Origin of the sequence: Planococcus maitriensis (genome assembly GCF_003289925.1) — a bacterium.
GTDB classification, from domain to species: domain Bacteria; phylum Bacillota; class Bacilli; order Bacillales_A; family Planococcaceae; genus Planococcus; species Planococcus maitriensis.
In genome coordinates, this window is record NZ_QLZQ01000006.1 from 56,967 (window position 1) to 114,637 (window position 57,671).

The window sequence follows — 57,671 nt, forward strand, 5'->3', positions numbered from 1 at the left end:
CTCTTCTCGGCGCTTGGTAGCCATTATCATACAGCGACAATGCCAATTGCTTCGCATCGTGAATCAAATGGTCGCTATTGACGCTGATGCCGTCGACGAAATTCAGGAAATTGTTCTCGCGTGCTTCATCTGCGGATGTCGATACTTTGGCAGTCGCAATCGATTCGAAAACGCCGGCTGCCAAATTGACATAGTCTGCAGTGACATTATTCGGCAAGCCCTTCAATTGCTTCATATATAACTCTTTGTTTCCGCCGCCGCCCGGAATGAGGCCGACGCCTGCTTCCACTAAGCCCATATAGGTTTCCATGGATGCCTGGACGCGTGCTGCAGGCAGGATGACTTCCGCCCCGCCACCGAGCGTCATGCCGAATGGTGCCGCCACGACCGGCTTGGGACTGTATTTCAATTTCAGCATGGCGTTCTGGAACGTCCGGATTGTCAAATCCAGTTCGAAGATATTGTCGTCTTGCGCTTCCATCAAAATCATGCCAAGGTTAGCGCCGACACAGAAGTTCTTTCCTTGGTTTCCGATGACGAGCCCTTTGTAGTTTTTCTCGACTTCATCGACCGAGAAATTGATCATTTGCATGATATCGAGCCCGATTGCGTTCGAACGCGAGTGGAATTCAAGAAGCGCGATGCCGTCCCCTAAGTCGATCAGGCTTGCGCCGGAATTCGATTTGATGACGCCATGCTTTTTCTTGTAGCGTTTCAAGTCGATTACTTTTTCGTTGACCGGGACGAGCTGGTAATCCGAACCGTCGAAATAGTACAGATCGCCGTTTTCTTCTTTATAGAAGGAATCAAAGCCTTTTTCGAGCAAGCTTTCGGCAAATGCCGGAATGGCGATGCCTTGTTCTTTCATTTTCTCCACCGACTGTTTCACGCCGATGGCATCCCATACTTCAAATGGTCCTTGTTCCCAGCCAAAGCCCCATTTCATGGCATTGTCGATTGCGACGATATCGTCTGCAATCTCACCATGCAGTTGTGCGGAATAGGCGAGTGTCGGAGCGAGGATGCTCCACAGCAATTCACCTGTGCGGTCATCCGCATAAACGAGCGTCTTCATTTTCGAAGGCAGGCCTTTTTGCTGCTTGGCCATCTCCTGTGAAGGCGTTTTCAACTTTTGCGTCGGGCGGTATTCCATTGTTTCGGGGTCTAATTCGAGGATTTCTTTGTCTTTCTTCTGGAAAAAGCCTTGTTTCGCTTTGGCACCGATCCAGCCATTTTCGACCATCTTCTTCATAAAATCTGGCGTATCGAAAATTTGCTGCTCTTCGCCTTGTGTCTGGTCGTAGACATTTTTCGAGACATGCATGAATGTATCGAGTCCGACAACGTCCAGCGTACGGAATGTTGCGGATTTCGGGCGGCCGATAAGCGGCCCGGTAACGGAATCCACTTCACCGACTGAATAGCCGCGATTTTGCATTTCGCGCACTGTGACGAGCAAGCCATATGTGCCGATGCGGTTGGCGATAAAGTTCGGTGTGTCTTTTGCCAGGACGACGCCTTTTCCGAGGCGGTCTTCGCCAAATTGCTGCATGAACTCGACGACTTCCGGAGCTGTCGCGTCTGCCGGGATGACTTCAAGCAATTTCAAGTAGCGCGGCGGGTTGAAGAAATGGGTGCCGAGGAAATGCTTCTGGAAATCCTCCGAGCGCCCTTCAGCCATCGCATTGATGCTGATGCCCGATGTATTGGAAGAAATGATGGTGCCAGGCTTTCTCACGGCATCCACTTTTTCATAGAGTGATTTCTTGATATCCAAGTTTTCGACGATGACTTCGATAATCCAATCCACTTCGGATAATTTTTCAAGGTCATCTTCCAGGTTGCCTGGCGTGATCAAGCCCAAGTTTTTCTTTTGGGTCAACGGGGCAGGTTTCTGCTTCAATAGTTTTTGAGTGGCAGTTGCTGCGATCCGGTTGCGGACTGCATGGTCTTCGAGTGTCAGCCCTTTTGCTTGTTCTTCTTCCGTCGCTTCTTTCGGGACAATGTCGAGCAGCATGACAGGGATACCGATATTGGCTAGATGAGCTGCAATTCCAGAACCCATAACGCCTGATCCGAGCACCGCCGCTTTTTTAATTTTATATGACACGAGCAAACCCTCCTGTTTTTGAATGAACCCTCATTCATTTTCTGGGTAAAAAAAAGAAATGCTTTCCTTCTCGTTCTTAGTGTAAATTATATTGCCTATTTTCGCAATATTTAATCGGAAGATTTTTCTGCCGTATTTATCCAAGCACTTGGAGAGCAGGCAAAAAAAGGGTAAGATTAAAAAGACAATTAAAGGAGGCAATTTGATGAAATCCCTAAAAACAACTGAGCAATTCAACGATACAATCCAAAATAGCGAACCGGTCATCGTGAAATTCCAAGCTGGCTGGTGCCCGGACTGCACGCGCATGGATATGTTCATCGACCCAATCATCGAACAATATGATAACTACCAATGGTTTGATGTCAACCGCGACGAACTGCCGGAAATCGCAGAGCAATACGAAGTGATGGGCATCCCGAGCCTGCTGATTTTCAAAGATGGTGTAAAACAAGCCCATCTTCACAGTGCCAATGCCAAGACTCCCGCGTCTGTCATCCACTTCCTGGAAGAACAAGAGGCCTAATACACAAGCTTCCAAATACCATTCAGCCAATAAAGCAGAGGTGCTCATATGGATCCACATCAGGAAATCAAGGAACTGAAAGAACTCGTCGCACATTACCAGGACGTTATCCGCAATATGTCAGCGCCGATCATTCCGTCGATTGTGCCAAATACAATCCTGGCGCCGATTGCCGGCTATGTTTTCCGCGACCGCTTCGAAACGATCCGGACCAAAGTGCTTGAATACGCAGCAGAGCATCGCGATACGGAGCGAGTCATCTTTGACTTCACGGGGGTCACGATGCAGGATGTCCAGTCATTCGATTTCAATGAACTGGCACTTGAATTGACGCAATTGAATAGCGCACTGAAATTGATGGGGCTGCGCGGCATTTATGTCGGTTTCAATCCCCGCTTTGTACGTGAAATCGTCCACGCCGGAATCCAAGTCGACTTGGAAGTCTACACTACCTTCCGCAGTGCCTTGCAAGCTTTGCTTGATGAACGCGAAGCTAAGCTGCGCTGAATCGTTTAAAAGGAGGATGCATCATGAAAGTGCTGCTCTCTTTTCAAGCAATGAACCAATACGCAGAACAAGTGCCCCCCGCCTTCCGTGCGTCTGCTTGCGGGCCGGTTACAGCAGCTTCCATCCTCCATTATCATGAAGGCGTGGCGCCGGGGATTGGGCCGCTTTACAGAAAACTTGGGGCGACACCGATTGGCTTGAGTGCATTTTGCCTGATCCGGCGATTGAAAAAACTCGCGGGGCCGAGATATGACATCAAGCGGATCCGCGCAATCGAGCAAGTCAAACGGCAACTCGATGCCGGCTATCCACTCGCCCTGAAATTCGACCGCTATTTCTCCTTGCGCTGGCGCCAGGCAAGCACATTCGCCTATCACTGGGTCCCGCTCATCGGCTATGAGGAAACCGGGGACGATTTGCTGCTGTTCATTCACGACAACGGACAAAAAAACCGCCCGAGCAAGCTGCGGGCGGTGTCGTTCCGGGAGAATCGGGGCGTATTGAGTTTCGTCCAGATTTCACCGGTTTCCAAATCAGATAAATGATTTTTCCAAAAGCCTTGCGAGCAGGCGGAATTCCCGTTCGTCGCAAATCCTCACCAAATCAGAAGAATAATCGGGCACTGCAATTTCCTCGAGTGCCACATCGAGCTGGAGGTCATCTTTAATGACCGCCAGCTTTTTCGATAGCGCGAGCATATCCTGATGCTCTTCGATTTTCTTTTTCTGGGCCGGCTTCAGCTCCTCGATATGTTCAAGGACCCCTTCGACCGAACCGTAGCGCTGGATCAACTGGAGTGCCGTCTTAGGCCCGATGCCTTTGACGCCAGGATAGCCGTCGCTCGGGTCACCCATGAATGCTTTCACATCAGCGAACTGTCCCGGCATGATGCCATATTCTTCTCCGAACCGTGCATCGGTATAGAGATCATAGATATGAAAGCCTTTTTTCATGAAGGCGATCTTGACCGACGGGTTCAATAGCTGAAGCATGTCTTTATCGCCGGTGATGATCGTATAATCCGCCTCGTCCGGCCATTTTTTCGTAAACGATCCGATAAAATCATCCGCTTCGATGCCCTTTTCGCCGTAATTTTTCCATCCGAGAAGCTCGGACACTTCACGCGCCTGGTCGAATTGATGCACCATATCTTCAGGTGGCGCCGGCCGGTTTGCTTTATAGCCGTCGAACATCTCGGTACGGAAGGTATGCGCGCCCATGTCCCAGCACACGGCGATATGGGTCGGCTTCATCAATGATTTTGCGGTGAGCACGTGGCGCGCGAATCCTTGTACGCCGTTTGTGGCGAGCCCGCTTTCTGTGCGGAAAAACTGCCCGACGCCTGCTGTTGCAAAATACGAACGGAACAATACCGCCATCCCGTCCACTAGCATAATATGTGGTTTTTCCAAAAAGTACTCCTCCATTCAACACGATTTCCATTATCCATTATACGCGACTTTCCATAGAAAAAGGGTGCCGGACTTCCGGCACCCTTTTCGTTCTGTGTTTTCCGAAGCTACTTGCTTGCTTTCCGTGGGGCGGGAATCGAGCCTCCTCAACCGCTTCGCGGTCTGCGGGGTCTCTCAAACCCGCTGATCCCACAGGAGTCAAGCAAACGCTTCTCCAAACACTTTGAAAGTTCACTGAATTTTTTATGCAGGATAAGCTTTTGCTCACTTTTACATATAGAGAGCTATCCTCTAGTTCAGCATCTTTTCATAGTTTATCGTTTGCGCTTGATTGCTTTGTATTCAAGGTTCAAGGCTTTGTAGAACGACGCCATCATCAATAGCATAATGAACGAGAACGGGAAGGCGGCGATGATTAATGCCGTCTGCAAGGACCCGAGTCCGCCTGCAAAGAGCAGGATGACCGCGATGGTCGATTGCGCAATCCCCCACGTCAACTTCACGGCGTTCGCTGGATCCAAAGATCCGTTTGAGCTTTGCATGCCGAGAACAAACGTCGCCGAGTCGGCAGATGTGATGAAGAAGGTCGAAATGAGCAAGACTGCAACAATCGACAACAACATGCCAAGCGGCAATTCATTGAACACCGCAAACAAAGTTTCTTCTGTCAACAATCCAGTCAAATCGACGCCGCTGCTTTGCACATCGATTGCCGTTGTACCAAATGCCGCGAACCAGATGAAGCTGATGAACGTCGGAATGAGCAAGACGCCAAACAGGAATTCACGAATGGTCCGGCCTTTGGAAACGCGGGCGATGAAAATCCCAACAAACGGTGACCAAGAAATCCACCAAGCCCAATAGAAGATCGTCCAGCCATCAATCCATGACCGGTTTTCCCCATTGATTGGAGCTGCACGGAAACTCATATTGATCAAGTTCTGGAAATAGCTTCCGAGTGAATCGGTGAACATATTGAAAATCAACAAGGTCGGCCCAAGAACGATTACCAAAATGAGCAAGGTAATAGCAAGCACCATATTGGTATTCGACAAGTACTTGATCCCTTTGCTGATGCCTGACCAAGAGGAAACCATAAACAGCACAGTGACGACTGCGATGATGATGATTTGCGTAATCAGGCTATCCTCTGGAATGCCGTCAAACAAATACGCGAGCCCTCCATTGATCTGGATGGCACCGAAGCCAAGTGTCGTCGCGACGCCGACCGCTGTAGCGAATACAGCAATAACGTCAACAAGAACACCCCACGGGCCTTTCATGCGGTCGCCGAACAATGGGCGAAGCGTCGAGGAAATAAGCCCCGGCTCACCTTTACGGAATTGGAAGTATGCCAGCGATAATGCAACTACTGCGTAAATTGCCCATGCATGGATGCCCCAGTGGAAAAATGTAAAACGCATGGATTCCCGGAACGCTTCCTGAGATCCCGGCTCAGCTGTCGCCGGGTCGATCGCGAAATGCGATAGCGGCTCTGCCGCACCCCAGAATACGAGCCCGATACCCATGCCCGCTGAGAACAGCATTGCAATCCATGTTGCAAATGAATATTCCGGCTTGTCTGTGTCTTTCCCTAATTTAATCTGTCCCATTGGACTAACAAGGAAGTACAAGCAAAAGATAACCATTACTGAAACGATCAATAAATAATACCAACCGAACGAAGTAGTCAGGAATGATTCCATATTGCCGGTAACTTCCGCAAAATGTTCTGGAGCAAGCGCACCGTAGCCAACTGCCAAAGCAATTAGAACAATCGCGATCCAAAACACGTTTGTTACTTTATTCATATAGTCTCCTCCTTTTAATTTCTTCACAAGATATTACGCTACGGAACATTGGCGCGCTTGTCAACTGTCTGAATTATGTATCAACATAGCGCTTAGCTTCAATATCAAATACCCCTAGCCATGCGCCATGAAACAATGGAAAATAAGCCCAACTGCCCAAGACGACCGATAGGATTGCCTTGGGCAGTTGGATGCCCCATCTTTAAAACGGTTCGCTGAATCCGAGTGAAATGCAAATCAGCCAGAGAGGCAGCCGCCCCGTGCCTTATCGAGCCGCAGCAGCGAACAGGCCTGGCTTGTTTAGACAAACGGCGATTGCGGGTAAAGAAATGGGATGTCTATATTAAAGGATATTTACCATTATCTATAACAGAACTGGAGCTGAACAGAATATGGCACAGAAAAATACGGCAATCGTCACTGGGGCCAGCAGTGGTATTGGCCAAGCTACCGCAAAGGAACTGGCTGCAAAAGGCTACCATGTCATGCTCGCTGCACGGCGAGAGGAGCGCCTAGTGGAACTGAAGAAAGAAATCGAAGCTGAAGGCGGAAACGCAGATTACAAAGTGACCGACGTGACTTCAGTAGACGACATGAAATCACTGGCACAAGAAACACTTGAGAAAACCGGGAGAATTGACGTATTTGTCAATAATGCCGGGCTCATGCCGCTGTCATTCATGAATAAGCTGAAAATCGATGAATGGGACAAGATGGTTGATGTCAACATTAAAGGAGTCCTCTACGGGATCGCAGCTGTACTGCCGATCATGGAACAACAAGAATCCGGCCATATCCTGAATGTCTCTTCTGTTGCGGGGCATCAAGTTTCAAAAGGCAGCGCCGTGTACAGCGGCACGAAATACGCTGTCCGCGCCATTTCAGACGGATTGCGCCAGGAAATCGATCCGTCCCATGAAATCCGCGTAACTATCGTTTCTCCAGGCGCGGTCGAAACCGAACTGACCAACACCATCACCGATGAAGATGTGCTGGAGGCCTTCAAAGGTACATCCATGGAGATGCTCAAAGCGCATGATATCGCGAAAGCCATCGCCTATGCCGTTGAACAGCCGCCGCATGTCGACGTCAACGAAATCTTGATCCGCCCGAGACAACAGCCTTAATAAGAATGGAGCGATTCAAATGGAGACCGATTTTTCCAAGCTTTATATAAATGGCGAGTGGATTCCAGGATCCAGTGACAGCCATATGAAAAATACCAACCCCTTCACCGGCGAAGAGCTCATCACGACGCAAGCTGCCGATAAGGGCGATTTGGACGCTGCCTATAAAGCGGCAGAAACGGCACAGCTTGCCTGGTCACAGGAATTGCCCCAGGCCAAACAAGCAGTCATGGAGAAAGCAATAGAAATCATGAATGAAAATGAAGAACTGATCATCGAGTGGCTCATCAAGGAAGCCGGCAGCACAAAAATCAAAGCGACTGTCGAATTCGGCGCATCGATGAACATTTTGAAAGAAGCGGCAACATTCCCGTTCCGCATGGAAGGAAAAATCATGCCTTCCCAGCAACCGGGCAAAGAAAACCGCGTCTACCGCAACCCGCTTGGTGTCATCGGCATCATCAGCCCGTGGAACTTCCCGTTCCATTTGGCCATCCGCTCGATCGCGCCAGCACTAGCCACTGGCAATGCCGTCGTCATCAAACCGGCAACCGATACGCCAGTGACTGGCGGATTGCTGTTTGCCAGCATTTTTGAAGCGGCCGGACTGCCGAAAGGCTTGCTGAACGTCGTGGTCGGCAGAGGCTCTGAAATCGGCGATGACATTGTCACCCATCCGACGCCGCGTCTTATTTCATTTACCGGTTCGACGCCTGTCGGCAAGCATATCGGTGAACTTGCAGGCGGCGCATTGAAGAAGACCGCCTTGGAACTTGGCGGCAATAATAATTTCATCGTGCTTGAAGATGCCGATATCGACCAGGCCGTGGACTCTGCCCTATTCGGCAAATTCTATCACCAAGGCCAGATTTGCATGTCCGTCAACCGTATCTTTGTCCACAAGGATATTTACGATGAATTTGCTGAGCAGTTCATTGAACGTGCCGGCAATTTGAAATACGGCAACCCGGCAGAAGCAGATACGCAAGTCGGGCCGCTCATCAACCGCGACCAAGTCGACCGCATCCTAAAAGACATCGACGCCACGATCGAACAAGGCGCGAAAATCCGCCTCGGCGGCAATGCGGACGGCAATATGCTCGAGCCGACAGTACTGACCGGCGTCACCAACGATATGCCGCTCGCAAAAAACGAAATCTTCGGCCCTGTCGCAATCCTCATTCCGTTTGACAGCGATGAGGAAGTCGTGGAACAGGCCAATAAATACCCGTTTGGGCTTAGTGGGGCCGTGCACTCTTCGGACATCCAGCATGCAACGGACATCGCCCACCAGATCCACACCGGCATGATCCATGTCAACGACCAGCCGGTCAACGACGAAGCGCATATGCCATTCGGCGGCGAAAAAGACTCCGGCCTCGGACGTTTTAACGGCGAATGGGTGCTTGAGGAATTCACCACCATGAAATGGCTGTCCGTGCAGCATCAACGCAGACAGTATGGGGCATTTGTGGATAACACGAAGAAATAAAACGCGAAACCGGCAGCTTCTATATAGCTGCCGGTTTTTTTTAGGAAAGACTTTATCAATACACACTCAGCTTACTCAACCATTATATTGAAAGAGTATTAATATATACACATTTCATATTTTAAGCGCTAGTAATGGTTCTCATTTCAGCTTTTCACAAAACAAAAACGCCAAAATCCTACTAAAGGATTTTGGCGTTTCGTATACTCCATAAAATTCTATGGAGACGGCGGGAGTCGAACCCGCGTCCAGAGACTCCGTTACTTGAGCATCTACGCGTGTAGCTTATCTATTGGGTTTTCGCCGCTCAATCTGCCGACAAGCAGGCGTCATGAGGGCTAGTTCGAGAATCTCTTGCAGTCAGCTCAAACGGCACTGACTGCCGTATCCCACTAAAAGTGAGCTCTATGCAGCCACATGGGCGATGGTTACATAAAGCAGATCCGAGCTTACGCTGCGAATGCTAGGTTGTTGTTAGTTTTGCCAGTTGTTATAAGTTACGTTGATGACGGAGCCGATCCTCCGACGCGCAACCCAAGCTCGAACCATCCCTGTCGAATCCGTAACGTCCCCTCATTAAAAGAGAACACGGAAGTGGCTTAGCTTCGGTGTACTGTTATCAGTATAGGACAAAACAGGTCAGGGTTCAAGTTTAACGGCTTCTCTCTTTCAGCGCGCGGTCGATTGCCCGTTTCGCGTCTTTCTTCTTCAAGTCTTCGCGCTTGTCGTATTTCTTCTTCCCTTTACCGACGCCAAGCAGCACTTTCGCATAGCCGTCTTTCAAATACATCTTGAGCGGGACGATTGCCGCCCCCTCGACTTTCGATTTGCCGACAAGTTCGTTGATTTGCTTTTTATGCAATAATAACTTGCGTGAGCGCAGCGGGTCGTGGTTAAACTGGTTGCCTTGTTCATATGGCGAGATATGCATATTGGAAATCCAGGCTTCGCCGTTCCGTACACGGACAAATGCATCTTTGATCTGTACTTTACCCTGGCGCGCTGATTTAATCTCCGTGCCGAGCAGGACAATCCCCGCTTCGATCGTTTCTTCAATCGCGAAATCGAATCCCGCTTTTTTGTTCTGGGCAATGACTTTGCCTTCTCCTTTGGCCATTTCTGTTCACCTCAAACTGTTGGAAAAAGCGGCACGCGGCCGCTTTTTTTATTTCTTCTTGCGGCGCTGCTGTTTTTTCGCAGCTCCTTCGTAAAACTTTTTCTTTTCGTTTTTCGGCTTGCGTGTCGGGCCGCCTTCTCCGCGCTTCTTCCCATCTTTCGGCTTGTCGCCGCCTCTGCCGGTACGGATCACTTTCGGGCTATCCTTGCGCGAGCTGCGGCGCGTATTTTGCGCCATGCCGACGATTTCGAAATCGATGGACGACTCTTCCGGTTTGACCCCGATCACGCGCACTTCGACTTCATCACCGATGCGGAACTGGCGTTTCGTGCGTTCGCCGATCATCATCATCTGGCGGTCGTCAAACTGGTAGTAATCATCGGTCAAATTGGATACATGCACGAGGCCTTCGATCGTGTTCGGAAGCTCGATGAACATGCCGAAATTCGTGACAGACGACACGATGCCCGTGAATTCCTCACCGACTTTATCTGCCATATACTGCGTTTTCTTGAGTGCATCCGTATCGCGCTCAGCTTCGACTGCACGTCTTTCGCGGTCGGATGTGTGCTGTGCGATATCATCCATTTCCGCTTCCCAGTGGCGGATTGTCTTTTTCGATAAGTCTTTTTCGATCAAATACGTACGGATCAAGCGGTGTATGATCAAGTCAGGATAACGGCGGATCGGCGACGTGAAATGAGTATAGTACTCTGTCGACAAACCGAAGTGGCCGAGACTTTCCGATGAATATTTCGCTTGCTGCATCGAACGCAGCATCATCGTCGAGACGACCGGCTCTTCCGGTGTGCCGGCGATGGAATCGACGATTTCCTGCAAGGCTTTCGGATGGATTTCATTGCCTGAGCCTTTGACAACAATCCCGAAGTTCGTGATGAACTCGAAAAAGCGCTGCAGTTTTTCCGGTTTCGGGTCTTCGTGGATGCGGTATAATGCCGGCACATCCATATGGTGGAAATGCTCAGCGACCGTTTCATTCGCCGCGAGCATAAACTCTTCAATCAAGCGTTCCGCCACCGTCCGTTCACGGACGACGATATCGACTGGATAGCCTTCCTCGTCAACGATCACTTTGGATTCCTTGAAATCGAAATCGATCGCCCCGCGGGTCATGCGGCGCTGGCGCAAGATGGCAGCCAAATCTTTCATCAACTCGAACATTGGTACGAGTTCTTTGTATTGCTCTTTCAAGTCCTGGTTGTCCTGTTCCAGGATTTCGTAGACGTCCGTATAGGTCATGCGAGCTGACGTGTTAATGACGCTTTGGAAAATATCGTGCGACAATACTTCCCCTTTGTCATTGAAAATCATTTCACAAGACAATGTCAAACGGTCGACGTTCGGATTGAGCGAGCAAATCCCGTTAGACAAGCGGTGCGGAATCATCGGGATGACGCGGTCCGTAAGATAAATGCTTGTCGCTCGGTCGTATGCTTCGCGGTCGATTGCCGACCCTTCCGTCACGTAATGGCTGACATCCGCGATATGGACGCCCAACTTATAAGTGCCGTCTTCGAATTTTTTCACTTGTACGGCATCATCCAAGTCTTTTGCATCCGCGCCATCGATTGTGACGATCTGCTCGTCACGCAAATCGCGGCGGCCATTCAGGTCTTCAGGGTCGATTTGGTCCGGTACGGCATTCGCCTGATCGAGCACATCCTGCGGGAATTCGACTTCGATACCATATTTATGGATGATGGACAAAATATCGACACCTGGGTCATTTTTATGGCCGAGCACTTGTGTGACCATGCCCGTTGCGGACAGACGCCCTTCCGGCCAGCCGGTGATCTCGACAACGACTTTATGGCCGTCGACGGCACCGAGTGTATCGTCTTTGGCGATAAAGATATCCATATTCATTTTCTTGTCATCCGTTACGACAAAGCCGAAGCCTTTGTTTGCCTGGAACGTGCCGACGACTTTCGTCGTGCCGCGCTCCAGGATGCGGATGACTGTTCCTTCACGGCGGTCACCGGATGATCCTTCCGAAACACGGATCATGACCGTATCCCCATTCACCGCTCCGTTCACTTCATTCGGCGGGATGAAGACATCATCGAGACCTGCTTCTTCAGGCGCAAAAAAACCGAAGCCTTTGGCGTGGCCGATAAATTTGCCGCGCATCAAGTTCATGCGGTCCGGCACACCGTAGCGGTTCGAGCGCGAGCGTACCAATTCGCCTTTTTCCTCGAGCTTGACGAGCGTCTTCACCAATTCCTTGAATTCGTCGGCATCTTCAAAACCGAACTGTTCTTCTATTTCTGTAACCGTTAATGGCTTGTATGCTTCTTCACGCATAAAGGCCAATAAACGCTGATCCAATGACTGTTCATTCTTGCCCAATCCTAACTCCTCCTTTTGAGACCGTCTCACACGCTCCAATCGAGCGATTCGAGAAACTCGTATATATCTTCATGCAATTGCTTTTTCTCCTGATCCAGCGTAATGACATGGCCTGATTTCTCGTACCATTTGATGCGCTTGTCAGTCGACTCCGTTTCGTCGTGGATGATGTTCGCAGACTCCGGATTGATGACCTTGTCCAATGAACCTTGGACGACGAAAAGCGGTGCATAGACATGATCGACGTTATTCCGTACTTCACCGATCAGCTCACGCAATTCCGCGAGTGTTTCCATCGGCTTTTCCTCGAACTTCTTCATCTCTTCTTCGATAAGCTTATCATCTTTTCCTTCATATTTCTTGTATTCGCGGGCATACTCCAAAACGCCCTGGTACATCAGGTCTGTGGATTTCATATGCATCGGAGCGCACATCGTCACAATGCCCTTTATAGGCTTTGTATACCCCAGTTTCAAGCTGAATACGCCACCGAGCGACAAGCCGGCCACAGCGATTTCCTTGTATCCCTTGTCGACTAATGTCTGATACGCTTGTTCGACATCTTTCCACCAATCGGTCGGGCCTGTTTCGACAAGCTTTTCCGGTGCGACGCCGTGTCCAGCATAATGCGGCGCGATGCTCGTATAGCCTTTCGTTTCCAGAAATCGCCCAAGCATCCGGACATCTGCGGAATTGCCGGTAAAGCCGTGCAATAACAGTACCGCACGCGGCCCTTGCTCAAAGAAAAACGGTTTTGGTTGTGAAATTCGCATAAACTTTCCCTCCAACTGAATTTACTTGCTATTTATGTGGGCCTGTGCCCAATTTCCCCTAAAAGAAAACGCCTAACCACTTAATGGTCAGGCGATGTGCTCTACATTATACTTTCGTTACGGCGATAGCCAGAATAAAGAATAAGGCAGCAAGGACGATCGTCACCCGGTGTAGGACAAGATCCAACCCGCGGGCTTTTTGCTTGCCGAAAAGTTGCTCTGCTCCACCGGAGATGGCTCCTGAAAGGCCTGCACTTTTCCCTGATTGCAATAGAACGACAACAATCAAAGCGATCGAGACGATAAGAAGTAATGTCATTAACAATGTATGCATAAATACCACCTCCTGAAAAGAACCTCCACAACAAACTCTAGTTTACCAAAAATTGAAACCTCAAGCAATAGAGCCCCTAAAAAATACAAATGATTAAGACCATCTCATCTTTTTCTGTTCATTCTTTTTCGGAAACGGTTGATGAGGAACATTTGCTTTATCTAGTAGAGCGGAAAGTAAGATTCCATTTAAACTTAACTCCGCAAAATAGCTGCAACAAAAGCTTGCTCTACTCTCGCGAAGCTCGAGCATCGCAAATGTATAGGCTTAGCTTTACTTCGCCTATACATTTGCCGCGGGCGAGCGCTGAGCCGCTTCCCTCGCTTCGCTCAGTCCAGGGTCTCATCTGTCTCGCTTTCCCGTAGGCAAGAATTAGCCGACGTGAACGAGGCTAATTCTTTGCGATGCAGTGCGAAGCGCTGCAGGAGCAGTTAGGGGTTCTGCGCTATTTTGCTCCGTTCTGATTAACACCCGATATTTATTAGAAAGTCTATGAGCAAAGCCCAGTTTTTATAGAAAGTTTTCAAAGCTGAAGCGCAAGGGGCTGACGCCGGAGGGACTGCGCGGGACAGGCGAGACCTATATGGCGTAGCCATTAGGGCTCGACGCCCGCCCCTCGGCAAGCATGCCCCTGAAGCGTAAGATTTTTACAATGATTTATAAATCAGCTTCAGACAACTCACACTAAGCAAGCTCTTCTTCCTCACACATTCTAACAGAAAAGCTGCCGGAAAAAATCCCCGGCAGCTTTTCCTCACCTATTCGCTATTATTTCTTCAAGTTATAGAAAGTTTTAACGCCCAAGTATTTCGCTGTGTCGTGCAATTGGTCTTCGATGCGAAGCAATTGGTTGTATTTCGCTACGCGGTCCGTACGTGACGGTGCACCTGTCTTGATTTGCCCTGCATTTGTCGCCACTGCGATGTCTGCGATCGTCACATCTTCCGACTCGCCTGAACGGTGGGAGATGACCGCTGTGTAGCCTGCGCGCTTCGCCATTTCGATTGCATCGAACGTTTCTGTCAATGTACCGATTTGGTTTACTTTGATGAGGATCGAGTTGCCGATGCCTTGCTCGATGCCTTGTGCCAATTTCTTCGTGTTCGTGACGAACAAGTCATCACCGACCAGCTGGACTTTATCGCCGATACGTTCTGTCAATAGCTTAAAGCCATCCCAGTCGTTCTCATCCAGTCCGTCTTCAATGGAAACGATCGGGTATTTATTTGCCAACTCTTCATACCAGTCGACCATTTCAGCGGAAGTTTTGATGGTGTTGTCGCCAGCCAATGTGTAGACGCCTTTTTCTTTGTCGTAGATTTCAGAAGCAGCTACGTCCATTGCGAGCAAGACGTCTTGCCCTGGCTTGAAGCCGGCTTTCTCGATCGCAACCATAATCGTCTCAAGCGCTTCTTCGTTCGAGCCAAGGTTCGGTGCGAATCCGCCTTCGTCGCCGACAGATGTGTTATAGCCTTTGTCTTTCAGTACAGTTTTCAAGTTGTGGAAGATTTCCGCACCCATGCGAAGGGCATGTCGGAAAGATTCAGCGCCAACTGGCATAACCATGAATTCCTGGATGTCAACATTATTATCCGCATGCTCGCCGCCGTTCAGGATGTTCATCATCGGCACCGGCAATTGCTTAGCATTGAATCCGCCGAGGTATTGGTAAAGAGGCAAGTCCAGATAGTTCGCTGCTGCATGGGCAGCTGCCATGGAAACGCCAAGAATTGCGTTTGCGCCAAGACGGCCCTTGTTTTCAGTTCCGTCAAGCTCGATCAACGCCTGGTCGATGGATACTTGATCCAGTACTGAATAGTTTTCTTCCAACTCGTCAGCGATTTCATTGTTTACGTGATCCACCGCTTTTTGGACACCTTTTCCAAGGTAACGGCTCTTATCGCCATCACGAAGTTCAACCGCTTCGTGTTCTCCAGTGGATGCGCCAGATGGCACGATCGCGCGGCCGAATGCGCCGCTTTCTGTGAATACCTCAACTTCAACAGTCGGGTTCCCTCTGGAATCGAGTACTTCGCGTGCTTGAATGTGTGTAATAATTGGCAATGTCAACAGCTCCCTTTTCAAATGGTTTGTTCAATTTCGTTTATACGTTATTCGAAATGTAAAGATTTTCAATTAGATAAGTTGGAAAAGATAGCTTTGAAATCGTTCCAGGCGGACGCTTTCCGCGGGCATGGCTTCAGCCGCTTCCTTCGCTTGCGCTCAGTCCAGGGTCTTCAGCTCATGTCGCTCCGTCGCTCTGCTCCCGCAGGAGTCGCCACCTTTCACTCTTTTATCTTTCCTGATCTGCAAAGAATTCTAAATTTCAACAAATTAATTCAACTTATACAGCTCTTGAATACTTTTTAATACAACGGTTTCCCAGTCATCTCTTCCGGCTGCTCAACATCAAGCAGTTTGAGGATTGTTGGTGCGAGATCCGCTAGAATCCCGCCGCTTCGCAACACTTCCCCGTGCTTCGTCAAGATGACCGGCACACGGTTTGTCGTATGCGCCGTCATCGGCAAGCCGTCTTCTGTCAGCACTTCATCCGCATTGCCGTGGTCGGCCGTGATGAGCGCCGATCCGCCTTGGCGGTGGAGCGCTTCAATAATCCGCCCGAGACATTCGTCCACGACTTCGACTGCCTTGATTGTCGGCTCCAGCATGCCGCTATGGCCGACCATGTCTGGGTTTGCGAAATTTAGGATGATCGCATCGTGTGCGCCTGCATCGATTTGTTCGACGAGACGGTCGGTCACTTCATAGGCGCTCATTTCAGGCTGCAGATCATAGGTTGCCACTTTCGGCGACGAGACGAGAATGCGGTCTTCCCCTGGGAAAACTTCTTCTCGCCCGCCGCTCATGAAAAAGGTGACGTGCGGGTATTTTTCCGTTTCGGCGATGCGCAATTGCGTCATGCCGTTCGCAGATAACACTTCCCCGATTGTATTCACCAAATTGACGTTGCCGTAAGCAATTCGGGTCTGCAATTCTTCACTGTATGGAGTGAAGCTGATAAACATCAAGTCTTTGGGATGGTGGATACTCAGCGGGAAATGGGCAAAATCGGGACGCGTCAATACAGTCGTCAACTGGATGGCGCGGTCGGGACGGAAATTGAAGAAGATGACGGAGTCGCCCGATTCAATTACAGCAGGCGCCTCCCCGTCTTTTAGGACCGTAAACGGCAGGACGAATTCATCGACAATCCCTTCTGCATAGGATGCTTCCACACCGGCCGCAGCGGAACTGGCGCTTGGCCCGATTCCGTCAACCATTGCGCGATAAGCGAGTTCTATGCGCTCCCAGCGCTTGTCGCGATCCATTGCATAATAGCGCCCGCTGATGGAAGCGAAACGCCCGATGCCGATTTGCTGCATTTGTTTTTCAGTTTCTTCTATATAATGGAGCGCGGTTTTCGGCCCGACATCGCGGCCATCCAAAAATCCATGAACATAGACTTCGCTCAAGCCTTGCTGTTTCGCGAGACGCAATAAAGCAAACAGGTGCTCATAATGGCTATGGACGCCCCCATCGCTCAACAAGCCCATGACATGCAAAGCTTTGCCGTTTTCTTTGGCGTTCATGACAGCGTCCAAAAATGCGGCATTTTCAAAGAAATCGCCGTCTTTGATCGATTTATGGATACGGGTCAAGTTTTGGTAAACAATGCGGCCTGCACCGATATTCAAATGGCCGACTTCGGAATTGCCCATTTGCCCGTCCGGCAAACCGACCGCTTCACCCGAAGCGGTCAGCAATTCATGGGGATATTCGTTCCAAAGCCTGTCGAAATTCGGCTTATGCGCTTGCGCGACTGCATTTCCAGCGGTTTCTTCGCGGCAGCCGAAACCATCCAGGATGATCAAGGCAGCCGGATTGGCCGTTTTACGCATTTGAACCCGCCTCCAACAGCTGGACGAACGATTCCGTTTCCAAGCTCGCGCCGCCGACTAATGCCCCATCGATATGCTCCATCGAGAGCAATTCCTGGATATTGGCAGGTTTCACGCTTCCGCCGTATTGGATGCGTACTTTTTCAGCCGTGTCCTCGCTGTAAAGTGATGCGATTTTCTTGCGCACGATGCCGCAAGCTTCGTTAGCGTCTTCAGCCGTTGCTGTTTTGCCTGTTCCAATTGCCCAGATTGGCTCGTAAGCAATGACCAGTTCTGCGATTTGCGCATCGGTCAATCCCTCGACCGCTTTCTCGACTTGTGATTCCACAATGCTTTCCAGTTTGCCCGCTTCACGCTGTTCGTCGGTTTCGCCTACACAAAGGATTGGCGTTAGTTGATGCGAAAATGCTGATTTCACTTTTGCATTGACTGTTTCATCGGTTTCATTGAAATACTGGCGGCGTTCGGAATGCCCAATGATGACGTAGTCGACGCCGATATCCGCCAATTGCACAGGGCTGATTTCACCAGTGAATGCCCCTTCGCCTTTGTCGTGCATCGTCTGTGCGCCAATTTTCAATGCGCTGTTTCCTGCAGCATCGACTAATTGCGTGAGGTATAGAGCCGGCGCACAGATGACAGAATCAAGCTTGTCAGCATCCGGCACCAAACCGTTCACTTTCTCCACGAATTCTTTCGCTTGTGATGCTGTTTTATACATTTTCCAGTTTCCTGCAATGATCGGTTTTCTCACAAAAACACTCCCTTTATTTATCGCTTAATGCGGTGACCCCTGGCAGATCTTTGCCTTCCATGAACTCCAGTGAAGCCCCGCCGCCTGTGGAAATATGGTCCATTTTATCTGCAACATGGAACTTTTCGACTGCCGCTGCCGAATCGCCGCCTCCGATGACTGTGTAGCCAGATGTTTCTGCCATCGCTTCGGCGACGGATTTCGTGCCGTTCGCGAAAGCTTCCATTTCAAAGACGCCCATCGGCCCGTTCCAGATGATCAGCTTCGACTGCTTGATCACATCGGCATACAAGTTCGCTGTTTCCGGCCCGATATCCAGCCCCATCCAATCGGATGGAATTTCTTCGATTTTCACCGTTTTCGTCTCTGCGTCTTTCGAGAACTCGCTCGCCACTGTGGCATCGACCGGCAAATAAAACTTCACGCCTTTTTCCTTCGCTTTGTCGATGAACGATTTGGCGAGATCGAGTTTGTCTTCTTCGACAAGGGAATTGCCGATTTCATGGCCTTGCGCCTTGATGAAGGTATAGGACAAACCGCCGCCGATAATCAAGTTATCAACTTTGTCGAGCAAATGGTCGATGACGCCGATCTTATCTTTCACTTTCGCCCCGCCGATGATGGCCGTGAACGGGCGGTCCGGTTCGGATAAAGCTTTGCCAAGCACATCCAGTTCTTTTTCGAGCAACAGGCCAGATACCGCCGGCAAATGTTCGGCGATTCCTGCAGTTGAGGCATGGGCTCTGTGCGCAGCGCCGAACGCATCATTGACGTAGACATCTGCAAGTGCCGCAAACTGTTTCGCGAGTTCCGGATCGTTCTTTTCTTCACCTGCATGGAAACGAACATTCTCAAGCAGCAGGATATCGCCTGGTTCAAGAGAAGCGATTTCCTGTTCCACTGTCTCCCCTATGGATTCCTCCAGGCATTTCACGTCGCTGCCGAGCAATTCGGACAAACGCGCCCCTGCCGCAGCAAGTCTCATGTCTTCGTTAACTTGGCCTTTCGGGCGTCCGAGATGGCTCGCCAAGATCACTTTTGCGCCTTGTCCGGCCAAATACTCGATCGTCGGCATCGCCGCACGAATCCGTGTGTCATCCGCCACTTTCCCGCCGTCCATCGGTACGTTGAAATCGACACGGCAAAATACGCGTTTCCCTTTCAAATCCAAGTCTTTCATGGTCATTTTCTGCAGCATGAAAATACCTCCCAATTATATTCAAAAAAATAAGGGGTGGGGTAAAATCCCCACCCCTTTTACCCTCTTTATTATAGAGGTTCATTGGTAATTAAGCTATGATTTTCAGGTTACAGGCCTTTTTTGTACATGTGCACAGCCAAGTCTACGCAGCGCGCAGAGTAGCCTGATTCGTTGTCGTACCATGCAAGGACTTTGACCATGTTTCCGCCAAGAGCCATCGTTGATGCAGCATCCACTGTAGCGGAAGCTGTGTTGCCGTTATAGTCGCGTGATACCAGCGGAAGTTCGCTGTATGCCAAGTAGCCTTTCAGCTCATTTTCAGTCGCATCTTTAAGCGCTTGGTTCACTTCTTCAACCGATGCATCCGTTTCAAGTTCAGCCACAAGGTCGATCAATGAAACGTTCGGTGTTGGAACGCGGATGGCCATGCCATCAATTTTGCCTTCAAGTTCCGGCAATACTTTTGCCACGGATTTCGCTGCGCCCGTTGTTGTCGGGATCATCGACTCAGCCGCAGCACGCGCACGGCGGTAGTCTGAGTGAGGTGCATCAAGCAAGGCTTGGTCATTCGTATAAGAGTGGATTGTCGTCATCATGGCTTTCTTGATGCCGAACTTGTCGTTCAACACTTTAGAAATTCCGGACAAGCCGTTAGTCGTGCATGAAGCGTTCGAAACGACGTGGTGTTCTTCAGGGTTATAAGTTTCTTCATTGACGCCCATCACTAGCATTTTCATGCCGTTTTTGCCAGGCGCTGAAAGGATGACTTTTTTAGCGCCCGCTTCAATGTGCTTCGACGCTTTCTCTTCTGTCGTGAAGATTCCTGTCGACTCCAAGACGATGTCGATATCGTGCTCTTTCCATGGCAATTGCGCCGGATCTTTTTCAGCGAACACTTTGATTTCCTTGCCGTTGACGAAAATCGATCCGTCTTTGGCTGAAACGTCTGCATCCAAAGCGCCGTGCACAGAATCGTATTTCAGGAGATGCGCAAGCATGTCTGCATCCGTAAGGTCATTTACTGCCACTACTTCCACTTCGTCGTTGTTCATTGCTTCACGGAATACTACACGGCCGATGCGGCCGAAACCATTGATTGCCATTTTTAAAGTCATTTATAATTCCTCCAATTTTGTTGTTGGGTTGAGTATTGCCCTTGCTGCCGCTTCATCCGTAATCAGGATGGTGCGTTCAGGCGCGGCCTGGAAATAAGATTCGATGGCTCGCGCTTTTGTGCGTCCTCCAGCAACGGCCATGATGCCCGGTGCTTTTTGGACCTGCTCTAATTGAATCCCCGCTGTCGGGATGCGGTAAACTATTTTTCCGTTTTTATCGAAATAATAACCGAAGGCTTCGCTGACAGCCCCGCCTGTCTTGATCTTCTCGACTTCGTTCACGGAAGAGCGGCGCCTGATGGCCATCTCTTCTGCATCGCCGATTCCATGGATGACTAAATCCGTCCGGTCATACAGCTCCATCATTTCTTTGATGACAGGTTCCCTCATCATCATTTCGAGCGCTTCCGCACTCAAATGCTCAGGCAGATAAAGCGTGCGGACAGCTCCGCCTGTTTTTTCGGCAAAAGATGAAGCGATGGTGTTCGCCTGGTGAAGCATTTCTTCCCCCAGGCCGCCTCTTGCAGCGATAAACTGCATGGCGGGGTTTTTCCTCGCCGTGCGGATTTCAGCTGCTACGGCGGCCATTGTACTGCCGCCAGTAACAGCGATCGTCCGGCAGTTTTCGAACATTTCCTCCGCAATACGAGCGGCTTGCCTGCCAATAGAGGCTTTGACCGAAGATAACCGGTCGCTATCCCCTGGCAGAACGACGGCTTGTTTGATGCCGAGTTTCGCTTGCAGCCCGGTTTCGAGCTCTGCAGTCCCAGCCAATTCCTTGACCAGCTCACGGAGTTGGTCAAGAACATCGTCTCCCAGTATCGTAAGGCTCATGCCGCTCTTGCTCATTTCGATCAAGGCTTGGTCCCTCAATAAATCGGTCTCTTTGCGGATTTCCCTTTCGGCTGCGCCTGTCATCTCGCTGATCGTGCGCCTTCCAACGGGCTGTTCGGTTTGAATCAGCTCGAGGATGCTATAGCGCTTTTTCAGCAAGCTTGGCAGTTCAGGCAATAAATGCACTTGCGCTTGCAGAACTGGATCCATCGCTCCACCCCTTTGTTGGACGTTTTCTGTCCCACTATATATAATTACGTCCCACTAGATTCATTGTAGCCGAGCTATTAGATTTATGCAAATAAAAAGAAGCGTTAAAGAATTAACGCTTCCAAAAGTTCGCCATAGCCAAAATTTCCATAGAGCAGCACTTTTTCGTGTTTCGTGAGCACTGGAATCATCAGCATATACTGTTCATGCAATTGTTCATCTTCTTCAATATTGATTTCCCGGAAGTCAATCGGGTAATCTTCCTGCAATAGCGTCAGTGCAGACTTGGCCTCTTCGCAAAGCCCACAATTTGGCCGAGTATAGAGTGTATACATGCCATTCCTCCTTATTAGAAGCCTCGCCCGGCTCCGCCGCCTCCTGAAGAGCCGCCACCGCCGCCGCGGAAACCTCCACCGCCGGAACCGCCTCCGAAGCCGCCGCCAAAACTGCCGGGCCCGAAAAACCCGCCGCGCCTCATCGTTCTGCCGCGGCCGCGACGTCCACGGCCGCCGCCTCCTCCTGTAAACAGGAACAACAAAACAAGTACGATCAGGAAGGTGATGACCGGCTGCATAAAGCCGCCTCCACCTTCACTGCTGCCTGGCGTCACTTCATTGAGCGGCTGGGGGCTAGCCGCTTCCCCGTCCCAGCCGTATTCCGCAGCCACTTCATTGTACAGTGCTTGGTACGTATTGAGGATCGCTTCGTCCGGCTGGTCTTCACGCAAATATGGAACGGCGTAATCATCCAAAATGCGCCCGACTTTTCCGTCAGGAAGCGCGCCTTCCAGGCCGTAGCCGATTTCGATGTAGATCTCACGGTCTGTCATCGATAGCACGACCAGCACGCCGTTGTTCTCTTCCGCTGAGCCTACGCCATAATGGCGCAACGCTTCATTGGCGTAGCTTTCGATCGGCTCACCTTCCAAGGACTCGACGACCATAACGGCAATCTGGGCAGTTGTCGCGTCTTCCAGGCCAGCACCTAAGCTCTTGAGCTCGGCTTCCTGTTCTTCGCTCAAGACGCCCGCGATATCCTGAATGTAAATATCATCAGTCAACTCCGGAAATTCTGCCGCCTGCACAGTTCCGGGGATCATCAGCAGCAACAAGAGCAAAACAGGAATTCTTCGGATCATTCTTCGTCAGTCCCAAAGTCCACATCCGGTGCATCTTCTGCCCCGGCATCAGCTTCGAAATATTCCTTTTCGTCAAAGCCGAAGATTCCCGCCACCATGTTGCCTGGGAAACTGCGAACTTCCCGGTTGAATTCCGTCACCGAGCCATTATAGTCCTGGCGGGCGACTGCAATCCGGTTTTCTGTTCCGGCCAGTTCATCGGATAATTGCTGGAAGTTCTCACTCGAGCGGATTTCCGGATAGTTCTCGACGACGACGAGCAAGCGGCTGAGCGCGCCGCTCAATTCGGCGTCTGCCTCGGCCTGTTCTTCGACTGATCCGGCATTCGCCATGCTCGAACGGGCTTCCGTGACACTATCGATGACCTCTTGCTCCTGGTCGGCAAAACCTTTCACAGTTTCCACCAAGTTCGGGATCAAATCAAGCCGGCGCTGCAATTGGCTTTCCAGCTGCGCATAGGACTGATTGACGTCTTCTTCCAACTGAACGAAATTATTATAGCTTGAGCCGAATACGGCGATGGCGATGACGATCAGCCCAATCACCAACAGCAATGGAATAAGTAATTTTTTCATTTCCAGTCTCCTTTTCTTTTACAATAATATTTTTTGTTTTCCCTGACTGCCTGGCCGTTGAAACCCTTTACACATGATTCTACGTTTCAGGGAATGAAAAGATTCAACGAAAAAACCGCACAGCCTTTGACAGGCTGTGCGGTTTTCCATTTTTACACCCTCGGAGGGAATCGAACCCCCATCTCAAGAACCGGAATCTTACGTGTTATCCTTTACACTACGAGGGCAAATGTTGTTAGCGACTTTTCTATTATACAAAAGCTTTCCCTTTATTTCAAGCGGCTATTTTCAATTCGTTAGATTTGACCTTCATTGACCATGATGTGTATGATGAATGTACGGCTGAACGGTGTTTCAGCAGCACTTACATTTACCCGAAGGAGGAAATTATCCATGAATTTAATCCCTACAGTAATCGAACAGACAAGCAGAGGGGAACGCGCATACGATATCTATTCCCGTCTATTGAAAGACCGCGTCATCATGCTCGGCAGCGGGATCGATGACAATGTCGCGAACTCCATCGTCGCGCAATTGCTATTCCTTGAGGCTGAAGATCCGGAGAAAGACATTTCCATCTACATCAACAGCCCAGGCGGCAGCATCACGGCCGGTATGGCGATCTATGATGTCATGCAATTCATCAAGCCAGATGTCCAGACAGTTTGCATCGGCATGGCTGCATCCATGGGTGCTTTCCTTCTGGCTGCCGGCACAAAAGGCAAACGCTATGCATTGCCAAACGCTGAAGTCATGATCCACCAGCCACTTGGCGGCGCCCAAGGGCAAGCGACTGAAATCGAAATCGCCGCAAAACGCATCCTGTTCTTGCGCGAGAAACTGAACCAAATCCTGTCTGAACGTACTGGCCAGCCGCTTGAAGTGATTTCACGCGATACAGACCGCGATAACTTCATGACTGCTGAACGCGCACTTGAATATGGCCTCGTCGACCAAATCATCACGCGCAACAAACTGCCGGAAAACCACGAAAAAGAAGATTAATATTAGACAAAAAGAGCTGTCCCGCATGTGGGACAGCTCTTTTTTTGCTGCTTAAGGCGCCTGGCTTTAAGCTTCTTTATCGACCAATTGCGCCAGCGCATCGACTGCTGATTCTTCGTCAGCGCCGTCGGCTGATATCGTGACGTTCGTGCCTTTGCTGACAGCTAGGCTCATAATGCCCATGATGCTCTTGGCATTGACTTTCTTGTCGCCTTTTTCCAAATAGACATCCGAACTATAGCGATTGGCTTCCTGTACGAACAATGCCGCCTGCCTCGCCTGTAATCCTGATTTCAATTGCACTTCCACTTGTTTTTCTACCATGCATATCCTCCTCCGAAAACTTGACTCTCACGCAATCTATAGAAAAGAGCAGCCGCTTTACCGGCTGATCGTTTCGCCTTTTCTCAATGACTCGGCAATCTCATCGATTTTCCGGAGCCTATGGTTGACGCCTGACTTACTCACTTTTCCTGTCGATACCATTTCGCCCAGTTCTTTCAGTGTGACATCCTGGTACTCGACACGCAAGCGGGCTATTTCTTTCAGGCGGTCCGGCAATTGATCGATTCCGATTACCTGGTCGATAAAGCGGATATTTTCGATTTGCCGCAGCGCCGCATCGATGGTCTTATTCAAATTGGCCGTTTCACAATTGACTAAGCGATTGACGCTATTGCGCATATCACGGAGGATCCGGACATCTTCGAATTTCAACAGTGCCGAATGGGCGCCTGTCAGGCTAAGGAAATCGGAAATTTTCTCCGCTTCTTTCAAATAAGTCACAAACCCTTTTTTCCGCTCGATCATTTTCGCGTTCAACTGGAAATGGTTCATCAGGACAACCAGCGCTTCAGCGTGGTCTTTATAGGAAGAATACACTTCCAGGTGATAGGAGGATGTTTCCGGGTTGTTGACCGAGCCTCCCGCCAGGAATGCCCCGCGCAAATATGAACGCTTGCAGCACGTCGTCGAAATCAGTTCAGGGGAGATATCCTGCTGAAACTGGAAGCCTTCAGACAAGATCAATAAATCCTCGAGCACCAGCTTCGCGCCTTCCCGCAAACGGCAAATATAGATGTTATTCTTTTTTAGGCGCATCTTCTTGCGCACCAGCAATTCCACTGGATATGCTTTATAGAAGCGCTTCAGCAATGTATAGATCCTTCTCGCGATGGCTGCGTTCTCCGTTTGGATATCCAGGCTCAATTGGCGGTTGGAAAATGACAGCGTGCCGTTCATGCGAATCATCGCTGACAGTTCCGCTTTTCCGCAGCAATCATCCACTTCGATCTGGGTCATTTCTTTTTTTGTTTCTGATGCAAAAGACAATTATGCCCCCCCTTTCAAGCTTTAAGAGTACCGGCGCCGCGATTCTTCCTTCGATTCGCTGCTGGCATATCCATAAAGCCATTTCGCCACTTTCATCGGTTCATGCCGGACGGCTTCCCCGAAAATATTCGCAATGTCATGGCGATACACTGCAAGCCCAAGTTTTTTCAGGCGTTCTTCATCGTATTCCACCGGCCACGCTTTTTCTTTTTTGTATCTTTCAGCCACTACTTGCGGCATCTGGACTTTATCGATCAAAATGGCATCGAGGAAATCCACGCCTACATGGTCGTATAGGGCTTTTACGTGATCCGAAGCTGCATAGCCATAAGTTTCCCCTGCTTGGGTCATCAGGTTGCATATATATATTTTTCGCGCCTTTGCTTCGATCAGCGCTTTTTTGATATCTTTCACGAGCAAATTCGGCAAGATGCTCGTGTACAAGGAACCCGGCCCGATGACGATGACATCTGCCGATTTGATCGCCTGAATGGTATCGGGCAAAGTCCTGACGCCAGCCGGTTCCAGGAAGACGCGCTTGATTGGCTGCATATAGGCAGGAATCTTGGATTCGCCTTTGATGATAGTCCCGTCTTCAAGCTCAGCATTCAAGGTTACCAGTTGATTGGCAGCAGGCAGGACGGTGCCGTTGACGTTCAAGACACGGCTCATTTCCCGGACCGCATGCGAGAAATCGCCTGTCAAATCGGTCAAAGCCGCAAGCATCAGATTGCCCAGTGAATGGCCTTCCAAATCAAGCGAATGCTTGAAACGGTATTGGAACATTTCGGCCACCAAAGGTTCGGCATCCGACAGCGCCGCCATGACGTTGCGGATGTCGCCTGGCGGAGGGATGTCCAAGTCATCCCGCAAACGCCCGGAGCTCCCGCCGTCATCTGCCACTGTGACAATCGCCGTCAAGTCGAGCGGAAAAGTTTTCAAGCCCCTCAGCAAAGTGGACAGACCGGTCCCGCCCCCGATGATTACGACTCGTTTTTGCTGGAGACTTTTTTTCATGTGCTCAGCCCTTTCTGATTTTCACATCTCTATGCGTAATGCTGACTTTATTGTTTTTCGATAAGTATTTTCCGAAATACTCAGCAAGCGTCACGGATCGATGCTGGCCGCCCGTGCAGCCGAAAGCGATGACCAATTGCGCTTTGCCTTCCTGTTTGTACTGGGGGATCATGAAATCGAATAAATCTTCCAGTTTTGCCACCAGCGTCTGCGTCTCCTGCCATTTTAAGACATAATCGGAAACCGGCTGATCCAAGCCCGATTGCGGATTCAATTCTTCTATATAATAAGGATTCGGCAGGAAGCGCACATCAAAGACCAGATCCGCATCGATCGGCATGCCGTGCTTGAAACCGAAAGACATCAAGTTGACCGTGAAGACATTGCTCGTTTTCGAAGCGAAATCCGAAGTGATTTTCTCCTTCAGCTGGCGGGGGCTCATTTCAGACGTATTGTACATATAATGTGCCCGCCCCTGCAGGTCTTTCAGCATATCCCGTTCTTTTTTAATGCCCCCAAGGACGAGACCGCCCGGCGACAGCGGGTGGGAACGCCGTGTTTCTTTGTAGCGGCTGACGAGCGTCTGGTTTTCCGCATCGAGAAACAGGATGGTGATCGACACTTCCGGTTCCTTTGATAAATCATCGATCGCATCTACGAGGCTGGCGAAAAAATCGCCACCGCGAAGGTCCATGACCGCTGCGACGCGTTTCATCGATTTGCCTGAATCCCGCATCAATTTGATGAATGTCGGAAGAAGCGCAGGTGGAAGATTATCGATGGTGAAAAAACCGAGGTCTTCAAAACTCTGGATTGCCACTGTCTTCCCTGCACCGGACATTCCGGTGATGATGATCAATTCGGTTTCTTCGATATGCTTATCCATGCTGGCGGTTCACCTCTTCGGTCGATGATTGGATGTTCTCGTCTAGCAGTTCGAACTCCTGCGTGTAATAAAAGGTCCCGTATTGGACGCCTTCCTGATAAGCCGCAAATAACAGGTTCGTCCGGTCACCCTCCGCCATCGGAAGGGTATGCAGGCTTTCGACAGGATGCCATTCAAGAATCCCTTCTCGTGTTTCTTCGAATGGCGTTCCCCGGAGCTGTGTCGCCCGGAACGTGAACAGCATCCATTCATCCACCGTTTGTCCGCCTTCTTGGATCATCATGGTGTAGACGCCCTTCAGATGGACGCCCATCGGCTTTGCATCGGTTTCTTCCCTGAACTCACGGATGGCCGCTTCATAAATCGATTCGCCGCTTTCCATCTTGCCGCCAGGGGCTACGTACCAATCCCTGCGCGGCTTTTTCATCAATAATACTTTGCCATTCTCTATTAGCAATAAATTCGCGATTCGCTGCACATTTGCCACTCCGCATCTAATATAAACTATTTTCATTATACATCTATCCTGGCGTGTCATGCAAAAGAATGCAAAAAAAGAGGCCACTCCCCGGACTTTCCGGAAAGCAGCCTGTCAAAGATAACTATATAAAAAGGGGGTTGATTTACTATACCCACTATACCCCTTTTGCATGACAATGCTGTTACAGAGCGATTAAGAAATCGTTAAGCTTGCGCTTTTGAAGCGATTTTTTCTGCAAGCTCTTCCACGTAGTGCTGGACGCTCTGTGCGGCGATGCTGCCGTCGCCAGTCGCCGTGACGACTTGGCGCAAAGTTTTATCCCGCACATCGCCTGCCGCGAAGATTCCCGGCACTGATGTTTCCATTTCTTCATTCGTCTCGATATAGCCCAGGTCATTCAAGATGCCCAGCGATTCAAACGGTTTTGTCAACGGCAGCATGCCGATGTAGACGAACACGCCATCCGTCTCGAATTCCCGTTCGGAATCGTCTTTAGTCGACACCAATGTGACGCTTCCGACCTTGCCGTCTTTCTCATGGATCTCTTTCACTGTCGTGTCCCAGATAAAGTCGATCTTGTCGTTCGCAAAAGCGCGGTCCTGCAGGATTTTCTGCGCGCGCAATTCATCTCTGCGGTGGACGATCGTCACTTTATCCGCAAAGCGCGTCAAGTAGACCCCTTCTTCGACTGCAGAGTCCCCGCCGCCGACGACCACTAGTTCCTTGCCTTTAAAGAAGGCGCCGTCGCACACTGCGCAATAGCTGACACCGCGGCCGCCAAGTTCGGTTTCGCCTGGGATGCCCATCTTCTTATACTCGGCTCCGGTCGTCAAGATGATGGCGCGGGCTTTGTATTCTTTCGAACCGGCTTTAACGGTTTTGAATTCATCGCCGTCAATGATTTCAGTTACGTCGCCATATGCATACTCTGCACCGAATTTTTTCGCATGTTCAAACATTTTTGTTGATAGGTCAGGGCCGAGAATATGGTCAAACCCTGGATAGTTTTCAATTTCTTCAGTGTTGGCCATCTGCCCGCCTGGGATCCCGCGCTCAAGCATGAGCGTCGAAAGATTCGCTCGGGATGTATAGACCGCTGCTGTCATGCCAGCCGGCCCTGCACCGATAATTAACACATCGTAAATATTCGTCGTTTCTGTCATTATAGGCCCTCCTCGTTATCACTAGCTAAATCGTAAAGCAATAAACTGCCGCCTTCAACTTTTATGCCTAGCTGTCGAAATTCGGCAAAAAACCGATTAATTCATCGACGTATTTTGCCAATGTTGCGGCAGAAGTCCCGAATTTCGTAGCGACCGCTTTTTTTGTCGTTTCCCGTTTTTCCGCTGATTCAACCATGTATGTGACAGCAGCGGCAAGAGCGGCCGGGTTGCGGAATGCATAATGTTCATCAAAAGCTTGTTCTGCCAGCATGAACCACAACTGGAAGATGCCATCATTTTCCTGGTCGACCATCCCTTTTTGGTAATATAGGCGCTCCGCTGCTTCCATCGCACGTAAAAAAGCTTTCTCTTCCTTGACCGATTCACGGAATGGATGGCCCAGCGCATAACCGAGCATATATGTTTCCAGAACGGAGGGCTGCTCGGATTTCAGCCAATTCGGGTGCGAGATGATTTCCTGCTTATGGGAAGATTTCCCGAGCAGGAACAAACCATAGATCCGCTCGCTTAAATGAGGATGGTCAAGTTTGCGTATCAGAAAGTCCCGGTCGTGTTCAAGGGCATCGACATGCGGCATAACCGCCTGCTCTCCCCACGGCTCGTATCCCTCTTTCGCTGGGTCCATGCGTTTCAATTGCTCCCATGCCTGCTTGGCGGTTTCTTCATGGCCCGAATGATACGCGGCATGCGACAGCCAGAAGTAAAACGCCGGGTCACCATCAAAACCGCGTTTTTGAAGGCTTTTCAGCCAGCGGTACGCTTCTTTGTACTTGCCAACCAACGCAAAAGTCGCGCCTAATTTATAGCGATGTTCAAAGACATAAGGCTGGATTTTCTTCAGCAAGCCGAGGATATCTTCCAGTTCGTCGTTTTTCTCGTAATAATGAAACACTGCCAAATTGCACAATGCATGCAGATTGCCGGTATTTCTGCGAAGTACTTCGTGAAGCAGCGATTTCGCCATTTCCGTTTCCCCGATATAGAAATACGCAAGCGCCAGGTTGTTATAGGCGCCCCAGAAATCGGGCTTTTCCTCAATCACTTCTTCCAATAACTCGATCGCTTCCGGAAATTTGCCTTGTTCCATTAACCGGCGCGCTTTTTCCTGCAAATAATAATACTCGCTGTTATAGGCTTCGCCTTCATCATCGAACAGCTGCCAGTCTTCCTGCTCGGCGAAGTCGATGATTTCCATGGCTTCCGCTGCATAGCTTCCGCGTGTATCCTTTTCGAGATAATCCTTGGCATATTTCCGGGCATCAAAAAACAGGCCGAGATGTGCATGGACTTCAGCCAAAAAGAATAAAATATTCGGTTCTTCCGGATCGAGCTTATGGGCATTGCGCAATTCATCCATCGCCAGCTCGAACTCCTGCCGCTCCATCAGCACCACCCCGTAGTGCATCAGGATGAGCGGGTCATCCGGAGTCAATTCTTTCGCGCGCTGTAAATATTTATACGCCTTATCGTATTGTTCGCGCTGCAATTCCTTGAGCGCTTTTTGATAATAAAATTCCCCTGTCGGAATGAATGACACGACGTTATCGAAATTCTCTCTTTTGTTTTTCTCCAAAATATGCCTCCGTAACAGGAAAAGGAACGATCGAAATCGTCCCTATCCCTAAATGTGCTGTTATTATAGCATATTTCCCTATTATTTACTTGTCCTTTTTCGTTGCGTGGCGTTCTTCGAGCACACCCGTCACTTCTTTGAAATCGACTTTCTGTTCCTGCAGCAAGACGAGCAGATGATATAAAAGGTCTGCACTTTCCGTCGCCAGTTCGCGGGCATCGCGATTCTTGGCGGCGATAATGACTTCCGCCGCTTCTTCCCCGACTTTCTTGCAGATTTTATCGACGCCTTCCTCGAACAAATAGGTCGTATAGGCGCCTTCCGGCATATCCGTTTCGCGTTGTTTGATCAACGCGCTGAGCTCTGTGATCATGTCCATTGCTGAAGCCGCGCGTTCCCCAGCCAAAGTTTCATGGAAGCAGCTCGTCTCGCCCGTATGGCAGGCCGGGCCGTTCGGGATTACTTCATAAATCAAAGAATCGCCGTCGCAATCGATTTGCACGGATTGGACGCGCTGTGTATGGCCGCTGGTCGCGCCTTTATTCCAAAGTTCCTGCCGGCTTCTTGAGTACAGCCAGGTTTCTTTCGTGTCGATCGTGCGCTTGACCGCTTCCTCGTTGGCATAAGCCAATGTCAGCACTTGCTTTGTAGTTGCATCCTGCAATATGACGGGCACTAACCCGTTTTCATCGTATTTCACATTCGTCACCGGACATTCACTCCTTCTTCCCGCAGATACTGTTTCACTTCTCTGACGCTCGTTTCTTTATAATGGAAAATCGATGCCGCAAGCGCCGCATCAGCATCGGCTTGTTCGAATACTTCCTTGAAATGTTCACGGTTTCCTGCGCCGCCGCTTGCGATGACAGGCACTTCCACGGCTTCGCGCACCGCTTTTGTCAGCGCGACGTCGAACCCGTCTTTTTGGCCATCGCTGTCCATGCTGGTCAAAAGCAGTTCCCCGGCACCCAGAGCGACCGCTTTTTTCGCCCATTCGACAGCATCCCATTCGGTCCGGTTGCGGCCTCCGTGCGTATAGACATCCCAGCTATCGCCGTTTCTTTTCGCGTCGATCGCGACGACGATGCACTGTGCACCGAAGAAATCCGCGCCTTCTTTAATCAATTCCGGCCGGTCGAGCGCCGCTGTATTCAAGGAGACTTTATCCGCGCCTGCACGCAGCATGCGTTTCATATCATCAAGCGTCCGGATACCCCCGCCCACCGTAAAGGGAATCGATAGTTCAGTGGCGACAATACGCACCACTTCGATCATCGTTTCTTTCCCTTCGTGTGAAGCGGAAATGTCCAGGAAGACCAATTCGTCTGCGCCTTGTTCATCATAGAATTTGGCGAGTTCGACTGGGTCCCCCGCATCCCGCAGTTCGACGAAGCTGACGCCTTTGACGACGCGCCCTTCCTTGACGTCAAGGCATGGAATGATGCGTTTTGTCAACATGACAGCGCCTCCTCGAGTGTAAATCGGTTTTCATATAGCGCTTTGCCGATGATGAGTCCGGCAATCGGGCTGTCACCCGCCGCTTGCTTGACCTTTCTCACATCATCGAGCGTCCCGATGCCGCCCGACACGATGACTTCAGACGAGGAATCGCCCACAAGTTTCCGGTTCGCTTCGATATTCGGGCCGGCAAGCGTGCCGTCTGTCGAAATATCGGTGTAGATGAAATGCTTCGCCCCTTTTGAAGCAAAATAAGCAGCCACTTCAGATGCCGGCTTATGGGAAGTTTCGATCCATCCTTCTGTCGCCGCCATGCCGTCTTTCGCATCGATCCCGATAACAATCCGTTCTGCGCCGAACTCCTCGATGAATGACGCGACCAGTTCGGGTTCCCTTACGGCCAAGCTTCCGATAATGACACGGGAAACTCCATTCGATAAATAATGGTTGATGTCTTCGCGGCTGCGGATACCGCCGCCCACTTGGATGTTGGCATTGAGCTTCGCCGCTTCGATGACCACTTGATCGTTGATGCGGCTGCCGTCTTTCGCGCCGTCTAAATCGACCATATGGATCCACTTAGCCCCGGCTTCCACAAAACTTTTCGCCATTTCAACGGGCGAATCCGCATAGACAGTCTCCTGGCCATAATCACCTTGGAACAAGCGGACGCATTTTCCGCCCCTCAAGTCGATCGCCGGATAAATTTGAAATTCACTCATGGAAATCCCCCCTGACATTTGCAATCCACTGCGCCAATAAATAATGCCCGAACTCGCCCGATTTTTCCGGATGGAATTGCATCCCCGTAATCAATCCGCCGCCGACAACACCCGGCACTTCAAGCCCGCCGTATTCAGCTGTCGCGAAGACTTCTGCACGATCCGTCTCCATCGCCAAAAACGAGTGGACAAAATAAACATGTGTGTCTTCAAGTAGATCTTCAAGCCAATAAGGCCTGTTCACGAAGTTCAGGCGGTTCCATCCCATATGCGGGATGCGGTAATCCCCTTTCGGAAAGCGCCGGATATGGCCCTTCAATAAACCAAGCCCATTGACCGGCCTGCCTTCTTCACTGTCTTCATATAATAATTGCATGCCGAGGCAAATCCCGAGCAAAGGGATCTTCCGCTCCGGAAGCGAACGGATGAACCCGGCTAAACCTTTTTCCTCCAAGCGCTTCATCGCATCCGGAAATGCGCCGACACCTGGAAGCAAGATTGCATCCGCTTCCGCCAAGACTTCTGCGTCATCTGAAGTGATAACGGTGCAATCCAGTTTTTTCAATGCCTGTTCAACGCTGAATAAATTACCCATACCGTAATCAATGATGCCGACAATCATGTTAAAAGCCCCTTTGTCGACGGGACGCCCTCTACACGCGGGTCGATCATCGTCGCGTCGTCGAGCGCTCGTGCTAGCGCCTTGAAGACCGCTTCGATGATGTGGTGCGTATTGCGCCCATAATGGACGATGACGTGGACGTTCATGCGTGATTCCAACGCAAACTTCCATAGGAATTCATGGACGAGTTCCGTATCGAATGCGCCGACTTTGGCGTTCGGGATATCTCCCCGGAATTCTAGGTGAGGACGGTTCGAGCAATCGATGACCACTTGCGCGAGCGCATCGTCCATCGGCACAAAGGCGTTGCCGTAGCGGCGCAAGCCTTTTTTATCGCCCAAAGCTTCAAGCACTGCCTGGCCAAGGACGATCCCGATGTCTTCTGTCGTGTGGTGGTCATCGATATGGGTATCGCCATTTGCGTGGATACGCCCGTCAAATTGCCCGTGCTTGATGAAAAGGTCCAGCATATGGTCCATGAATGGCACCCCTGTATTGATATCCGCCTGCCCTTTTCCATCGAGTGAGAAGCTGACGGCAATTTCCGTTTCATTGGTTTTTCGCGTAATGTCCGATTTCCTCATGATTGACTCTCCTTTTTCCAAGCGCGCGATTCGACTGCACGTGCGTGTGCTTCGAGGCCTTCCAGCCGTGCGAGCCTTGCAATTTTCTCTTGGTTTTCACGCCATGCCTGCTCGCTGTAATGGACGATGCTCGTCCGTTTAACAAAATCATAGACGGACAATGCGCTTGAAAAGCGCGCTGTGCTATTGGTCGGCAAGACATGGTTCGTGCCGGCAAAATAATCGCCGATCGGTTCCGATGAATAACGGCCGATAAAAATCGCGCCGGCGTGATCGATTTGTTCCGCTACCGCTTCCGCATCTTCTGTCATGATCTCCAAATGCTCTGGAGCCAATTGATTGGCAGCGTTGATCAATTCAGCGCGGCTGTCCGCCACATAAATAGCGCCGTGGTCACGGATTGAAGCCGCGGCAATCGCTTCGCGCGGCAAAGTCGCCACTTGGCTTGCCACTTGCGCTGCGACTTGTTCTGCAAGCGCACGGCTCTCTGTCAATAATACAGCACTTGCGAGCGGGTCGTGTTCAGCTTGGGATAATAAATCCGCCGCCACTTCATCCGCATAGGCGCTGTCATCGGCAATGATGGCGATTTCGCTCGGCCCTGCGATCATATCGATCGCCACATCGCCGTTCACTTCGCGTTTGGCGAGCGCTACGAAAATATTGCCCGGTCCTGTGATCTTATCGACTGGCCGGATCGTCTCGGTACCGTAAGCAAGCGCCGCGATTGCCTGAGCCCCGCCCGTTTTGTATAATTCATCGATTCCAAGGATATGCGCCGCAACGAGCACACCATCCGACAAGTTTCCATCGCTGTCCGGGGGCGAGGTGACGACGATGCGCCCGACTCCCGCCACTTGTGCCGGAATGACGTTCATCAACACAGAGGACGGGTAGGCGGCCGTACCGCCCGGAACGTAAAGTCCGGCCGATTCAATCGGCGTAACGCGCTGTGCGACATAGGACCCGTCTGCCCGGTCATGCCGGTAGCCTTGTTGCTGTTGGCCTTCATGATAGCTGCGGATATTTTGTGCCGCTTCTGTCAGGTCGGCGAGTAACTGAGGATCGAAACGCTCGGCTGCCTGCCGGATTTCCTCTTGCGTCACCTTTAATGCGGACAGCTCCGCTTTATCCCATTTTTTCGCAAAGCGCAGCAAAGCTGCATCGCCTTCAGCCCTTACCGCTTCAATGATTTCTTTTACCGCTTGCAGTTGCTGTTCCGTGCCGTCGGCTAATTGGCGACGAATCGACAACTCGTCTGTCAGGCGCTGGATTTTCATCGTCCCACCTGCTCCCGCAGTTTATCGACCATTTCCGTAATGCGCCTCTGCTTCAGGCGGTAGCTGACGGGATTCGCGATCAGGCGCGACGTGATGTCAGCGATTTTTTCGTATTCGACCAGCCCATTGTCTTTCAAGGTGCGGCCGGTCGACACGATATCGACAATGCGGTCTGACAAGCCGATCAGCGGCGCCAACTCGATTGAGCCGTTCAATTCGATGATCTCGACTTGTTCACCTTTGCTGCGGTAATAATGCGAAGCCACCGCCGGGTATTTCGTTGCAATCCGCGGTGTCACTTCATCCATTTCCGTATCCGGCAAGCCGGCGGTCGCGATATAGCATGCGCTGATGCCAAGGTCCAATAATTCGTGTACGTCTCTATCGTGCTCGAGCAAGACATCTTTTCCGGCAATGCCGATATCCGCCACACCGTGTTCGACATAAGTCGGCACATCCATCGGTTTCGCGAGGATGAATCGGAATTTCTCATTCGGCGCTTCGACGATCAGCTTGCGCGAGTCGTCGAGCTCTTTCGGCAGATCATAGCCCGCTCCGACCAATAGCTCGTATGCTTCTTCAAAAATCCTGCCCTTGGGCATGGCGATCGTCAATTCATCCATTTTGCAGTTCCTCCCCTCTGATGACTTCGGTGAACAAGGCAGTGAACGGCTCAAGCGCTTTAACGGCCGGTGCGTACTGCATGGTCACACGCTTCCCTGACGCCCTTAATTGCTGCGCTTTATCGAATGCATCTTGCTCGCTGTGTTCATCGAACAGGATCAATGTGTGCGGTTCCTCCGCTTCTTTGGCCGAAATCGATTCGAGCAGGCGGTCGACCCGCAAGCCGAATCCGGTCGCGCCGACCTGCAAGCCAAACTGTTCCATCAAGCCATCATAGCGGCCGCCGCTGCCTAATGGAAACCCGCTGCCGGCTCCATAGAACTCGAACACCAAGCCGGTGTAATAAGTCATGTGGCTGCTGAAGGAGATATCAAAAGTGATCGCATCCCCAAGCCCATTGCGCCCGAGCAGCTCTTCAAGGCGCTCCATGTCGCGGTAAAGCTCCCGTTGTTCTTCATTTTCTTCATTGATCCATAATTTCCAATCCGCTACCGTTGTTGCCTGCATCAATTTCAGGAACGATGCCAGTTTGCCTTCAGGGATCGGCAGCTCTTCTGCCAGTTGTTCAACCCCCACGCCGTTCTTGGCGACAAACAACTCTCTCACTTTGCCGCTTTGTTCCGCATCCAGCCCGAAATCTGCCAAGATAAGCCCCAGCAGCCTCGTGTGGCCGATAACGATGCGGGCTGAACCGATCCCCAATTCCTTCAGGATATCCCAAGCCAGGCTGATCACTTCTGCGTCTGCATATAAAGAATCATCGCCGATCAATTCGACACCCATCTGCTCGAATTCCGCAGGGCGGCCGCCTTCACGCTTTTGCGCGCGGAACACATTGGAGTAATAGCCGAGGCGGATCGGCATTTTCTCGCGCAATAATTTCGAGGCCGCCACACGCGCGATCGGTGATGTCATATCCGGCCGCAAGACGAGCGTCTTACCTTGGCTGTCGAGAAGCTTGAAAAGTGCGTCATCTGAAATGGCGGAAATCTTTCCGATCGTTTCGTAATATTCTAAAGTCGGCGTCTGCAGCAGTTCATAGCCTGCCCGCTCGATTAGTTCAGTGCCTTGTTTTCTCAATACCGCTTTTTGCTTTGTAATTAAAGGAAAATCGTCACGCATGCCTAATGGTTTTTCAAACATTTCGATGGTCATCGTTGAACACTTCCTATTATCGGTTATTTCACTTTAGTTCGCTAGAGTGATGAATCGTTAAAGTGATTCTTATTTTAGCGCAAGCCGCTTTGGCCCGTCAAGCAAGGACAATAAAAAATCCCGAAAGCATTGAGCTTTCAGGATTTTGCTTATCGACCGGCCATTTCTTCGGCTGTATAGATGATTTTCATCGGATTGCCGCCGACAAAAGCCCCAGCCGGTACATCTTTATGGACGAGCGTGGCAGCGGAGACGATGGCGCCGTCCCCAATCTTGATGCCGGGCAAAATCGTACTGTTTGCTCCGATCATGACACGGTCGCCGATCAAGACGTCGCCGAGCCGGTATTCCTCAATCAAGTATTCATGTGCAAGAATGGTCGTATTATAGCCAATGACGGTATTCGCCCCGACCTGTATGCGCTCCGGAAACATGACATCCGGCATGACCATCAGCGCAAACGAAGTTTCCTTCCCGATTTTCATCCCAAGAAATTGGCGATACAGCCAATTTTTCATCGGCAAAAAAGGTGTGTAACGAGCGGTCTGGATAACCAAAAAGTTTTTCGCTACTTTCCAGAACGGCACGGTTTTGTAGATATGCCAAAGCGAATTTGCCCCTTCAACAGGATATCGCTCAGTGCGTCTCATTTAATGCCCACTTTCGTCAATTCCAATAGGTCGGTAATATGCTGTAGCATGAAATCCGGTTCAAAACTGGATAGGAACTCTTCTCCTTTGGCAGACCATGCCACCCCTGCCGTCCGGACGCCGGCATTTTTTCCTCCTTCGATATCGTGTGAATTATCGCCGATCATCAAGGCTTCTTGCTGATCCGCTTCCAATAAGCGCAAGGCCAGTTCAAGCGGTTCCGGATGCGGCTTCGGGTCCTGCACATGATCCAAAGCCACCAAGGCATCGAACACATCGTGTACACCCATCAACTTCAAGCCGTGCAAAATCGTTTCTTCACGCTTCGTGGAAACGATCGCCATCTTCAAGCCTCTGGATTTCAAGGTCCGCAAAGTTTCTGCAACCCCGTCGTACTCAGATACCAATTCGTCATGGAGCGTCCGGTTCAAACGGCGGTATTGATCGCTCAGTTCACTGACTTTGCCCGGTGCGATTTTCGTAAAAGTCTGTTCCAATGAAGGCCCGATGAAATGCAAGACATCTTCCCGCCCGTATTCACCGGGGAAATGTTCACCAAGCACAGACAGGAATGTCTGGATGATCAATTCGTTCGTATCGAGCAAGGTTCCGTCAAAATCAAACAGTAAAGCCGTTATGTCCTTGTTCATGTGGAGACCACTTCCTTCCGATTGTCTTCAGCCCGCCGCCATAGATAAGAGATGAATATCGTCAAGGCGAGGGCGGTAATGACCCGAATCAGCAGCAGCGGCCAGATCGGGATGCCGAGCGGGATGAATATCAGCGTATCTTCGACGATCGCATGGCATGCCACCAGGAAGATAAAGGCGAGCGTCGCATCTTTGCGGCTGACGCCGTCTTCCTGAACTGCCTGGATCATGACCCCTGCGCCCATCGCCAAACCGAAAATCAATCCGGAGGCGAGCGTCAATGAGGTGTTTTTTTCAACGCCGATCAGCCGTGTGAGCGGCCCCATCATACTCGAGATTTTCTGCAAATAATGGCGGTCTTTCAATACTTGAATCATCAGCATCAAGGGGATGACGATCATCGCCAGTTGAAGCACGCCAAAACTCGCCTTCTCCAAGCCAAGCAAGAAGATGCCCAGCCACGTTTCCGGAGCAGCGGCAACTTCAGGAGCAAAGCCGTATTGCGCAATTTCCCCGCCGCCCGACCAAAACAGGTTGATCAAGATGCCGGACAAAGCCGCAAGACCGAAACGCACCACGAGGACGACCCATAGCCGGACACCGACTTTCAGGGCGACACCGGTTTCGATGAAGATGTTATGGGAAAACGATAACATGACGGCAAGGATGAATACTTCCTTCACGGTCAGTTCAAGCGATAGAATCCCTGCGATCCCGGCATACAGATTGAGCGCGTTCCCGAGCACGAGCGGCACGGCCGCTTCGCCGCTGAGGCCGAAGATACCCATGACCGGTGCCACTAAATCGATGACAAATGGCAGTACCGGCGTGAATTGCAGCATGGTGACGAGCAAAGTGATCGGAAAAATGATTTTTCCGAGTGACCACGTAGTCTTTAAACCGGCTTTCAAGCCATTTTTCACTGTCGACATTCAATCTCTTCTTTCCTAATTATTTATCCAAATAGCGCGGCGGGTTTTTGATGGCCACCCGCCGGTAGATGATGAATGCAAGCCCGATGACGATCGCGATGACCGACACCAGCTGGGCGGCGCGCAATTCGCCGATGACGTATAGACTGTCGGTGCGCATTCCTTCGATGAAAAAGCGGCCGACTGAATACCAGATCATATAGAAGAAGAACATTTCTCCGCGCACCAGATTGACTTTCCTGAGCAAGAGCAAAATGATGATTCCTGCCAAGCTCCACATCGATTCATAAAGGAAGGTCGGGTGGTAATAAGCACCATCTATGTACATATGATTGATAATCCAATCGGGGATGAACAGATTCTCAAGAAATTGGCGCGATACTTCTCCGCCGTGCGCTTCCTGGTTGATGAAATTGCCCCAGCGCCCAATGGCCTGCCCGATCAAAATGCTCGGCGCCAAGATATCGGCCACTTTCAGGAATGGGGTGTTGCGGCGTTTCGTGAATACATAAGCGACAATCACCGAAGCGATCAGCGCGCCGTGTATCGCAATCCCGCCATTCCAGATCGCAATGATTTGGGCGGGCTGGTCTTTGTAATTTTCCCATTCGAACATGACGTAATAAATACGGGCGCCGACTATAGCGAGCGGTACAGCCCAGATCAATAAATCGGTCAAGTAATCCGGATGCAATCCGCGTTTGACCATTTCTTTCTGGCCGACAAGAAATGCAATGACGATGCCGGTTGCGATAATGACACCATACCAACGGACATCGATCGGCCCGAGCGAAAATGCCACCGGATCGATGGCAGCTAAAACTGAATACATGTAATGCACCTTCCCGTTCGCTTAATTTGTATCCTGCGCGATGACATCATCAAGCCGCTTGGAGAATTCCTCAGCAGCGTTGACCCCCATGCGTTTCAGGCGGTAGTTCATCGCGGCTACTTCGATAATGACGGAAAGGTTGCGTCCTGGCCGCACAGGAATCGTCAGCTTCGTCAATTCCGTATCGATAATTTTCATCGTCTCTTCCTCTAAGCCGAGGCGGTCGTAGGTTTTTTCCGGATCCCAAAGCTCAAGGTCGATGATAAGTGAAATCCGCTTGAAATTGCGTACGGCACTTGCGCCGAATAAAGTCATGATGTCAATGATGCCGACACCGCGGATTTCGAGCAGGTATTCGATCAGCTTCGGCGGATGCCCGACAAGCGTGCTTTCGCCTTCTTGGCGGATTTCCACGCAATCATCCGCCACGAGGCGATGGCCTTTCTTGACGAGTTCCAATGCGGTTTCACTTTTCCCGACGCCGCTTTTCCCGGTAATGAGCACGCCGATTCCGTAAATATCGACCAGCACCCCGTGTACAGCAGTTGTCGGGGCCAGCCGGCTTTCCAGGAAGTTTGTCAGCAAACTTGAGAACCGGGTGGTCGTCATGTTCGTCCCGAGCACGGGCACATGTTTTTCGGAAGAGGCAATGACCAACTCCTCCGGCACCTCGACGCCATGGGAGACGATGATCGCCGGCGTGTCATCCGTACACAATTTCATCATCCGGTCAAGCCGTTCCTCCGGTTTCAGCATGGCGAAAAACGACAATTCCGTTTTCCCCAGCAATTGCATGCGATTCGCTGGATAATGGGTGAAATAGCCTGCCATTTCCAAGCCTGGCCTTGAAATATCACTGATGGCAATGTGCCGCCCAATACCTTCCTGGCCGCTGATCAGTTTCAAGCCAAACGTATCCATCACTTGTTTTACTGTTACTTGTCCCATAGTTTTCCCTCATTCCCCCGGCAGTGTAAATGAATTTTCCAAATAATTCCTTCATTCTGCATTCGGTTTCTATTTATTTTAACATGGAAAAAAAGAAATTGAAGAATTTCGTCCCCTTTCTCCCCCATTCCTTCTATATAAGGAGTGAAGGGGGAATGTTAGATGAAGATTATCATTGATGCAGGACACGGGCCGGGGACGATCGGAAAACGGACGCCGGACGGCAGGATGCGTGAATTCCATTTCAACAACGCCGTCGCTGAAGAAGTGAAAAAGCGCTTGGCGGCAGATGGCTATACAGTGTTGTTCAGCCATCAGCAAGACCGCGATGTCCCTTTAAGGGAACGGACGAGCTTTGCCAATCGGTCTGGCGCCGATCTTTTGGTATCGATTCACGCGAATGCAGCAGGAAATAGCTTTAACCCGGCACAAGGAATCGAAAGCTTTATTTACCCGGCAGCCCCTGCACGCACTCGTAAATTCGGCCAGTTACTCCAGGAATCATTGATCCTATCGACCGGCCGTAAAGACCGCGGATTGAAAACAGCGGACTTCGCCATGCTGCGGGACACCATCATGCCGGCCGTCCTTGTCGAGTGCGGATTCATGACCCATAAGCACGAAGCGGCTTTGCTGCAATCGGAGGAATATCGCAAGCGTTGCGCCCGCGCCATCAGCTTCGCCATCACCTGCATGGAACCATAACCCGAAAAAGCCCAGTGGAGGAAATTCTCCACTGGGCTTTTTCTATACGGTTCAGTCGATTGTCAGATAACGCACGAGGATGGAACCGGTTTTGGTTTCGCCATACACGAGCAACGGCCCCCCTGCAGACTCCACATCCCCGCTTTTCGAGAAATGCATTTTCTTTTGCATGAACTGGCCTTGTTCGTGGCTGCTGTTAATATCCGGCAGCATGATATCCATGCGGCCAAGGTTTGAAGAAACTTCCCCTCTTAGCGCCAAATGCTGCGGGATGTAAATCTCTACATTACCTGCCAAGGTTTTCGCTTCGAGCTTTTTCGCTTCTTTGCTGCGCGTCGTCGCGACCACATTGCCGTTCAAGGACTTCGCATCGATGTCTTCGATATCCCCATCGATATAAATGCGCCCATTCAAGGTTTCCGCTTCGGCTTCACGGCCTTTCACTTCCATCATCTGGATTGGGCCATTAGCCGTTTCAAGCTCGGCTTCTTCGAATTGGATGGTTTTCAAGTCAATCTTGCCGTTTGCGGTTTTGACTTTGATCAAGGCGGAATCGATGCGCTTCATCGTGAATCCGCCATTGAACAAGCGGACAACAACTTGCTCGAATGCCGCTGCCGGAACATACAAGACGATATTCACTTGAGTCGTTTTCATATCGCTGATGATGCGCAATTTGCGGTCATCCGCGATGAATACGAATTTATCGAGGAAATCCTGTTTTGCCTGTTCCGGAGATTCTGAACGGAATGCCTTGACGCTGCATTCTGCACGGATCGAACCGTCCTGTGAAGGGAAAATTTCCAGTTGCCCGTTGGCGATGTCGGCAATGATCGTATGGAGTTCCGCGCTTTCTTCCGTAAAAGTGTGTTCAAAACGTGCGGCTTCACCGAATGGCGAATCGAATTCCATCGTTTTCAACTTGTCGGCGGATGTCTGCATGAAATGCATCATCCGGTCGCCGAGTTCGTTGAAATCCTTGGACATGTTCTTGGAGAAATCCTTCGAAAAGTCTTTCGTAAACTTTTTGAACATGTCTTCCGGGCGGAAGAATCCACGCTTGCCGCGCGAACTGCGATAGGTTTCACGCCCATAATCTTTCGAAGCATTGCCCGTCTCCCCGCCATCGATGGCTTTCAATAGCTCAACCGCTTCGCGTGCCGAGATCGTGCCATTTTCAACCATGTCCAAAATGCGTTCTTTTTCACTTTGCATATCGTTTGGCCTCCTCTTCGGATTTCCGCCTTCGCAGAAATTCCTGTTCTACTTTAATGATACGTTTAGGCAGAAGGAAAGTTTCACTTCGCTTTTCTTTTCTTCGCGCTTGCTTTCCCGACAAGCTCTTTCATGCGCGCACGGTCCCGTTCGAGGATCGGCTTCAAGTACCGTCCGGTATACGAGCCGCTGGTATTTGCGATATCTTCAGGCGTACCGGTCGCCACAATGGTCCCGCCTTTGTCTCCGCCTTCCGGCCCCAAATCAATGAGGTAATCAGCCGTCTTGATGACATCGAGATTGTGTTCGATCGTCAGGACGGTATCCCCATTTTCGACGAGCCGCTGCAGCACTTTCAACAAGCGTGAAATATCATCGGCATGAAGGCCCGTCGTCGGCTCGTCCAATATATAGAACGATTTGCCGTTCGAGCGCTTGTGCAGTTCGGAAGCGAGTTTGACGCGTTGTGCTTCCCCTCCCGACAATGTCGTCGCCGGCTGGCCAAGCGTGACATAGCCCAGCCCGACATCGACGATTGTCTTCAGTTTCCGGTTGATTTTCGGGATATTCTCAAAGAATGAATACGCATCTTCCGCTGTCATTTCCAATACATCGGCGATGTTTTTGTCCTTGTATTTGACTTCCAAGGTTTCGCGGTTATAGCGTTTGCCGTGGCAGACTTCACAAGGCACATAGACATCCGGAAGGAAATGCATCTCGATTTTGATGATGCCGTCCCCGCGACATGCTTCGCAGCGGCCGCCTTTGACGTTGAAACTGAAACGGCCTTTTTTATAGCCGCGCACTTTCGCTTCATTGGTCGTGGCATAGACATCCCGGATATCATCGAACACGCCCGTATAGGTCGCCGGGTTGGATCGCGGCGTGCGCCCGATTGGCGATTGGTCGATGTCGATGACTTTTTCCAGTTCTTCGATGCCTTCTATGGATTTGTGGTGGCCTGGCTTGATCCGTGCGCGGTTAAGCTTCTGCGCCAATGATTTATAGAGGATCTCGTTGACCAAGGTACTTTTCCCGGATCCTGAAACGCCTGTCACCGCGGTGAACACGCCAATCGGGATGTCGACGTCGACATTCTTCAGATTGTTTTCCGACGCTCCGCGGATGGAAATCTTCCGGCCGTCCGGTTTTCTGCGTTCGCCAGGGAGCGGAATGAATTTTTTTCCGCTCAAATATTGTCCTGTCAACGATTTCCTGTTTTTCATCACTTTCTCCGGCGTTCCGGCAGCGATGATCTCCCCGCCGTGCACGCCGGCTCCAGGGCCGACATCGATCAGGTAATCCGCTGCCATCATCGTATCTTCGTCATGCTCGACGACGATGAGCGTATTGCCGATATCGCGCATATTTTTCAATGTGCTGATGAGGCGGTCATTGTCACGCTGGTGCAAACCGATCGACGGTTCATCGAGGATGTACAAGACTCCTGTCAGTCGCGAGCCGATTTGCGTCGCAAGCCGGATGCGCTGTGCTTCGCCGCCGGATAAGGTGCCCGATGCCCTGTTCAAGGTCAGGTAATCCAAGCCGACATTGATCAGGAAGCCGACCCGCTCCTGGATTTCACGCAGGATCATATGGGCAATCTGGCGGTCTTTCTCCGATAGCGTCAAGCTGTCGAAAAACTCTTGTGCCTCGGTAATCGAATACTCGACCACTTCACCGATATGGAGATTATTAACCTTGACTGCCAATGACTCCGGCTTCAAGCGGTAGCCTGAACATGTGGGGCATGGCTGCTGGCCCATGAATTTCTCCATCATGTCACGAATATAATCGGAACTGGTTTCCCGGTAGCGCCGGTCGACATTTGCGAGCACCCCTTCGAAGAAAATATGGCTGTCGCGGATCTTTCCGTAATCATTTTCATAACGGAAACGGATTTTTTCGTTATCGGAACCGTGCAGGATGATGTTCACCTGGTCTTCAGGCAATTCTTTCATCGGCACGTCCATTTCAATTCCGAAATGGTTGCATACTGCCTGTAGCAATTGCGGGTAGTATTGGGAACTGGTTGGGCGCCACGGGGCTATGGCATGATCCGCGAGGCTGACATCCCAGTCCGGAATGACCAGTTCAGGGTCGACTTCCAGCTTCATTCCAAGTCCGTCGCATTCAGGGCATGCCCCGAATGGCGAGTTGAATGAAAACATGCGCGGCTCCAATTCACCGATGGAAAATCCGCAGATCGGGCAGGCATGATGTTCGCTGAACAGTAATTCCTCTTCGTCCATGACGTCCACCAGCACACGGCCTTCCCCAAGGCGCAAGGCCGACTCCAGTGAGTCGCTCAAGCGCGGGGCGATTCCGTCTTTCATGATGACGCGGTCAATAACCACTTCAATGGAATGTTTTTTGTTTTTATCGAGCGAAATATCGTCATCCAAATCGATGAGTTCGCCGTTGACGCGGACACGGACATATCCCTGCTTTTTAATGTCCTCCAGCAGTTTCACGTGCGTGCCTTTACGCCCGGATACAAGCGGCGCCAATACTTGCATGCGCGTCCGCTCCGGATATTCAACTAGGCGGTCGACCATCTGTTCCACCGTCTGCGATGAAATCTCGATGCCATGGTTCGGGCAGATCGGCTTGCCGATCCGCGCATACATGAGCCGGATATAATCGTAGATTTCCGTCACGGTCGCTACGGTCGATCTCGGGTTTTTGCTTGTCGTCTTCTGGTCGATTGAAATCGCCGGGGACAAACCTTCGATCAAATCGACGTCGGGTTTGTCCATCTGGCCGAGAAATTGCCGGGCATAAGATGACAAGGACTCAACGTAGCGGCGCTGGCCTTCCGCATAGATCGTATCGAACGCCAGGGACGATTTCCCCGATCCCGATAAACCGGTCATGACGACCAGCTTATCGCGCGGTATTTTAACGTCGATGTTTTTTAAATTATGGGCACGTGCGCCTTGTATGCGTATCTCTTGGTTTTTCAAGTGCTATCATCCTTCCGCTTTCAATTCCAATACCGTATCACGCAGCTCTGCGGCACGTTCGAAATCGAGCGCTTTCGCCGCTTCTTTCATTTCCTTCTCGAGCAAAGTAATGAGTTTCATGCGGTCCTCTTTTTTGAGTTTCTTGCCTTCGACCGCTTTGCTGACGTACTCTTCCGCTTCTTCCGCTGCTTCTGTTGCGCGGATGACGTCGCGGATTTGTTTCTTTATAGTGACCGGCGTGATGCCGTGTTCTTCATTATAAGCCGCCTGGATGGTGCGGCGGCGGGTCGTTTCGTCGATCGCTTTTTGCATTGAATCCGTGATCCGGTCGGCATACATGATGACCTGGCCGTTTTCATTCCGGGCGGCACGCCCCATCGTCTGGATCAGGGAACGTTCAGAACGGAGGAAACCTTCCTTATCGGCATCAAGGATCGTCACTAATGACACTTCTGGGATATCGAGCCCTTCACGCAGCAAGTTGATGCCGACCAGCACATCATACACGCCCATCCGCAATTCGCGAATGATCTCGATGCGCTCGAGCGTCTTGATCTCGGAATGCAGGTAATTGACTTTGACGCCCGCTTCTTTCAGGTAATTCGTCAAGTCCTCTGACATTTTCTTCGTCAGGGTCGTGACCAATACCCGCTCCCCGCGCTCTTTACGCTGTTGGATTTCGTCCATGAGATCATCGATTTGCCCTTCGATCGGCCGCACTTCGATCTCGGGATCGAGCAACCCTGTAGGACGGATGATCTGCTCGACCATTTCCGGTGTATGTTCGAGTTCATAAGGGCCGGGCGTCGCTGAGACGAACACCGCCTGGTGGATATGCTCCTCGAACTCATCGAATGTCAGCGGGCGGTTATCCATGGCAGACGGCAAACGGAAGCCATGGTCGACGAGCACTTTTTTGCGCGCCTGGTCACCGTTGAACATGCCGCGGACTTGCGGCAAGGTGACGTGGCTTTCGTCGACGACCAGCAGGAAATCATCCGGGAAGTAATCGATCAATGTATAAGGCTGTGCGCCTGCCGGACGCAGCGTCAGGTGGCGGGAATAATTTTCGATGCCCGAGCAGAAGCCCATTTCGCGCATCATTTCCAGGTCATAGCGGGTGCGCTGTTCAAGGCGCTGCGCTTCAAGCAATTTATCTTCCGCGCGCATTTCCTTCAGTCGTTCTTCCAGTTCCGCTTCGATATTTTCGATGGCTCTGACCATCTTGTCTTCCCGCGTAACAAAGTGGGACGCCGGGAAAATGGCGACGTGTTCGCGGTCGCCGATGATTTCCCCTGTCAAGGCGTCGACTTCCCGGATGCGGTCGATTTCATCGCCGAAAAATTCCACACGCAAACAGCGCTCATCGCGCGATGCCGGGAAGATTTCGACCACATCTCCGCGGACGCGGAACGTCCCGCGGATGAAATTGATGTCGTTTCGTTCATATTGCACATCGACCAATTTGCGGAGCAGCTGGTTGCGCTCAATTTCCATTCCTTTGCGCAACGAGACCACGAGTTCCCGATACTCTTTCGGGGAACCGAGGCCGTAGATGCAGGAAACGGAAGCGATGACGATGACATCATCGCGCTCGAATAAGGAACTGGTCGCTGAGTGGCGCAGTTTATCGATTTCATCATTGATACTCGCATCTTTTTCGATGAATGTATCTGATTGCGGCACATAGGCCTCCGGCTGATAATAATCGTAATAGCTGACGAAATATTCTACGGCATTGTCAGGGAAAAATTCCTTGAACTCGCTATAGAGCTGGCCAGCCAATGTCTTGTTATGGGCCATGACCAATGTCGGTTTCTTCACTTGCTGGATGACATTTGACATCGTATATGTTTTCCCTGTACCGGTCGCACCGAGCAAGGTCTGGAACCGCTTGCCGTCGATGATGCCTTGGGTTAATTGGGCAATGGCTTCCGGTTGGTCGCCCGCCGGTTCATAAGGAGCTTGCAAATTGAATTCATTTTTCATGGATATGTCCTCCCGTGTTTTCACTACTTCTACTTTAACATATGCCCTAAAATTCCCCTAACAAAAAGCGAACGTATGTTTTTTTATAGGAATCATCAATTGTTCGCCTCTTTGCATGACAGGTTTTCCCCTCTACCGAAGCACGACTGCCTCGATCAAGGCACAAAAAAACCGCCCGGATTTTCTCCGGGCGGTCCTTTTATTCTTCTTCCCGCTTCAGCTCTTGCAGCTGTGCAGTATATGTGTCGAAAGATTTGCGGTCGTTATGATCCAGGGCTTCGTCGATAAGTGCCAGCAATTGCGCTTCCTGCTGTTCGCGGTGAACATGCTTCAAGAACAGATCCAGGTAGATCTCATTCAGCAGCTTTTCCGCTTCCGTGATCTTTTTCGTTTGAGCCATCGCTTTCATGAAGTCAGCATAAGAATAATAGTTTTCCATTCTTCTTCACCCCGAATGCTTTTCATTAGTATACACGAAAGCGCAAGAAAGAAGCAAGAGTTTTTTGAAAATTACAACGAGATTGAAAAAATAATTTTTTCGAAAAATAATTATTGTGTATTTTCCATTTTTTATTATAATAATGTATGTAAAGTAAATTTAGGGGGTAAATATTCATGGGTAAGAAGAATCAATATCCCGTCTCTTATACGATTTGCAGCAATACATACGCATTGCTCCCGTATGTGGACGGCCACCGGCTCTTGACAAGAGTCATCGAAGACCGCAGCGAATTCCTGGTGGAGGAGTCAGTCTATAAAATCGTGGCGAAATCCTGCTCTTTCTATCGCGGCTCCCTCGCCAGCGCAACACTCTACGCTCAAAAAGCGATTGGCGTAAAGCATAAACCGCCGATCATCGTCGGCGAGTATTACGGCAACCCATTGATTTTCTTTCCTACCCACTCTCCGAAAAACAAGGATTCCATCTGGTTCAATTTCGATGCCATCGACTTGATTGCTGCGGATGACAGCGGGCGGGGCAGTTTAGTATCGCTCAGCAACGGCGTCGCCGTCCCTGCAGACATCTCTCCCATTGCGCTCCGGAACCAGCATTCCTTCACCGGGTCTTTGCGCCGCTACTTCAAGAAGGCACAGCGCGTCCACAACCATCGCATGAATTATGTGACGAAACGGGCGTTCCCGCCGCGCAGCCAGCAGCCGCTGGATTAAAGTGTTTTAGCGGCCGCGGACAGGTAAAGCCTCAATAATTCTTCAACGGCATTTTTCAGACGGATATTCAAATAGCGGCGATGGTCTTCATAGCCGCCATGGCAGAATACATATTCCGAGAAATTGTCGTCTTTACTTCCCCGCCTCACCTTCATGCCATTGGCCCTCATCAATTCAGTTGTTTCGGCCAGGTCGCCCCTCGCCCTCTCTATCGCCCGGTCCAGCAGTTCCACATAAGGGGCTTTCAGTTTGAAAGGGCTTTTCCTGATCCACTCGCGATCCCGTTCCAAAATGAGGAGCACCATCGGCAATTGCACCCGCTTCTCAAACACGGCTATTTCCGCCCTTGAAATCAGGGGCATTTCCTCACCCCCTAGTTAATAGGAACAAGTGTTCTTGTTTTCATTTTAACCGGGAATCCGGAAATTGCAAGAGCCGCCAGCTAAAAAAGGCGGTTTTCGCAGGTTCATTGTCACTGCCGGTCCAGGCGAGATTTACCGGCCAATTAAAAAACCGCCTCTCGGGATGCATGTCCAAACATGCACTCCGGTAAGGCGGTTTTTTGTCTACCTGATGGCACGGAACGCCCACAGGGAGCCGACGAAAAACACCGACGAAACCCAAAGGAACGGTTCATGCCAGAACCAGACGGATAATGAAATTCCCGAGAACGACAATAGCGAGAAGATGCCGGCAAACATCCGGCTCTGCAGATTGCGCTGATGCTCGCGCTCCCGGCCTTCCCTGTTCTCCAAGTAATGGCGTATGCGTTCGGGTTCATCCAGGAAGTTGATGAGTTTTTTCGGAAATGCCCGCGCCGGCCCTGTGGAATTAAGGATCCAGCGGAAGACGTCTTCTTTCCCGAAGATCCCTTTCCCTTCCCGCTTGGTCGAAGCCCATTCCAGGACGCGCGGCCGTGCCAGCGCGAAGAGATCGACATTCGGGTCCAATACATGCAAGACACCGACGAAAATCGAGGTTGCCCGCCCGAAAAAGGCGAATTCGGCTGGCAGCTGCACCGGCTGTGTGCGGACAATGTCCTGCATGTCTTTCAATAACCGTTCGACGACAAAACTGTCCATCTGCATCAACTCATTCGATTCGTAAGCCGCGACCAGCCGCTCAACCGCATCCGCCAATAAGTCGCGGTCGGCATTCGGCAGCAGGAAACGCAGATCCTCCAAGCCATCGAGCACTTGTTCATAATTCTTGAACAGGATGCCTTCTGCAATCAACAGAATCGCTTGCGAATCACGCTCCGAGATCGTGCCGATCATGCCGAAATCAATCAGCACGATGGTGCCGTCCGGTTTCAACAGGATATTGCCGCCATGCGGGTCGGCATGGAACTGGCCGCCGTAGAGCACTTGCTCCAAGAACAGGATGAACAACCGCTCGGAAATTTCGTGGCGATTGAGGCCATGCTCTTCGATAAAGCTGATGTCGGTGATTCTCGCGCCCTCGATCCATTCCATCACCAATACGCGGCGCGTGGTGTATTCATCGTAATAGACCGGGATGTGGACGCCGTTCATTTCCGCGAAGCGGTCCGCAAAAGCGCGCCCGTTCTGAAGTTCCCTGACGAAGTTCAGTTCAGCACCGATCGTCTCGGTCATCTCGACATATAATTGGTCAAAATCGACTTGCTTCGTGAACGGAGTGAATTTCTTCGCGAGCCAGATGACGATGCGCATCGCCTGGAAATCAGCGCGGATGATCCGGTCGGTTCCCGGGCGCTGGACTTTGACAGCGACTTCGGTGCCGTTTTTCAAGCGGCCCTTGAACACTTCGCCGATGGACGCGGAAGCGATGGCCTGATCCGATAATTCATCCAGATAATTTCCATGCTCGACATTCCATTCCTGTTCGAGCACTTCGATGATGTCTTTTCGCGGCACGGATGGCACGCGGTCCGTCAAACCCTCGAGCTCCGCCAAGAAGCTCGGCGGCATGATATCCGCGCGGGTCGACAGGAATTGGCCCAATTTGATCATCAAGCCGCCCAGTTTGAGCGCCAGTTCCTTGTATTCTTTTGCCTGCCGGGTGACGAGCTCATTCCAGCGCTGTTCGACCACTGGAGTCCACTTGCCCCGATTGCGCCTTTGGAAAAGTGCCACTTGGAAATAAAATCGGATCGCCATGGAAACGATGCGGTAAATACGGAGATATGTAACCTGGTTCATGAATGAGCTCCCCCCTGTTGTTCCCATTATAGAGTTTGGTGACAGATTAGTCCAAAAAGTGGTATGTTTTTAATGGATGGATTATCAAAGGGGGATGGATATGGAAACGATTCATTATGAACAAAAAGGACATTTGGCATTTATCACATTGAACCGGCCGGATGCGATGAATGCATTCAATTACGATATGCTCGCAGAACTCGGCCAAGTCGCTGAAGCGATCCGCATCAATCCGGATATCCGGGTCGTCGTCTTCACCGGTGCCGGCGACAAGGCTTTCAGTGTAGGGGCCGATTTGAAGGAACGGAAAACCTTGACGCAGGACCAGGTCAAGCGCAATATCTATAAAATCGGCGAAGTGTTCACGACCATCGAAAACTTGCCGCAACCGACAATCGCCATGATCAACGGCTATGCGTTCGGCGGCGGCATGGAGCTCGCCTTGGCATGTGATTTCCGCATCGCGGCGGACGATACATTGCTCGGGTTGACTGAAACGAGCCTTGCGATCATCCCGGGCGCCGGCGGCACGCAGCGCCTCCCGAGATTGATCGGCGAAGCGAAAGCGATGGAACTGATCCTGACGGCGCGCCGCTTGAAATCTTCGGAGGCACTTGATTACGGGCTTGTCACCCGCATTGCCGGAAGCAGTGATTTGGCGCAAGTGACGGGCGAATTTGCGGATTCGATCCTGGCCAACGGGCCGATCGCACTGCAACAGGCCAAATTCGCCATCAAAAACGGCATGAACGCCGATATGCAGACAGGGCTTCAAATCGAACGTAAAGCATACGAAATCACCATCCCGACAGAAGACCGAGTGGAGGCGCTACTCGCGTTCGGCGAGAAACGCAAACCGGAATTCAAGGGACGCTAACCCAAAAAGCCAGGCGGAGCAATTGCTCCGCCTGGCTTTTTTACATAATTACAGTCGCTTCATCCACCCGGCAATCTCCTCCAAGCGCGCAAAACGCAAATTCGGTTTGCCGGTGCGTGACAGATTATGGTCTGCTTCCGGGAAACGGACGAACTCCGTTTCCTTATGCATGCTCTTCAAGGTGATGAACAATTGCTCCGCTTGTTCGACCGGGCAGCGATGGTCGTTTTCCGAATGCAAAATGAGCAGCGGCGTGTGGATGTCTTTCGCATATTTCAGCGGGGAATGCTCCCACAGCTTATCGACATTGTCCATGGTTGCCCCGTGCTGCCATTCACTGAAATAATAGCCAATGTCCGAAACGCCGGAAAAGGAAATCCAATTGCAGATCGAACGCTGGGTTACAGCCGCTTTGAAGCGGTCCGTATGCGAAACGATCCAGTTGGTCATGAACCCGCCATAGCTGCCGCCGGTCACGCCAAGCCGCCCTTTATCCACCCACCCGTTTTCTGCAAGAACATGGTCGAGCGCGCCCATGATGTCGCGGTAGTCCCCGCCGCCGTAATCGCCGCGCACGGCATCGACAAAACCTTGGCCGTAACCGTGGCTGCCGCGCGGATTGACATACAGGACGCCATAGCCATTGGCTGCAAGCACCTGCATTTCATGAACGAATGTATTGGCATACATCGCATGCGGCCCGCCGTGGATATTGACGACCAGCGGGTATTTTCCGCCCGGCTCGAATCCACGGGGCTTCATGAGCCAGCCATGTACTTCAAAACCATCTTCCGTTGTATGCGAAACGATTTCCGGTGCAATCAATTCCGTTTGTTCAAGGTAACTTGAATTACAGGAAGTCAACGCCTCACGTTCTCCTGTGGAAATGGCAAGTTTGTAGAGCTCACCGGGAGACACCGGGTCGCTGATGGCGGCAAGCGCAAAGTTGCCGTCTCTGGCAATGTCGTAGCCGTAGACATGCTCATCTTCCGGAGAAGCGGGATACACGGCGCCTTCAAGCGAAGCGAAATACAGGCGCACATCGCCTTCTGTAGACACTTGGAAGTACAAATGGCCATCTTTCGTCCAGATGACACCTGGCGCCTGCGCGCCTTGCTGATGGTCGGCAACCACGTAATCGCCGATTGGGGCATCTATGCCTTCTGTCAGGCATTGCGTCGTTTGATGTGCCACTTCATAAACATACAGTTCGGCGTGCGTGGCGTTTTCGTAGGCGCGTGAATGCCCGACAAACGCCACGCGTGCGTCGTCAAAGGAAAACGCGGCATTCCCGTAATATCCGTCTTGTTCGATGATGGCCGTTTCTTCCCCTGTTTCCAGATCGCGCAGGTAGAGCGACTGGCGGAAAACGAAATCCTGGTTTTCTTCTTTGGCCGATCCATACACCAGTTTCATGCCATCGTGGGAAATCGCTTCCAAGCCGCAGTGATAAGGCTCTTCCGTCAACTGCTCCACTTTCCCTGTTTCCAGGTCCACAAATCCGATCTGGCGGTGGCAGTCCTGCTTGACCAGCCCGTTACCGTCCATTTTGTATTTCATGATCGCCGTGCGGTAGGGTTCAGGCTTTTTCTTGTCGCCCTCTTTTTCCGGTTCTTGATCGGTGAAGGTTTTTCCGTCCTGCACCAGCGCGTTGACCCAGATTTTCTTATTGCAGGGAGACCAGCGGAAACTGCTTACCCCTTTTTCGAAATCGGTCACAGCGCGTGCTTCCCCGCCGCCTGACGGAAGGACGTATAATTGATTCTTGTCGTTGCGGTCGGATAAAAATGCGATGTGGCGTCCATCTGCTGACCAAGCCGGCTGGCTATTGCGGCTTTTGCCATAAGTCCAGGGAGCTGACTCACCGGTTTCCAGTGAAATATGGTATAGATGCGAATGATATGTATTTTCCTCTTCATCCATTTTCGTTTGGACAAATACCGCCCGTTTCCCGTCTGGTGAAATCTTCGGGTCAGTAACCGACACCAATTCGAGTAAATCTTCTATTTCAACAGCTTTTTTTGACACACGCTCAGCCTCCTGACTAACTATTTCGTTTTTCGTAGTAGTTGCCCTTTTACTATATAGATAATTATCTGTCTTTTCAATTGTAACTCTTTGGAAACTAGGCTGGTCCGCTTTCCTTTCTATCTAAATAAAACCGCTTCCCGCCGAAAGCGGAAAGCGGTTTTTGTTTATTTCTTTACAGCCTGGTCTTTCAGCGAACGGCGCAGGATTTTACCCGTCGTGTTTTTTGGCAATTCATCGAGAATCTCCATATGGCGCGGCACTTTGTATTTCGCCAAATGCTCAGCGCAATAAGCTTTCAGCTCATCGATGGAGACAGCATCTTCTTTCAACACAACATAAGCGTTGACCGATTCGCCAAAATCAGCATCGGGCAAACCGACAACTGCCGCTTCGACAATCGCCGGATGGGCGAATAGCACTTCTTCCACTTCGCGTGGATAGACATTATAGCCGCCGACGATGATCATGTCTTTCTTGCGGTCAACGATGTAGAAATAGCCTTCCTCATCGACTTTCGCCAGATCTCCCGTGTAGAGCCAGCCGTCTTTGATCGCCGCCTGGGTTTCCTCTGGCATTTTGTAATAGCCTTTCATGACGTTCGGCCCGCGGACAATCAATTCGCCCACTTCCCCGACCGGCACTTCATCGCCGAGTTCATTGACGACTTTGTTCTCGACATTGATGATCGACGTGCCGATCGACCCGGCCTTTCGTTCACGGTCGATCGGATTGAAACAAGTGACGGGCGACGCTTCGGATAAACCGTAACCTTCGGAGATCCGCACATTGAATTTGTCTTCGAAGTTATGCAGCAATGCGACAGGCATCGCAGACCCGCCGGAAATCGCCAAGCGCACAGAAGCGAAATCGGCCGGATCCACATCCGGCAATTGATACATAAAGTTGAACATGGTCGGAACGCCTGCAAAGACCGTAGCTTGTGACGCTTTTGTCGCGGCGAATACGTCTTGCGGCGTGAAGCGCGGAACGAGGACGATGGTTGCCCCTTGCATCAATGGGGCATTGACGACGACCGTCAAGGCAAACACGTGGAACACAGGTAGCGTCGCCACTACGCGGTCATCCGGCGTGATTTGAAGATACTCCGCGACGTCCCGGGCATTGGAATAGAGATTGCCGTGTGTCAGCATTGCGCCCTTCGGTTTTCCTGTCGTCCCGGATGTATAGAGAATGACGGCATTGTCATCCTGTGAAATGTCTGCTGTTCCGCCAAAAGCATCAGAAGCTGTAAGAAGCTGAGTGAACGAACGAACTTTTCCTTTGACTGCTTCCGGCAGTTGTGCCATTTTTTCAGCAGTCGATGGATCCGTCTCGCAAATGACGTATGTTTCCACTGCCGGCAAAGCCTGATGCGCTTTTTCCACAAGCGGCAGCAAAGCGTCGAGCGCTATGACTACTTTCGCGTCGCTATTATTGACGATGTAAGCGATTTCATCCGGGCTGTAGATTGGATTGACCGGAACAGCCGTAGCCCCCAGGCGCAAAGTGGCATATAGCGAAATGAGAAAATGCGGGGTGTTGCTTAAAAGAAATGCGACATGGTCCCCTTTTTCCACGCCGAGTTCCTGCAATGCACCAGCGAATTTCGATACCGATTGATCAAATTCGCCGTAAGTCGTGTCTTTGCCCATGAACGTATAGGCAACTCGTCCAGCTTCCTGTTGTGCAATTTCGTGAACACGTTCTCCCAAATTCATTGAATATCCCTCTTTCTGTTGAATGAATACTCATTCATATTTACTTTTTTCATTATAAAATAAATCTTCAGACAATACAACTACCCAGTAAAATTCCCCAGTAAAAAGCCGCCGGAATTATCCGGCGGCTCGTCAACTCAATACGCTTTCAAATGGGCGATATAACGCCAGCGGATCAGGAAGAAATAAAGGATCTGCATGAGCGTGAAACCGCCGAGCACAATCGCCATCTCGGATAAAATCGACAGCTCCGCAAATTCATCCCAAACGACTTGAAGCGAGATGAACGCAAAAGCACTGTGAAGAAGCGCGAGCGCCCAAGGCAAGAAAAACAGCGGCACAAGCTGGCGGTTGACGATTTTGCCTAGTTCGCGCTCCGTCATCCCGAGACGCACCATCAACTGGTACTGCCTGCGGTCGCGCTCGAGCCCGGTATATAACTTGAAATAAATGAAGCTCCCGGCAGCCAGCAGGAACACCGCCGCTACCATCAAGCCGATGAACAATAACAGCGCGAAGGAGGATTTGAACCAGCGGTATTCATATCCCGGATTCTCAAAATAATAATTGAGCCCGGCAAAATTCCCGCTGACCATCGCCTCGCTGATCGGGTAGCGGACGCTTTCGCCGATCGAAACAGTCTCGGTCCAATCCGGCACGTGGAAGGCATAATAGCGGAAATCCGAGGCGCCTTGCGGATAACCCATCAAAGGTTCATCGACTTCACCGAAATCTTCATTGTTCATGATGATCGTATTGGCATTCAAGGTATGCGCCGGAAACAGCACTTGCGGGTAGGTCTGGCCGATCGTCAACTCCACCCCGCTTTCCAGCAATTCCGTCTCCGCATAACTTTTTTGCAGTTCACGGAGCGATTCCTGTGAAAACGGCACGAACATCGCTTCGCCGGCTTGTAGCTTTGCCGGTTCATGGCCGAGCGCCACGGCGAGCCGGTTGAACTGGGATAAGGACATGATGTCGACGTCATTGCCGCTTGCACTCGATGTCTGCCGCTTCACTTCCAAGGGCACGAGCGTATAGGCAAGCTGCTCTTGTTCAAGTTCGCGCCTCAACTGGCCCAATTGCTGCTGTTCGAGTGTATTGCCTTCAAAAGAAACGTAAATCAAGCCGAGCGGGTTGCTTTGCCGGAACTCCGCTGTATAGGAAGTGAATGAGGCAAGCGTGCCGACCGTCAGGAAAGCGACCGTCGAGACAATGGTCACGATAAAGAACATTTGAGCGCTGTCTTTTAACTTGACCGCTGCTTCCGCAAGCGACACGAGTCGCGTTTTATGCCAATAGATACTGCGTCGCTTCTTATACAATTGAAGGAAGGTGTGGATCGAATGCGTAAAAAACAAATACGTGCCGATCGTCGCGAGTGGCGGGACGATGAACACCATGATGTAAACAGTCCGGTCGGAAACCGTCGCCGCCAGGAAATAAGCAATCCCAAGCAGCACCAACCCGAACGCGGATAAAGCCGGTGAATACGCCGCTTCCTCTTCGGTCTTCCAGAAGCCTTCCAGCAAATCGACGACGCGTTTCGTACGGATAAAGGAGACGCTGATGATCGA

General features: G+C 50.9%; 54 protein-coding genes, 1 tRNA gene and 1 other RNA gene (2 of these 56 cut by a window edge). 9 read left to right on the forward strand and 47 right to left on the reverse strand.

Annotated elements, in window-relative coordinates:
* On the reverse strand, window positions 1-2,110 hold the 5' portion of the coding sequence (locus DP119_RS12765) for a 3-hydroxyacyl-CoA dehydrogenase/enoyl-CoA hydratase family protein (protein ID WP_112233542.1). The gene continues 275 nt to the left of window position 1, outside the view; 2,110 of the gene's 2,385 nt are visible here — the first part of the coding sequence; it begins with the start codon at window positions 2,108-2,110; its stop codon lies beyond the left edge, outside the window.
* Window positions 2,111-2,315: 205 nt separating this feature from the next.
* Between DP119_RS12765 and DP119_RS12770 the strand changes: the two genes are divergently transcribed.
* From DP119_RS12770 to DP119_RS12780, 3 genes are read left to right on the forward strand one after another with little or no spacing between them, the layout of a single operon-like run.
* Window positions 2,316-2,636: a thioredoxin family protein gene (locus tag DP119_RS12770; RefSeq protein ID WP_112233543.1), complete on the forward strand. Its 321-nt coding sequence runs from the start codon at window positions 2,316-2,318 to the stop codon at window positions 2,634-2,636.
* Between the two features lie 48 nt (window positions 2,637-2,684).
* Entirely contained in the window at window positions 2,685-3,143 is a 459-nt protein-coding gene (locus DP119_RS12775) for an STAS domain-containing protein (protein WP_112233544.1), read from the forward strand.
* Window positions 3,144-3,166: 23 nt separating this feature from the next.
* Complete coding sequence (locus DP119_RS12780) at window positions 3,167-3,688, forward strand: C39 family peptidase (RefSeq protein WP_112233545.1); 522 nt, start codon at window positions 3,167-3,169, stop codon at window positions 3,686-3,688.
* Here the strand turns inward: DP119_RS12780 and DP119_RS12785 are convergent.
* Both DP119_RS12785 and DP119_RS12790 read right to left on the reverse strand, forming a co-directional pair.
* Entirely contained in the window at window positions 3,677-4,555 is an 879-nt protein-coding gene (locus DP119_RS12785) for a 5'-3' exonuclease (protein WP_112233546.1), read from the reverse strand. The genes DP119_RS12780 and DP119_RS12785 overlap by 12 nt on opposite strands.
* A gap of 314 nt (window positions 4,556-4,869) precedes the next feature.
* On the reverse strand, window positions 4,870-6,366 hold the full coding sequence (locus tag DP119_RS12790; RefSeq protein ID WP_112233547.1) for a glycine betaine uptake BCCT transporter: 1,497 nt from the start codon (window positions 6,364-6,366) through the stop codon (window positions 4,870-4,872).
* Between the two features lie 392 nt (window positions 6,367-6,758).
* Between DP119_RS12790 and DP119_RS12795 the strand changes: the two genes are divergently transcribed.
* The gene (locus DP119_RS12795; RefSeq protein WP_112233548.1) at window positions 6,759-7,493 is read left to right on the forward strand and encodes an SDR family oxidoreductase; all 735 of its coding nucleotides are present in this window, start codon (window positions 6,759-6,761) and stop codon (window positions 7,491-7,493) included.
* Window positions 7,494-7,512: 19 nt separating this feature from the next.
* Entirely contained in the window at window positions 7,513-8,985 is a 1,473-nt protein-coding gene (locus tag DP119_RS12800; RefSeq protein WP_112233549.1) for an aldehyde dehydrogenase family protein, read from the forward strand.
* Between the two features lie 218 nt (window positions 8,986-9,203).
* Here the strand turns inward: DP119_RS12800 and ssrA are convergent.
* The 15 genes from ssrA to DP119_RS12875 all read right to left on the reverse strand — a co-directional run bounded on the left by ssrA (window position 9,204) and on the right by DP119_RS12875 (window position 23,532).
* Window positions 9,204-9,558, reverse strand: a transfer-messenger RNA (tmRNA) gene (gene ssrA / locus DP119_RS12805).
* 79 nt (window positions 9,559-9,637) lie between these two features.
* The gene (smpB, locus tag DP119_RS12810; RefSeq protein ID WP_101189982.1) at window positions 9,638-10,102 is read right to left on the reverse strand and encodes an SsrA-binding protein SmpB; all 465 of its coding nucleotides are present in this window, start codon (window positions 10,100-10,102) and stop codon (window positions 9,638-9,640) included.
* 48 nt (window positions 10,103-10,150) lie between these two features.
* A complete protein-coding gene (rnr, locus tag DP119_RS12815) occupies window positions 10,151-12,472 on the reverse strand; it encodes a ribonuclease R (RefSeq protein WP_112233550.1) in 2,322 nt (773 codons plus the stop codon).
* A 26-nt stretch (window positions 12,473-12,498) separates the two neighbouring features.
* Window positions 12,499-13,245 (reverse strand): alpha/beta hydrolase, encoded by a 747-nt coding sequence (locus DP119_RS12820; RefSeq protein WP_112233551.1) that lies wholly within the window; start codon window positions 13,243-13,245, stop codon window positions 12,499-12,501.
* Between the two features lie 106 nt (window positions 13,246-13,351).
* Entirely contained in the window at window positions 13,352-13,579 is a 228-nt protein-coding gene (gene secG, locus DP119_RS12825) for a preprotein translocase subunit SecG (protein WP_058381240.1), read from the reverse strand.
* A gap of 768 nt (window positions 13,580-14,347) precedes the next feature.
* Window positions 14,348-15,643 carry a phosphopyruvate hydratase gene (gene eno / locus DP119_RS12830; protein WP_112233552.1) on the reverse strand — a complete coding sequence of 432 codons (1,296 nt, stop codon included), beginning with the start codon at window positions 15,641-15,643 and terminating at the stop codon, window positions 14,348-14,350.
* 302 nt (window positions 15,644-15,945) lie between these two features.
* On the reverse strand, window positions 15,946-17,478 hold the full coding sequence (gene gpmI, locus DP119_RS12835) for a 2,3-bisphosphoglycerate-independent phosphoglycerate mutase (RefSeq protein ID WP_112233553.1): 1,533 nt from the start codon (window positions 17,476-17,478) through the stop codon (window positions 15,946-15,948).
* Window positions 17,471-18,232, reverse strand: coding sequence for a triose-phosphate isomerase (gene tpiA / locus DP119_RS12840; RefSeq protein WP_112233554.1), 762 nt, complete (start codon window positions 18,230-18,232; stop codon window positions 17,471-17,473). Before tpiA ends, gpmI begins: the two co-directional genes overlap by 8 nt.
* A 13-nt stretch (window positions 18,233-18,245) precedes the next feature.
* Entirely contained in the window at window positions 18,246-19,430 is a 1,185-nt protein-coding gene (locus DP119_RS12845; RefSeq protein WP_112233555.1) for a phosphoglycerate kinase, read from the reverse strand.
* A 110-nt stretch (window positions 19,431-19,540) separates the two neighbouring features.
* Window positions 19,541-20,548 carry a type I glyceraldehyde-3-phosphate dehydrogenase gene (gene gap / locus DP119_RS12850; protein ID WP_112233556.1) on the reverse strand — a complete coding sequence of 336 codons (1,008 nt, stop codon included), beginning with the start codon at window positions 20,546-20,548 and terminating at the stop codon, window positions 19,541-19,543.
* The gene (locus DP119_RS12855; protein ID WP_112233557.1) at window positions 20,549-21,592 is read right to left on the reverse strand and encodes a sugar-binding transcriptional regulator; all 1,044 of its coding nucleotides are present in this window, start codon (window positions 21,590-21,592) and stop codon (window positions 20,549-20,551) included.
* A gap of 104 nt (window positions 21,593-21,696) precedes the next feature.
* Window positions 21,697-21,927 (reverse strand): glutaredoxin family protein, encoded by a 231-nt coding sequence (locus DP119_RS12860; protein ID WP_058381247.1) that lies wholly within the window; start codon window positions 21,925-21,927, stop codon window positions 21,697-21,699.
* 14 nt (window positions 21,928-21,941) lie between these two features.
* The gene (locus tag DP119_RS12865) at window positions 21,942-22,730 is read right to left on the reverse strand and encodes a TPM domain-containing protein (RefSeq protein WP_058381248.1); all 789 of its coding nucleotides are present in this window, start codon (window positions 22,728-22,730) and stop codon (window positions 21,942-21,944) included.
* Entirely contained in the window at window positions 22,727-23,305 is a 579-nt protein-coding gene (locus DP119_RS12870) for a LemA family protein (RefSeq protein WP_112233558.1), read from the reverse strand. Before DP119_RS12870 ends, DP119_RS12865 begins: the two co-directional genes overlap by 4 nt.
* A 155-nt stretch (window positions 23,306-23,460) precedes the next feature.
* Window positions 23,461-23,532, reverse strand: a tRNA-Arg gene (locus DP119_RS12875).
* Window positions 23,533-23,698: 166 nt separating this feature from the next.
* On the opposite strand from DP119_RS12875, the gene clpP reads away from it, so the two are divergent.
* Window positions 23,699-24,310: an ATP-dependent Clp endopeptidase proteolytic subunit ClpP gene (gene clpP / locus DP119_RS12880; protein WP_068868719.1), complete on the forward strand. Its 612-nt coding sequence runs from the start codon at window positions 23,699-23,701 to the stop codon at window positions 24,308-24,310.
* A 66-nt stretch (window positions 24,311-24,376) separates the two neighbouring features.
* Here clpP and DP119_RS12885 read toward each other — a convergent pair whose 3' ends face one another.
* From DP119_RS12885 to hprK, 20 genes are all read right to left on the reverse strand, one after another.
* Window positions 24,377-24,634: an HPr family phosphocarrier protein gene (locus DP119_RS12885; RefSeq protein WP_112233559.1), complete on the reverse strand. Its 258-nt coding sequence runs from the start codon at window positions 24,632-24,634 to the stop codon at window positions 24,377-24,379.
* A gap of 57 nt (window positions 24,635-24,691) precedes the next feature.
* Window positions 24,692-25,642, reverse strand: coding sequence for a DNA-binding protein WhiA (gene whiA, locus DP119_RS12890; protein WP_112233560.1), 951 nt, complete (start codon window positions 25,640-25,642; stop codon window positions 24,692-24,694).
* Between the two features lie 21 nt (window positions 25,643-25,663).
* Window positions 25,664-26,659, reverse strand: a complete 996-nt coding sequence (locus DP119_RS12895; RefSeq protein WP_112233561.1) for a gluconeogenesis factor YvcK family protein — start codon at window positions 26,657-26,659, stop codon at window positions 25,664-25,666.
* A gap of 4 nt (window positions 26,660-26,663) precedes the next feature.
* Complete coding sequence (gene rapZ / locus DP119_RS12900) at window positions 26,664-27,545, reverse strand: RNase adapter RapZ (RefSeq protein ID WP_112233562.1); 882 nt, start codon at window positions 27,543-27,545, stop codon at window positions 26,664-26,666.
* Entirely contained in the window at window positions 27,538-28,023 is a 486-nt protein-coding gene (locus tag DP119_RS12905) for an NUDIX domain-containing protein (protein WP_112233563.1), read from the reverse strand. Before DP119_RS12905 ends, rapZ begins: the two co-directional genes overlap by 8 nt.
* 206 nt (window positions 28,024-28,229) lie before the next feature.
* A complete protein-coding gene (gene trxB / locus DP119_RS12910) occupies window positions 28,230-29,189 on the reverse strand; it encodes a thioredoxin-disulfide reductase (RefSeq protein ID WP_112233564.1) in 960 nt (319 codons plus the stop codon).
* 67 nt (window positions 29,190-29,256) lie between these two features.
* Window positions 29,257-30,783 (reverse strand): tetratricopeptide repeat protein, encoded by a 1,527-nt coding sequence (locus DP119_RS12915; RefSeq protein ID WP_338066454.1) that lies wholly within the window; start codon window positions 30,781-30,783, stop codon window positions 29,257-29,259.
* A gap of 85 nt (window positions 30,784-30,868) precedes the next feature.
* Entirely contained in the window at window positions 30,869-31,492 is a 624-nt protein-coding gene (hisIE, locus tag DP119_RS12920; RefSeq protein WP_112233566.1) for a bifunctional phosphoribosyl-AMP cyclohydrolase/phosphoribosyl-ATP diphosphatase HisIE, read from the reverse strand.
* Window positions 31,489-32,241 carry an imidazole glycerol phosphate synthase subunit HisF gene (gene hisF, locus DP119_RS12925; protein ID WP_112233567.1) on the reverse strand — a complete coding sequence of 251 codons (753 nt, stop codon included), beginning with the start codon at window positions 32,239-32,241 and terminating at the stop codon, window positions 31,489-31,491. The genes hisIE and hisF overlap by 4 nt, the downstream gene beginning before the upstream one ends.
* Window positions 32,235-32,963, reverse strand: a complete 729-nt coding sequence (hisA, locus tag DP119_RS12930) for a 1-(5-phosphoribosyl)-5-[(5-phosphoribosylamino)methylideneamino]imidazole-4-carboxamide isomerase (protein WP_112233568.1) — start codon at window positions 32,961-32,963, stop codon at window positions 32,235-32,237. The genes hisF and hisA overlap by 7 nt, the downstream gene beginning before the upstream one ends.
* Window positions 32,956-33,585, reverse strand: coding sequence for an imidazole glycerol phosphate synthase subunit HisH (gene hisH / locus DP119_RS12935; RefSeq protein ID WP_112233569.1), 630 nt, complete (start codon window positions 33,583-33,585; stop codon window positions 32,956-32,958). Before hisH ends, hisA begins: the two co-directional genes overlap by 8 nt.
* Entirely contained in the window at window positions 33,582-34,169 is a 588-nt protein-coding gene (gene hisB / locus DP119_RS12940; protein ID WP_249222073.1) for an imidazoleglycerol-phosphate dehydratase HisB, read from the reverse strand. The genes hisH and hisB overlap by 4 nt, the downstream gene beginning before the upstream one ends.
* Window positions 34,166-35,449, reverse strand: a complete 1,284-nt coding sequence (hisD, locus tag DP119_RS12945) for a histidinol dehydrogenase (protein ID WP_112233570.1) — start codon at window positions 35,447-35,449, stop codon at window positions 34,166-34,168. Before hisD ends, hisB begins: the two co-directional genes overlap by 4 nt.
* On the reverse strand, window positions 35,446-36,072 hold the full coding sequence (hisG, locus tag DP119_RS12950; protein ID WP_112233571.1) for an ATP phosphoribosyltransferase: 627 nt from the start codon (window positions 36,070-36,072) through the stop codon (window positions 35,446-35,448). Before hisG ends, hisD begins: the two co-directional genes overlap by 4 nt.
* Window positions 36,065-37,228, reverse strand: a complete 1,164-nt coding sequence (locus DP119_RS12955; RefSeq protein ID WP_112233572.1) for an ATP phosphoribosyltransferase regulatory subunit — start codon at window positions 37,226-37,228, stop codon at window positions 36,065-36,067. Before DP119_RS12955 ends, hisG begins: the two co-directional genes overlap by 8 nt.
* A 149-nt stretch (window positions 37,229-37,377) precedes the next feature.
* Window positions 37,378-37,878, reverse strand: a complete 501-nt coding sequence (locus DP119_RS12960; RefSeq protein ID WP_112233573.1) for an acyltransferase — start codon at window positions 37,876-37,878, stop codon at window positions 37,378-37,380.
* Window positions 37,875-38,528: a pyrophosphatase PpaX gene (gene ppaX, locus DP119_RS12965; protein WP_112233574.1), complete on the reverse strand. Its 654-nt coding sequence runs from the start codon at window positions 38,526-38,528 to the stop codon at window positions 37,875-37,877. The genes DP119_RS12960 and ppaX overlap by 4 nt, the downstream gene beginning before the upstream one ends.
* On the reverse strand, window positions 38,525-39,460 hold the full coding sequence (locus tag DP119_RS12970) for a nucleoside recognition domain-containing protein (protein WP_112233575.1): 936 nt from the start codon (window positions 39,458-39,460) through the stop codon (window positions 38,525-38,527). The genes ppaX and DP119_RS12970 overlap by 4 nt, the downstream gene beginning before the upstream one ends.
* A gap of 19 nt (window positions 39,461-39,479) precedes the next feature.
* A complete protein-coding gene (gene lgt, locus DP119_RS12975; protein ID WP_112233576.1) occupies window positions 39,480-40,292 on the reverse strand; it encodes a prolipoprotein diacylglyceryl transferase in 813 nt (270 codons plus the stop codon).
* A gap of 21 nt (window positions 40,293-40,313) precedes the next feature.
* Complete coding sequence (gene hprK, locus DP119_RS12980) at window positions 40,314-41,240, reverse strand: HPr(Ser) kinase/phosphatase (RefSeq protein WP_112233577.1); 927 nt, start codon at window positions 41,238-41,240, stop codon at window positions 40,314-40,316.
* A gap of 162 nt (window positions 41,241-41,402) precedes the next feature.
* Between hprK and DP119_RS12985 the strand changes: the two genes are divergently transcribed.
* Entirely contained in the window at window positions 41,403-41,945 is a 543-nt protein-coding gene (locus DP119_RS12985) for an N-acetylmuramoyl-L-alanine amidase family protein (RefSeq protein ID WP_112233578.1), read from the forward strand.
* A gap of 51 nt (window positions 41,946-41,996) precedes the next feature.
* Here DP119_RS12985 and DP119_RS12990 read toward each other — a convergent pair whose 3' ends face one another.
* From DP119_RS12990 to DP119_RS13005, 4 genes are all read right to left on the reverse strand, one after another.
* Window positions 41,997-43,160, reverse strand: coding sequence for a DUF4097 family beta strand repeat-containing protein (locus DP119_RS12990; protein WP_112233579.1), 1,164 nt, complete (start codon window positions 43,158-43,160; stop codon window positions 41,997-41,999).
* An 83-nt stretch (window positions 43,161-43,243) separates the two neighbouring features.
* Window positions 43,244-46,126 (reverse strand): excinuclease ABC subunit UvrA, encoded by a 2,883-nt coding sequence (gene uvrA / locus DP119_RS12995; RefSeq protein WP_112233580.1) that lies wholly within the window; start codon window positions 46,124-46,126, stop codon window positions 43,244-43,246.
* Window positions 46,127-46,132: 6 nt separating this feature from the next.
* Window positions 46,133-48,115 (reverse strand): excinuclease ABC subunit UvrB, encoded by a 1,983-nt coding sequence (gene uvrB / locus DP119_RS13000; RefSeq protein WP_112233581.1) that lies wholly within the window; start codon window positions 48,113-48,115, stop codon window positions 46,133-46,135.
* 199 nt (window positions 48,116-48,314) lie between these two features.
* Complete coding sequence (locus tag DP119_RS13005) at window positions 48,315-48,554, reverse strand: IDEAL domain-containing protein (protein ID WP_068868697.1); 240 nt, start codon at window positions 48,552-48,554, stop codon at window positions 48,315-48,317.
* A gap of 176 nt (window positions 48,555-48,730) precedes the next feature.
* Between DP119_RS13005 and DP119_RS13010 the strand changes: the two genes are divergently transcribed.
* Entirely contained in the window at window positions 48,731-49,285 is a 555-nt protein-coding gene (locus DP119_RS13010) for a competence protein ComK (protein ID WP_112233582.1), read from the forward strand.
* On the opposite strand, the gene DP119_RS13015 is transcribed toward DP119_RS13010, so the two are convergent.
* Together DP119_RS13015 and DP119_RS13020 are read right to left on the reverse strand one after the other, a co-directional pair.
* On the reverse strand, window positions 49,282-49,647 hold the full coding sequence (locus tag DP119_RS13015) for a YhjD family protein (protein WP_112233583.1): 366 nt from the start codon (window positions 49,645-49,647) through the stop codon (window positions 49,282-49,284). The two genes, DP119_RS13010 and DP119_RS13015, sit on opposite strands and share 4 nt — an antisense overlap.
* 204 nt (window positions 49,648-49,851) lie before the next feature.
* The gene (locus tag DP119_RS13020; protein ID WP_112233584.1) at window positions 49,852-51,468 is read right to left on the reverse strand and encodes an ABC1 kinase family protein; all 1,617 of its coding nucleotides are present in this window, start codon (window positions 51,466-51,468) and stop codon (window positions 49,852-49,854) included.
* Between the two features lie 100 nt (window positions 51,469-51,568).
* On the opposite strand from DP119_RS13020, the gene DP119_RS13025 reads away from it, so the two are divergent.
* Complete coding sequence (locus DP119_RS13025) at window positions 51,569-52,345, forward strand: enoyl-CoA hydratase-related protein (protein WP_112233585.1); 777 nt, start codon at window positions 51,569-51,571, stop codon at window positions 52,343-52,345.
* A gap of 48 nt (window positions 52,346-52,393) precedes the next feature.
* Here the strand turns inward: DP119_RS13025 and DP119_RS13030 are convergent, their stop codons facing one another.
* The 3 genes from DP119_RS13030 to DP119_RS13040 form a co-directional block, all read right to left on the reverse strand.
* Window positions 52,394-54,373, reverse strand: a complete 1,980-nt coding sequence (locus tag DP119_RS13030; protein WP_112233586.1) for a S9 family peptidase — start codon at window positions 54,371-54,373, stop codon at window positions 52,394-52,396.
* Between the two features lie 167 nt (window positions 54,374-54,540).
* On the reverse strand, window positions 54,541-56,094 hold the full coding sequence (locus DP119_RS13035; protein ID WP_112233587.1) for a fatty acid--CoA ligase family protein: 1,554 nt from the start codon (window positions 56,092-56,094) through the stop codon (window positions 54,541-54,543).
* Window positions 56,095-56,231: 137 nt separating this feature from the next.
* Window positions 56,232-57,671, reverse strand: partial view of an FtsX-like permease family protein gene (locus DP119_RS13040; protein WP_112233588.1) — the 3' portion only. The gene runs 498 nt beyond the window's last position; only the last 1,440 of its 1,938 coding nucleotides appear in the window; its start codon lies beyond the right edge, outside the window; its stop codon occupies window positions 56,232-56,234.

Excerpts from the sequence above, each read along its gene's own strand:
- DP119_RS12770 (WP_112233543.1), top strand. The coding sequence starts at position 2,316 with ATGAAATCCCTAAAAACAACTGAGCAATTCAACGATACAATCCAAAAT.
- DP119_RS12775 (WP_112233544.1), top strand. The coding sequence starts at position 2,685 with ATGGATCCACATCAGGAAATCAAGGAACTGAAAGAACTCGTCGCACAT.
- DP119_RS12780 (WP_112233545.1), top strand. The coding sequence starts at position 3,167 with ATGAAAGTGCTGCTCTCTTTTCAAGCAATGAACCAATACGCAGAACAA.
- DP119_RS12790 (WP_112233547.1), bottom strand. The coding sequence starts at position 6,366 with ATGAATAAAGTAACAAACGTGTTTTGGATCGCGATTGTTCTAATTGCT.
- DP119_RS12795 (WP_112233548.1), top strand. The coding sequence starts at position 6,759 with ATGGCACAGAAAAATACGGCAATCGTCACTGGGGCCAGCAGTGGTATT.
- DP119_RS12800 (WP_112233549.1), top strand. The coding sequence starts at position 7,513 with ATGGAGACCGATTTTTCCAAGCTTTATATAAATGGCGAGTGGATTCCA.
- smpB (WP_101189982.1), bottom strand. The coding sequence starts at position 10,102 with ATGGCCAAAGGAGAAGGCAAAGTCATTGCCCAGAACAAAAAAGCGGGA.
- DP119_RS12820 (WP_112233551.1), bottom strand. The coding sequence starts at position 13,245 with ATGCGAATTTCACAACCAAAACCGTTTTTCTTTGAGCAAGGGCCGCGT.
- secG (WP_058381240.1), bottom strand. The coding sequence starts at position 13,579 with ATGCATACATTGTTAATGACATTACTTCTTATCGTCTCGATCGCTTTG.
- gpmI (WP_112233553.1), bottom strand. The coding sequence starts at position 17,478 with ATGCGTAAAACGGCCAATCCGGCTGCCTTGATCATCCTGGATGGTTTC.
- DP119_RS12845 (WP_112233555.1), bottom strand. The coding sequence starts at position 19,430 with ATGCTGCAGAAAATGACCATGAAAGACTTGGATTTGAAAGGGAAACGC.
- gap (WP_112233556.1), bottom strand. The coding sequence starts at position 20,548 with ATGACTTTAAAAATGGCAATCAATGGTTTCGGCCGCATCGGCCGTGTA.
- DP119_RS12855 (WP_112233557.1), bottom strand. The coding sequence starts at position 21,592 with ATGGATCCAGTTCTGCAAGCGCAAGTGCATTTATTGCCTGAACTGCCA.
- DP119_RS12860 (WP_058381247.1), bottom strand. The coding sequence starts at position 21,927 with ATGTATACACTCTATACTCGGCCAAATTGTGGGCTTTGCGAAGAGGCC.
- DP119_RS12865 (WP_058381248.1), bottom strand. The coding sequence starts at position 22,730 with ATGATCCGAAGAATTCCTGTTTTGCTCTTGTTGCTGCTGATGATCCCC.
- DP119_RS12870 (WP_112233558.1), bottom strand. The coding sequence starts at position 23,305 with ATGAAAAAATTACTTATTCCATTGCTGTTGGTGATTGGGCTGATCGTC.
- clpP (WP_068868719.1), top strand. The coding sequence starts at position 23,699 with ATGAATTTAATCCCTACAGTAATCGAACAGACAAGCAGAGGGGAACGC.
- DP119_RS12885 (WP_112233559.1), bottom strand. The coding sequence starts at position 24,634 with ATGGTAGAAAAACAAGTGGAAGTGCAATTGAAATCAGGATTACAGGCG.
- DP119_RS12895 (WP_112233561.1), bottom strand. The coding sequence starts at position 26,659 with ATGAAAAAAAGTCTCCAGCAAAAACGAGTCGTAATCATCGGGGGCGGG.
- rapZ (WP_112233562.1), bottom strand. The coding sequence starts at position 27,545 with ATGGATAAGCATATCGAAGAAACCGAATTGATCATCATCACCGGAATG.
- trxB (WP_112233564.1), bottom strand. The coding sequence starts at position 29,189 with ATGACAGAAACGACGAATATTTACGATGTGTTAATTATCGGTGCAGGG.
- hisF (WP_112233567.1), bottom strand. The coding sequence starts at position 32,241 with ATGTTGACAAAACGCATCATTCCATGCCTTGACGTCAAGGAAGGGCGC.
- hisA (WP_112233568.1), bottom strand. The coding sequence starts at position 32,963 with ATGAGTGAATTTCAAATTTATCCGGCGATCGACTTGAGGGGCGGAAAA.
- hisH (WP_112233569.1), bottom strand. The coding sequence starts at position 33,585 with ATGATTGTCGGCATCATTGATTACGGTATGGGTAATTTATTCAGCGTT.
- hisB (WP_249222073.1), bottom strand. The coding sequence starts at position 34,169 with ATGAGGAAATCGGACATTACGCGAAAAACCAATGAAACGGAAATTGCC.
- hisD (WP_112233570.1), bottom strand. The coding sequence starts at position 35,449 with ATGAAAATCCAGCGCCTGACAGACGAGTTGTCGATTCGTCGCCAATTA.
- hisG (WP_112233571.1), bottom strand. The coding sequence starts at position 36,072 with ATGGATGAATTGACGATCGCCATGCCCAAGGGCAGGATTTTTGAAGAA.
- DP119_RS12955 (WP_112233572.1), bottom strand. The coding sequence starts at position 37,228 with ATGACCATCGAAATGTTTGAAAAACCATTAGGCATGCGTGACGATTTT.
- DP119_RS12960 (WP_112233573.1), bottom strand. The coding sequence starts at position 37,878 with ATGAGACGCACTGAGCGATATCCTGTTGAAGGGGCAAATTCGCTTTGG.
- ppaX (WP_112233574.1), bottom strand. The coding sequence starts at position 38,528 with ATGAACAAGGACATAACGGCTTTACTGTTTGATTTTGACGGAACCTTG.
- DP119_RS12970 (WP_112233575.1), bottom strand. The coding sequence starts at position 39,460 with ATGTCGACAGTGAAAAATGGCTTGAAAGCCGGTTTAAAGACTACGTGG.
- lgt (WP_112233576.1), bottom strand. The coding sequence starts at position 40,292 with ATGTATTCAGTTTTAGCTGCCATCGATCCGGTGGCATTTTCGCTCGGG.
- hprK (WP_112233577.1), bottom strand. The coding sequence starts at position 41,240 with ATGGGACAAGTAACAGTAAAACAAGTGATGGATACGTTTGGCTTGAAA.
- DP119_RS12985 (WP_112233578.1), top strand. The coding sequence starts at position 41,403 with ATGAAGATTATCATTGATGCAGGACACGGGCCGGGGACGATCGGAAAA.
- DP119_RS12990 (WP_112233579.1), bottom strand. The coding sequence starts at position 43,160 with ATGCAAAGTGAAAAAGAACGCATTTTGGACATGGTTGAAAATGGCACG.
- uvrB (WP_112233581.1), bottom strand. The coding sequence starts at position 48,115 with ATGAAAAATGAATTCAATTTGCAAGCTCCTTATGAACCGGCGGGCGAC.
- DP119_RS13005 (WP_068868697.1), bottom strand. The coding sequence starts at position 48,554 with ATGGAAAACTATTATTCTTATGCTGACTTCATGAAAGCGATGGCTCAA.
- DP119_RS13010 (WP_112233582.1), top strand. The coding sequence starts at position 48,731 with ATGGGTAAGAAGAATCAATATCCCGTCTCTTATACGATTTGCAGCAAT.
- DP119_RS13015 (WP_112233583.1), bottom strand. The coding sequence starts at position 49,647 with ATGCCCCTGATTTCAAGGGCGGAAATAGCCGTGTTTGAGAAGCGGGTG.
- DP119_RS13020 (WP_112233584.1), bottom strand. The coding sequence starts at position 51,468 with ATGAACCAGGTTACATATCTCCGTATTTACCGCATCGTTTCCATGGCG.
- DP119_RS13025 (WP_112233585.1), top strand. The coding sequence starts at position 51,569 with ATGGAAACGATTCATTATGAACAAAAAGGACATTTGGCATTTATCACA.
- DP119_RS13035 (WP_112233587.1), bottom strand. The coding sequence starts at position 56,094 with ATGAATTTGGGAGAACGTGTTCACGAAATTGCACAACAGGAAGCTGGA.